The 56,045-nt window shown below is 75.5% G+C and carries 55 protein-coding genes and 2 tRNA genes (1 of these 57 running past the window's edge); 22 read left to right on the top strand and 35 right to left on the bottom strand.

Annotated features, from left to right (window positions below):
- Window positions 1–80 carry the end of a DUF1049 domain-containing protein gene (locus PHK61_RS25960; protein WP_274283921.1) on the top strand. The gene continues 166 nt to the left of window position 1, outside the view, so only the last 80 of its 246 coding nucleotides appear in the window; the start codon falls outside the window, past its left edge; the stop codon is at window positions 78–80.
- A gap of 7 nt (window positions 81–87) precedes the next feature.
- Here the strand turns inward: PHK61_RS25960 and orn are convergent, their stop codons facing one another.
- From orn to PHK61_RS25930, 6 genes are read right to left on the bottom strand one after another with little or no spacing between them, the layout of a single operon-like run.
- Entirely contained in the window at window positions 88–768 is a 681-nt protein-coding gene (gene orn, locus PHK61_RS25955) for an oligoribonuclease (protein WP_274283920.1), read from the bottom strand.
- Between the two features lie 10 nt (window positions 769–778).
- Window positions 779–2,251 carry a PH domain-containing protein gene (locus tag PHK61_RS25950; protein WP_274283919.1) on the bottom strand — a complete coding sequence of 491 codons (1,473 nt, stop codon included), beginning with the start codon at window positions 2,249–2,251 and terminating at the stop codon, window positions 779–781.
- Window positions 2,248–2,754 carry a PH domain-containing protein gene (locus PHK61_RS25945; RefSeq protein WP_274283918.1) on the bottom strand — a complete coding sequence of 169 codons (507 nt, stop codon included), beginning with the start codon at window positions 2,752–2,754 and terminating at the stop codon, window positions 2,248–2,250. Before PHK61_RS25945 ends, PHK61_RS25950 begins: the two co-directional genes overlap by 4 nt.
- A 19-nt stretch (window positions 2,755–2,773) precedes the next feature.
- Complete coding sequence (locus PHK61_RS25940; protein WP_274283917.1) at window positions 2,774–4,399, bottom strand: AMP-binding protein; 1,626 nt, start codon at window positions 4,397–4,399, stop codon at window positions 2,774–2,776.
- Entirely contained in the window at window positions 4,396–6,474 is a 2,079-nt protein-coding gene (locus PHK61_RS25935; RefSeq protein WP_274283916.1) for an SDR family oxidoreductase, read from the bottom strand. Before PHK61_RS25935 ends, PHK61_RS25940 begins: the two co-directional genes overlap by 4 nt.
- A gap of 57 nt (window positions 6,475–6,531) precedes the next feature.
- On the bottom strand, window positions 6,532–6,720 hold the full coding sequence (locus PHK61_RS25930; protein WP_274283915.1) for a hypothetical protein: 189 nt from the start codon (window positions 6,718–6,720) through the stop codon (window positions 6,532–6,534).
- Window positions 6,721–6,751: 31 nt separating this feature from the next.
- Here PHK61_RS25930 and ligD point away from each other — a divergent pair, with 31 nt between their 5' ends.
- A complete protein-coding gene (gene ligD / locus PHK61_RS25925) occupies window positions 6,752–7,744 on the top strand; it encodes a non-homologous end-joining DNA ligase (protein ID WP_274283914.1) in 993 nt (330 codons plus the stop codon).
- Entirely contained in the window at window positions 7,741–8,370 is a 630-nt protein-coding gene (locus tag PHK61_RS25920; RefSeq protein ID WP_274283913.1) for a CDP-alcohol phosphatidyltransferase family protein, read from the top strand. The genes ligD and PHK61_RS25920 overlap by 4 nt, the downstream gene beginning before the upstream one ends.
- A 13-nt stretch (window positions 8,371–8,383) precedes the next feature.
- Here PHK61_RS25920 and PHK61_RS25915 read toward each other — a convergent pair whose 3' ends face one another.
- The 8 genes from PHK61_RS25915 to PHK61_RS25880 form a co-directional block, all read right to left on the bottom strand.
- Window positions 8,384–9,883, bottom strand: a complete 1,500-nt coding sequence (locus PHK61_RS25915; RefSeq protein WP_274283912.1) for a phytoene desaturase family protein — start codon at window positions 9,881–9,883, stop codon at window positions 8,384–8,386.
- Window positions 9,880–10,971: a glycosyltransferase family 2 protein gene (locus PHK61_RS25910; RefSeq protein ID WP_274283911.1), complete on the bottom strand. Its 1,092-nt coding sequence runs from the start codon at window positions 10,969–10,971 to the stop codon at window positions 9,880–9,882. The genes PHK61_RS25915 and PHK61_RS25910 overlap by 4 nt, the downstream gene beginning before the upstream one ends.
- Window positions 10,968–11,807, bottom strand: coding sequence for a carotenoid biosynthesis protein (locus tag PHK61_RS25905; RefSeq protein ID WP_274283910.1), 840 nt, complete (start codon window positions 11,805–11,807; stop codon window positions 10,968–10,970). The genes PHK61_RS25910 and PHK61_RS25905 overlap by 4 nt, the downstream gene beginning before the upstream one ends.
- On the bottom strand, window positions 11,804–12,712 hold the full coding sequence (locus PHK61_RS25900; RefSeq protein WP_274283909.1) for a YhjD/YihY/BrkB family envelope integrity protein: 909 nt from the start codon (window positions 12,710–12,712) through the stop codon (window positions 11,804–11,806). The genes PHK61_RS25905 and PHK61_RS25900 overlap by 4 nt, the downstream gene beginning before the upstream one ends.
- Window positions 12,713–12,909: 197 nt before the next feature.
- Window positions 12,910–13,719 (bottom strand): DUF2127 domain-containing protein, encoded by an 810-nt coding sequence (locus tag PHK61_RS25895; protein WP_274283908.1) that lies wholly within the window; start codon window positions 13,717–13,719, stop codon window positions 12,910–12,912.
- Between the two features lie 11 nt (window positions 13,720–13,730).
- A complete protein-coding gene (locus tag PHK61_RS25890) occupies window positions 13,731–14,684 on the bottom strand; it encodes a glycosyltransferase family 9 protein (protein WP_274283907.1) in 954 nt (317 codons plus the stop codon).
- Between the two features lie 4 nt (window positions 14,685–14,688).
- A complete protein-coding gene (locus tag PHK61_RS25885; protein WP_274283934.1) occupies window positions 14,689–15,426 on the bottom strand; it encodes a SigB/SigF/SigG family RNA polymerase sigma factor in 738 nt (245 codons plus the stop codon).
- Between the two features lie 230 nt (window positions 15,427–15,656).
- Entirely contained in the window at window positions 15,657–16,193 is a 537-nt protein-coding gene (locus PHK61_RS25880) for an ATP-binding protein (RefSeq protein WP_274283906.1), read from the bottom strand.
- Window positions 16,194–16,362: 169 nt separating this feature from the next.
- Between PHK61_RS25880 and PHK61_RS25875 the strand changes: the two genes are divergently transcribed.
- The 7 genes from PHK61_RS25875 (at window position 16,363) to PHK61_RS25845 (ending at window position 23,176) form a co-directional block, all read left to right on the top strand.
- Window positions 16,363–16,896, top strand: a complete 534-nt coding sequence (locus tag PHK61_RS25875; RefSeq protein ID WP_274283905.1) for an HAD-IIIA family hydrolase — start codon at window positions 16,363–16,365, stop codon at window positions 16,894–16,896.
- Window positions 16,893–17,993, top strand: coding sequence for a glycosyltransferase family 9 protein (locus tag PHK61_RS25870; protein WP_274283904.1), 1,101 nt, complete (start codon window positions 16,893–16,895; stop codon window positions 17,991–17,993). The genes PHK61_RS25875 and PHK61_RS25870 overlap by 4 nt, the downstream gene beginning before the upstream one ends.
- A 51-nt stretch (window positions 17,994–18,044) precedes the next feature.
- On the top strand, window positions 18,045–19,082 hold the full coding sequence (locus PHK61_RS25865; protein ID WP_274283903.1) for a glycosyltransferase: 1,038 nt from the start codon (window positions 18,045–18,047) through the stop codon (window positions 19,080–19,082).
- Window positions 19,083–19,216: 134 nt separating this feature from the next.
- A complete protein-coding gene (locus tag PHK61_RS25860) occupies window positions 19,217–20,476 on the top strand; it encodes a glycosyltransferase (RefSeq protein WP_274283902.1) in 1,260 nt (419 codons plus the stop codon).
- Window positions 20,473–21,084, top strand: a complete 612-nt coding sequence (locus tag PHK61_RS25855; protein ID WP_274283901.1) for a D-sedoheptulose-7-phosphate isomerase — start codon at window positions 20,473–20,475, stop codon at window positions 21,082–21,084. The genes PHK61_RS25860 and PHK61_RS25855 overlap by 4 nt, the downstream gene beginning before the upstream one ends.
- Window positions 21,081–22,493: a PfkB family carbohydrate kinase gene (locus PHK61_RS25850; RefSeq protein ID WP_274283900.1), complete on the top strand. Its 1,413-nt coding sequence runs from the start codon at window positions 21,081–21,083 to the stop codon at window positions 22,491–22,493. Before PHK61_RS25855 ends, PHK61_RS25850 begins: the two co-directional genes overlap by 4 nt.
- Window positions 22,490–23,176, top strand: coding sequence for an SDR family oxidoreductase (locus tag PHK61_RS25845; RefSeq protein WP_274283899.1), 687 nt, complete (start codon window positions 22,490–22,492; stop codon window positions 23,174–23,176). Before PHK61_RS25850 ends, PHK61_RS25845 begins: the two co-directional genes overlap by 4 nt.
- Before the next feature lie 20 nt (window positions 23,177–23,196).
- Here PHK61_RS25845 and PHK61_RS25840 read toward each other — a convergent pair whose 3' ends face one another.
- Window positions 23,197–23,565 carry an STAS domain-containing protein gene (locus PHK61_RS25840; protein ID WP_274283898.1) on the bottom strand — a complete coding sequence of 123 codons (369 nt, stop codon included), beginning with the start codon at window positions 23,563–23,565 and terminating at the stop codon, window positions 23,197–23,199.
- 143 nt (window positions 23,566–23,708) lie between these two features.
- On the opposite strand from PHK61_RS25840, the gene rfaE2 reads away from it, so the two are divergent.
- Both rfaE2 and PHK61_RS25830 read left to right on the top strand, forming a co-directional pair.
- Window positions 23,709–25,262, top strand: a complete 1,554-nt coding sequence (rfaE2, locus tag PHK61_RS25835; protein ID WP_274283897.1) for a D-glycero-beta-D-manno-heptose 1-phosphate adenylyltransferase — start codon at window positions 23,709–23,711, stop codon at window positions 25,260–25,262.
- Window positions 25,255–26,085 carry a glycosyltransferase family 2 protein gene (locus PHK61_RS25830; RefSeq protein WP_274283896.1) on the top strand — a complete coding sequence of 277 codons (831 nt, stop codon included), beginning with the start codon at window positions 25,255–25,257 and terminating at the stop codon, window positions 26,083–26,085. The genes rfaE2 and PHK61_RS25830 overlap by 8 nt, the downstream gene beginning before the upstream one ends.
- Before the next feature lie 13 nt (window positions 26,086–26,098).
- On the opposite strand, the gene PHK61_RS25825 is transcribed toward PHK61_RS25830, so the two are convergent.
- The 4 genes from PHK61_RS25825 to PHK61_RS25810 all read right to left on the bottom strand — a co-directional run bounded on the left by PHK61_RS25825 (window position 26,099) and on the right by PHK61_RS25810 (window position 31,226).
- Window positions 26,099–27,013, bottom strand: coding sequence for a hypothetical protein (locus tag PHK61_RS25825; RefSeq protein WP_274283895.1), 915 nt, complete (start codon window positions 27,011–27,013; stop codon window positions 26,099–26,101).
- Between the two features lie 117 nt (window positions 27,014–27,130).
- On the bottom strand, window positions 27,131–29,083 hold the full coding sequence (locus PHK61_RS25820; protein ID WP_274283894.1) for a 4-alpha-glucanotransferase: 1,953 nt from the start codon (window positions 29,081–29,083) through the stop codon (window positions 27,131–27,133).
- Between the two features lie 48 nt (window positions 29,084–29,131).
- Window positions 29,132–29,482 (bottom strand): hypothetical protein, encoded by a 351-nt coding sequence (locus PHK61_RS25815; protein WP_274283893.1) that lies wholly within the window; start codon window positions 29,480–29,482, stop codon window positions 29,132–29,134.
- A 61-nt stretch (window positions 29,483–29,543) separates the two neighbouring features.
- Window positions 29,544–31,226: a RecQ family ATP-dependent DNA helicase gene (locus tag PHK61_RS25810; protein WP_274283892.1), complete on the bottom strand. Its 1,683-nt coding sequence runs from the start codon at window positions 31,224–31,226 to the stop codon at window positions 29,544–29,546.
- Between the two features lie 73 nt (window positions 31,227–31,299).
- Here PHK61_RS25810 and PHK61_RS25805 point away from each other — a divergent pair, with 73 nt between their 5' ends.
- Window positions 31,300–32,385, top strand: a complete 1,086-nt coding sequence (locus PHK61_RS25805; protein WP_274283891.1) for a DNA topoisomerase IB — start codon at window positions 31,300–31,302, stop codon at window positions 32,383–32,385.
- A gap of 22 nt (window positions 32,386–32,407) precedes the next feature.
- Here PHK61_RS25805 and PHK61_RS25800 read toward each other — a convergent pair whose 3' ends face one another.
- Entirely contained in the window at window positions 32,408–33,235 is an 828-nt protein-coding gene (locus PHK61_RS25800) for an ATP-binding protein (RefSeq protein WP_274283890.1), read from the bottom strand.
- A gap of 106 nt (window positions 33,236–33,341) precedes the next feature.
- Between PHK61_RS25800 and PHK61_RS25795 the strand changes: the two genes are divergently transcribed.
- Window positions 33,342–33,818 carry a bacterial proteasome activator family protein gene (locus PHK61_RS25795; RefSeq protein WP_274283889.1) on the top strand — a complete coding sequence of 159 codons (477 nt, stop codon included), beginning with the start codon at window positions 33,342–33,344 and terminating at the stop codon, window positions 33,816–33,818.
- Between the two features lie 19 nt (window positions 33,819–33,837).
- Here the strand turns inward: PHK61_RS25795 and PHK61_RS25790 are convergent, their stop codons facing one another.
- On the bottom strand, window positions 33,838–34,149 hold the full coding sequence (locus tag PHK61_RS25790) for a WhiB family transcriptional regulator (RefSeq protein WP_274283888.1): 312 nt from the start codon (window positions 34,147–34,149) through the stop codon (window positions 33,838–33,840).
- Between the two features lie 298 nt (window positions 34,150–34,447).
- On the opposite strand from PHK61_RS25790, the gene PHK61_RS25785 reads away from it, so the two are divergent.
- The 3 genes from PHK61_RS25785 to PHK61_RS25775 all read left to right on the top strand — a co-directional run bounded on the left by PHK61_RS25785 (window position 34,448) and on the right by PHK61_RS25775 (window position 36,234).
- Window positions 34,448–34,813, top strand: coding sequence for an anti-sigma factor antagonist (locus PHK61_RS25785; RefSeq protein ID WP_274283887.1), 366 nt, complete (start codon window positions 34,448–34,450; stop codon window positions 34,811–34,813).
- Between the two features lie 93 nt (window positions 34,814–34,906).
- The gene (locus PHK61_RS25780; RefSeq protein WP_274283886.1) at window positions 34,907–35,362 is read left to right on the top strand and encodes an ATP-binding protein; all 456 of its coding nucleotides are present in this window, start codon (window positions 34,907–34,909) and stop codon (window positions 35,360–35,362) included.
- Between the two features lie 134 nt (window positions 35,363–35,496).
- The gene (locus PHK61_RS25775) at window positions 35,497–36,234 is read left to right on the top strand and encodes an RNA polymerase sigma factor SigF (protein ID WP_274283933.1); all 738 of its coding nucleotides are present in this window, start codon (window positions 35,497–35,499) and stop codon (window positions 36,232–36,234) included.
- Window positions 36,235–36,388: 154 nt separating this feature from the next.
- On the opposite strand, the gene PHK61_RS25770 is transcribed toward PHK61_RS25775, so the two are convergent.
- From PHK61_RS25770 to PHK61_RS25740, 7 genes are all read right to left on the bottom strand, one after another.
- Window positions 36,389–37,645 carry a cytochrome P450 gene (locus PHK61_RS25770; RefSeq protein ID WP_274283885.1) on the bottom strand — a complete coding sequence of 419 codons (1,257 nt, stop codon included), beginning with the start codon at window positions 37,643–37,645 and terminating at the stop codon, window positions 36,389–36,391.
- A 196-nt stretch (window positions 37,646–37,841) separates the two neighbouring features.
- Entirely contained in the window at window positions 37,842–39,644 is a 1,803-nt protein-coding gene (gene selB, locus PHK61_RS25765) for a selenocysteine-specific translation elongation factor (RefSeq protein ID WP_274283884.1), read from the bottom strand.
- Complete coding sequence (gene selA, locus PHK61_RS25760) at window positions 39,641–40,960, bottom strand: L-seryl-tRNA(Sec) selenium transferase (RefSeq protein WP_274283883.1); 1,320 nt, start codon at window positions 40,958–40,960, stop codon at window positions 39,641–39,643. The genes selB and selA overlap by 4 nt, the downstream gene beginning before the upstream one ends.
- 90 nt (window positions 40,961–41,050) lie before the next feature.
- On the bottom strand, window positions 41,051–42,103 hold the full coding sequence (nrfD, locus tag PHK61_RS25755; protein ID WP_274283882.1) for an NrfD/PsrC family molybdoenzyme membrane anchor subunit: 1,053 nt from the start codon (window positions 42,101–42,103) through the stop codon (window positions 41,051–41,053).
- 33 nt (window positions 42,104–42,136) lie between these two features.
- On the bottom strand, window positions 42,137–43,204 hold the full coding sequence (locus PHK61_RS25750) for a 4Fe-4S dicluster domain-containing protein (RefSeq protein WP_274283881.1): 1,068 nt from the start codon (window positions 43,202–43,204) through the stop codon (window positions 42,137–42,139).
- Between the two features lie 49 nt (window positions 43,205–43,253).
- Window positions 43,254–46,487: a formate dehydrogenase gene (gene fdh, locus PHK61_RS25745; RefSeq protein WP_274283880.1), complete on the bottom strand. Its 3,234-nt coding sequence runs from the start codon at window positions 46,485–46,487 to the stop codon at window positions 43,254–43,256.
- A gap of 50 nt (window positions 46,488–46,537) precedes the next feature.
- Window positions 46,538–46,633, bottom strand: a tRNA-Sec gene (locus PHK61_RS25740).
- Window positions 46,634–46,721: 88 nt separating this feature from the next.
- On the opposite strand from PHK61_RS25740, the gene PHK61_RS25735 reads away from it, so the two are divergent.
- Together PHK61_RS25735 and PHK61_RS25730 are read left to right on the top strand one after the other, a co-directional pair.
- Window positions 46,722–46,892, top strand: a complete 171-nt coding sequence (locus tag PHK61_RS25735; protein ID WP_274283879.1) for a GntT/GntP/DsdX family permease — start codon at window positions 46,722–46,724, stop codon at window positions 46,890–46,892.
- Complete coding sequence (locus tag PHK61_RS25730) at window positions 46,889–48,349, top strand: gluconokinase (RefSeq protein ID WP_274283878.1); 1,461 nt, start codon at window positions 46,889–46,891, stop codon at window positions 48,347–48,349. The genes PHK61_RS25735 and PHK61_RS25730 overlap by 4 nt, the downstream gene beginning before the upstream one ends.
- A gap of 34 nt (window positions 48,350–48,383) precedes the next feature.
- On the opposite strand, the gene PHK61_RS25725 is transcribed toward PHK61_RS25730, so the two are convergent.
- From PHK61_RS25725 to PHK61_RS25710, 4 genes are all read right to left on the bottom strand, one after another.
- On the bottom strand, window positions 48,384–49,814 hold the full coding sequence (locus PHK61_RS25725) for a WS/DGAT/MGAT family O-acyltransferase (protein ID WP_420791439.1): 1,431 nt from the start codon (window positions 49,812–49,814) through the stop codon (window positions 48,384–48,386).
- A 101-nt stretch (window positions 49,815–49,915) separates the two neighbouring features.
- Window positions 49,916–50,251, bottom strand: coding sequence for an ArsR/SmtB family transcription factor (locus PHK61_RS25720; protein ID WP_274283877.1), 336 nt, complete (start codon window positions 50,249–50,251; stop codon window positions 49,916–49,918).
- A gap of 35 nt (window positions 50,252–50,286) precedes the next feature.
- Window positions 50,287–50,427 carry a putative glycolipid-binding domain-containing protein gene (locus PHK61_RS25715; RefSeq protein ID WP_274283876.1) on the bottom strand — a complete coding sequence of 47 codons (141 nt, stop codon included), beginning with the start codon at window positions 50,425–50,427 and terminating at the stop codon, window positions 50,287–50,289.
- Window positions 50,428–50,438: 11 nt separating this feature from the next.
- The gene (locus tag PHK61_RS25710; protein WP_274283875.1) at window positions 50,439–50,999 is read right to left on the bottom strand and encodes a TetR/AcrR family transcriptional regulator; all 561 of its coding nucleotides are present in this window, start codon (window positions 50,997–50,999) and stop codon (window positions 50,439–50,441) included.
- Window positions 51,000–51,023: 24 nt separating this feature from the next.
- Here PHK61_RS25710 and PHK61_RS25705 point away from each other — a divergent pair, with 24 nt between their 5' ends.
- Window positions 51,024–51,857 carry an alpha/beta fold hydrolase gene (locus PHK61_RS25705; RefSeq protein ID WP_274283874.1) on the top strand — a complete coding sequence of 278 codons (834 nt, stop codon included), beginning with the start codon at window positions 51,024–51,026 and terminating at the stop codon, window positions 51,855–51,857.
- Between the two features lie 38 nt (window positions 51,858–51,895).
- Here the strand turns inward: PHK61_RS25705 and PHK61_RS25700 are convergent, their stop codons facing one another.
- Entirely contained in the window at window positions 51,896–52,429 is a 534-nt protein-coding gene (locus tag PHK61_RS25700; RefSeq protein WP_274283873.1) for a cupin domain-containing protein, read from the bottom strand.
- Between the two features lie 14 nt (window positions 52,430–52,443).
- Window positions 52,444–52,833 (bottom strand): tautomerase family protein, encoded by a 390-nt coding sequence (locus tag PHK61_RS25695; protein WP_274283872.1) that lies wholly within the window; start codon window positions 52,831–52,833, stop codon window positions 52,444–52,446.
- 55 nt (window positions 52,834–52,888) lie between these two features.
- Here PHK61_RS25695 and PHK61_RS25690 point away from each other — a divergent pair, with 55 nt between their 5' ends.
- Window positions 52,889–53,335: a winged helix-turn-helix transcriptional regulator gene (locus PHK61_RS25690; protein WP_274283871.1), complete on the top strand. Its 447-nt coding sequence runs from the start codon at window positions 52,889–52,891 to the stop codon at window positions 53,333–53,335.
- Window positions 53,336–53,405: 70 nt separating this feature from the next.
- Here PHK61_RS25690 and PHK61_RS25685 read toward each other — a convergent pair.
- Window positions 53,406–53,478: transfer RNA gene (locus tag PHK61_RS25685), tRNA-Arg, on the bottom strand.
- A gap of 59 nt (window positions 53,479–53,537) precedes the next feature.
- Here PHK61_RS25685 and PHK61_RS25680 point away from each other — a divergent pair.
- The gene (locus tag PHK61_RS25680; protein WP_274283870.1) at window positions 53,538–55,643 is read left to right on the top strand and encodes a bifunctional copper resistance protein CopD/cytochrome c oxidase assembly protein; all 2,106 of its coding nucleotides are present in this window, start codon (window positions 53,538–53,540) and stop codon (window positions 55,641–55,643) included.
- The last annotated feature ends 402 nt before the right edge of the window (window positions 55,644–56,045 follow it).

The raw sequence follows: 56,045 nt of genomic DNA, 5'->3' as shown, positions 1-56,045 counted from the left end.
TGCCGCAGTGGGCGGCGCTGACGATCACGCTGATCATCGGGCTGATCATCGGGTTCCTGCTGCGGCGCCGCCGGCACTGAGGTCAGCTCACGTCTGCGCGCCGGGCGGGGGTGCCTGGCCGCCGGCCGGGCCCCGCTCGGTGGCCTCCTCGGCGTTGACGCCGGCGCGGTCGTCGGCGACGACCGACGACGCCGCGGCCTGGGCCTCCTCGGAGCTCGGCCCCGGCATCGGCACGAACGCCGTGCGCCGGTAGTACTCGAGCTCGCGGATCGACTCGCGGACGTCGGCCAGCGCGCGGTGCGCGAGGCCCTTCTCCGGCTGCGCGTAGTAGATGCGCGGGTACCAGCGCCGGCACAGTTCCTTGATCGAGCTGACGTCGACCATGCGGTAGTGCAGGTAGCCGTCGAGCTCGGGCATGTCGCGGGCGATGAAGCCGCGATCGGTGGCGATCGAGTTGCCGCACAGCGGCGCGGAGCGGCCCTCGGGCACGTGCTCGCGGACGTAGTCGAGGACGAGCTTCTCGGCCTCCTCCATCGTCACCGTCGAGCGGCGCACCTCGTCGGTGAGCCCCGACTTCGCGTGCATCTCGCGCACCACGTCCGGCATCGCGTCGAGCGCGGGGTCGGGTGCGTGAATGACGACGTCGACGCCCTCGCCGAACGGGACGAGGTCCGCGTCGGTCACCAGGGCCGCGATCTCGATCAGCGCGTCGTTCCGCAGGTCGAGCCCGGTCATCTCGCAGTCGATCCACACCAGACGGGCGTTCACGGCCCTGACCCTAACGGCGCACGAGCCGCCCGGCCGGTCCACCGTCGATCACGAAGGGGGCCAGCAGACCGGGCGTGACGTCGTCGACGAGCTCGAGCGCGCGGGCGACGCCGACGTCGAGCACCTCGTAGCGACCCCGGCCGGCGGCGGTGACCGCGTGCAGCGTGACCAGGCCCGCGCGGCGCTGCGTGAGACTCTGCTCGAGCCGCCAGCCGATCACCCCGCCGCGGCGCAGCACGACGGTCCGGCGCACCCAGGCGCCCTGCCGGGCGACGAGGTGGTCGCCGGTGAGCGCGTGGCCCAGCGACCGGATGCGGTCGACGGCGAGCAGTGCGGCCCCGACGAGCAGGACGGGCACGAGGACACCGTCGGCGGGCGCCTGGGGCAGCGCGACCAGCACGACCGCGACGACGAGCGCCGGGACCAGCGCGCGGGTCACGCGGCGCACGATCGCGGCGCGCGGGTGGCGCTGCAGCGGTGTGCGGGTGGCCTCGTCCTCGCCGACGCCCAGCACGCCCGCCGCCAGCCGGTGGGCCTCGCGGCGCGGCATGGCGGGCCCGACCGCGCCGACGTGCTCCCCGGAGCCGTCGGAGTGCAGTCCCGTGGTCAGAGCGAGCGGGCGGGCGCCGCGCCCGAGGCGCAGCAGCAGCGGCTCGTCGACCTCGACGCCCCGGACGCGGCGGCCCTCCAGCGAGAGCGTCCGGCGCGTGAGCAGGCCGCGGCGCACGAGGAGCCCGCCGTCGTCGGCGCGCGTGAGGCGGTAGCCCCACCAGCCCTCGACGAACACGACGGCCGCGCCGAGCACGGCGGTGACGATCAGCGCCGCCGCGCCGAGCCAGATCGGCGCGCGCCCGGCGGTCTCCTCGAGGACCTGCCGGCCGGGGCGGAACGAGACCTCCTCGGCCAGGCGCAGCAGGCCGAACCAGACGGCGCCCACGACGGCGAGCGCCGAGAAGGTCAGCGGGGCGAACCGCACCCACGACCAGCGCAGACGGGCGAGCAGCGGCGAGGCGGGGGCGCCCGGCCGGGCCTCGCCCAGCAGCAGCGCCCGCAGGCGCTCGGCCTCCCCGCGCCCGACGGCGTCGAGGGTCAGCTCGGCGTCGTCACCGCCCTCGCGGCGGCCCGTGCCGACTCGCACCACGGCGAGCCCGAACAGGCGGTGCGCCGGGTTGGCGGTGAGGTCGGCGGTGCGGATGCGGTCGCGGTGCACGGCGTGGTGGTGGCGGCGCAGCAGGCCGGTGCGCAGCTCCACGCGGTCGGCACCGATGCGGTACGTCGTCGTGAACCAGCGCGAGATCCCGAACCCCAGGACCGCCGCGGCGAGGGCGAGCCCGCCCCAGAGCCGCCACCGGTCGTCGGCCGACCCGCCGGTGATCGCGATGACGAGCAGCACCGGCACCAGCTTCGCCAGGTCGACCACGGGGTGGACGACGAGCATGCGGCGGTCGAGGCGCTGCCAGTCGGTGCTGGTGGGCGCGCTCACGTGGCGTCCTCACCGAGGTGCTCGGTCGCGCGCGTGAGGCGGTCGGCCAGGGCGACGGCGTCGTCGGCGCGCAGCCCGTCAATCGTCAGCGCGCCGGACGACGACGCCGTCGTCACCGTCACCGACGACAGGCCCAGCAGACGCTGCAGCGGGCCGCGGTCGGTGTCGACGGTCTGGACGCGCGAGATCGGGGCGATGCGCCACTCGAGGCGCAGCCACCCCGAGAGCGTGTGCACCGCGTCGTCGGTGATCTCCCACCGGTGCAGGGCGTAGCGCCAGCGGGGCACGACGAGCAGGTGCACCACGCCGATCACGACCGTCAGGACGCCGGTGAGCACCATCAGCCGGGCGTAGTCGGGGAGGAACCACGCCACGCCGACCTGGGGGACGAGCGCCACGAGCGTGCCGAGCGCCGAGCGCAGCGCCCACCAGAGCTTCGCGCGCGGGCTCAGACGCTGAGCCGGCGTGCGCAGGCGGGGCTCGCCCGTCTCCGGCGTCGTCACCCGACCAGTCTGCCGAACATCAGGAGGCCGGGGAGCCGAGCTCCTTCTTGAGGATCTTTCCGGTGTTGTTGCGCGGCAGCTCGTCGAGGAACTCGACGTCGCGCGGGGAGGCGAAGCGCGCGAGGTGGTTCTTGACGTGGTCGCGCACCTGGTCGGCGTCGACCGACGCGCCCGGCTCGAGCACGAGGTAGGCCGCGAGGCGCTGGCCGTACTCCTCGTCGTCGACGCCGACGACCGCCACCTCCTTGACGCCGTCCATGTCGGCGAGCAGGCCCTCGACCTCGCCGGCGTGGATGTTCTCGCCGCCGGAGACGATCATGTCGTCGGCGCGGCCGGAGATGAACAGCAGGCCGTGGCGGTCGAAGTGCCCGAGGTCGCCGGTGCCGAGCATGTCGTCGACGACCTCGGTCTCGCCGCGTCCGCCGGTGTAGCCGGTGAAGAGCATGTCGTTGCCGACGAAGATGCGGCCGGTCTCGCCGGCCGGGAGCTCGCGGTCGTCGTCGCCGAGAATCTTCACGGTGGTGCCGACCGGCGGGCGGCCCGCGGTGCCGGGCTCGGCGCGCAGCTCCTCGGGCTTCGCGATCGATGCCCACGAGACCTCGGTGGAGCCGTAGAGCATGTAGAGCTTGTCTCCGAAGGTCTCGAGGAACTCGGTGACCTTCGCCGGGGGCATCGCCGAGCCGGTGGCGGTGACGGTGGCCAGCGCCGAGGTGTCGTAGCGCGCCTTGACCTCGTCGTCGAGCTCGAGGATGCGCTGCAGCATCACCGGCACCGCGAACATCGACGTGCACCGGTGCTGCGCGAGCTGGGCCAGCGCGTCCTCGGGGTCGAAATTGCGGCGCAGCACCAGCGTCGAGCCCATCAGCGAGCCGATCTGGAACGCCGCGAAGCCCCAGGTGTGGAACAGCGGCGCGGAGACCAGGGCGGGCTCGCGCGCGGTCAGCGGGATGCGCGAGAGGATCGCGTTGACCACGCCGATGCCGTGGGGGGAGGGGCGCTCGGCGCCCTTCGGGGTGCCGGTGGTGCCCGAGGTCAGCACGATCGTCTTGCCCACCGGCGGCTTCGTCGGCAGCGCCTGCGACCCGTCGGCACCGATGAGACCCTCGAGCGTGTCGTCGCCCCAGCATCCGACGCCCTCGGTCCAGGCGTACACGCGCTTGACCTCGGCGGGCACCTCGTCGAGCCGGTCGGCGAGGTCGGAGTCGACGACGATCGTCGTGATCTCCTGCTCCTGCGCGACGGCCTTCGTCTGCGCGGGCGAGAGCCCGGTGTTGAGCAGGACGACGTCCGCCCCGACCTTGCTCACCGCGAGGATCGTCTCGATGGGCCCGCGGTGGTTGCGGCACAGCACCGCGACGCGGCTGCCCGGCCCGACGCGGCGGTCGGCGAGCGCGCGGGCGAGCCGGTCGGTGCGCTCGTTGACCTCGCGGAAGGTGACGGTGCCGCGATCGTCGATGATCGCGACGCGGTCGGGGTGGCGCCAGCGCCCGACGAGGAAGGCCGTCGTCGGCGTGAACCCGTAGCGGTAGAGCGCCGTCGGGAACAGCGCGGCCCGGTGCGGCGCCACCGGGGCGATGACGCCCGCTCCGGTCAGCAGCCGCAGCCCGGTCGCGAGCTCGGTCGGGGTGCCGAACGGGGTCTTCACCAGTGCACTCCAGGGAGAAGTCGGGCCATGGCCTGGGCACCACGCGAGAGCGGGCCGGTCTCGAGCGTGCGCGCATCGTCGTGGTTCGGATGGTCACTACCCTCACGCGCCGCCGAGTCCACATGCCGCTCCGCAGCGGCCGACTCCGGGAACACGCGGTAGGCGACGTGCATGACGGCGTCCTTGAGCTGCGGGGTCAGCGCCCCGGCGACCGCGCCGAACGTGCCGAGCAGGGTGCCGACGTGCTTGGGGCGTTCGACCAGCGCGCGCATCACCTTGTCCGCCGCCTCCTCGGGCGAGTCGGTGGGGAAGGCGTCGTAGATGCGCGTCGGAGCGATCATCGGCGTGCGCACCAGCGGCATGTGGACGGTGGTGAACGTGACGCCCTCGCCGAGCACCTCGGTGGCGACGATGCCCGCCCACGCGTCGAGCGCGGCCTTGCTCGCGACGTACGCGGAGAACCGCGGCGGGCCGGTCTGCACGCCGATCGACGAGATGTCGACGACGTGCCCGAAGCGCCGCTCGAGCATGTGCGGCAGCAGCGCGAGCGTCAGGCGCACGGCGCCGAAGTAGTTGATGGCCATGGTGCGCTCGAAGTCGTGGAATCGCTCCAGCTCGAGGCGCACGCCGCGGCGGATCGAGCGGCCGGCGTTGTTGACCAGCATGTCGATGCCGGTGTCCGGCCCCGAGTGGTCGTTGATCATGGCCTTGACCAGCGCCTCGACCGACTCGCCGTCGGTGATGTCGCACGAGTACACCCAGGCCTGTCCCCTATCGGCGTGCTCCCCTGATTCGCGCTCGATCTGGGCCTTGACCTCCTCGAGCTCCTCGGTGCGGCGCGCCACGAGCAGCGGCACCCCGCCGGCCCGGGCGACCTTGTACGCGGTCTCGCGCCCGATCCCCGAGGAGGCGCCGGTGATCACCACGCGCCGGCCCTGCAGCGCGCCGCCCTCGCGGGGACGGCGGTGGCGGTTGGGGTCGAGGTGCTCGCGCCACCACGCCACGAGGGCGGGCGCGTAGTCCCCGACCTCCGGGCTCTGCAGGCCGGAGCCGGCGAGCGCCTGCGCGGTCCGCTCGGCGGTGAACCGCGTCGGGAACGTGAGGTGCGGGAGGACCTCGGGCGGGATGTCGAGCTCGGCCAGCCCGATGTCGCGGGCGGCGGCCAGGGCGGGCACCGTCGAGGCGGCGCCGGCGACGCGCTGCAGCAGCCCGCCGACCGCGTCGGGCATCGTCGCCTGGACCTTCGGGGCGCCCAGGGGCCCGGCCAGCGCGTTGAAGACCTCGGAGAGCGGCTGCGGGCGCGGGTGCACCAGGTGGAACGCGCGGCCGTCGAGGCCCGGGGCGTGGACGAGGTGGACCATCGCGTCGGCGACGAAGTCGACCGGGACGACGTTGGTGGCGCCGAGCTCGGGGATCGCGAAGCGCAGTGCTGACATCGACCCCGCCCACCCGAGCCGTCCGAGAAGCGAGATGGCGGTGAGCAGGTAGTACGGGCCGTCGACCTTGTCGATCTCGCCGGTCCGGGAGTCGCCGACGACCACCGCGGGGCGGTAGACGCGCCACGGGACGGTCGACTCCTCGCGGACGATGCGCTCGGCCTCGTACTTGGTGCGGTGGTACGGGTTGCCGAAGCGCTGGCCGACGTCGAGGTCGTCCTCGGTGAACGTGCCCTCGTGCTCGCCGGCGACCGCGACGCTGGACACGTGGTGCAGGCAGGTCGCGCCGAGGCGCGCGGCGAGCTCGGTGATCCCGCGCGTGCCGTCGACGTTGGCGCCGTGGTTGGTGGCCTCGTCGGCGGTGATGTCGTAGACCGCGCCGAGGTGCAGGACGTGGTCGACCCGCCCGGCGAGCCCGTCGACCTCCGCGTCGTGCAGGCCCAGCCGCGGCCGCGTGAGGTCGCCGACGACCGGCACGACCTTCTCGTGGCCGTCGACGTCGGCGAGGCGGCGCAGCAGCCGGTCGCGCGAGCCCTCGCGCACCAGGGCGTAGACCGCCTCGCAGTCGTCGCGGGCGAGCAGGCGCGTCAGCACCATCCGCCCCAGGAACCCGGTACCGCCGGTCACCAGATACCGCATGGCGCAGGATCGTGGCACAGCCCACCGGGGCCCGCCTACCGGCGGGTCACTTCGTGCTCACCGTTCGGGGTCGGCCATCTCGTCGACCTGGTCCTCGACGTCGTCGCCGGCGGCCTTCACCTGCTCGGTGGTCTTCTCGTCACCGGACTTGGCGGGGTCGAGGCCCTCGACCAGCGCCTCCTCGTCGTTGTACTCGGCGACGTAGCGCTGTTCGATGTTCGCCGCCTCGTGGCGCTGCTCGCTCATGCCGACCGACGGTAGGGGGTAGGAAGGCGGGGTGCCGGACGACGTGTGGGACCTCCCCACCGACCAGCAGCGTGCGCTGCGCAAGGCCGACGGCGTCGGGTTCCGTGCGCCGATGCTCGCGACGCTGTCCAAGGAGCATCCGCCGGGCGCGGGGTGGGTGTTCGAGCGCAAGCTCGACGGGGTCCGCGTCATCGCCACCCGCGCGGCGGGCGGGGCGCCGCGGCTGTGGTCGCGCAACCAGAAGTCGATGGACGCGAGCTACCCGGAGATCGTGGAGGCGCTCGACGCGCACGGCCCGGCGCAGTTCGTGCTCGACGGGGAGATCACCGCCGCCGACGGCACGTTCTCCAGCCTGCAGGCGCGCATGCACCTGCAGGACCCGAACCGGGCGCGCCGCACCGGGGTCGCGGTCGAGGCGCACCTGTTCGACCTGCTCGTCCTCGACGAGATCGACGTGACGCGGCTGCCGCAGTCGACGCGGCACCGGATCCTCGACGCGGTCGTGACGTTCGAGGCGCCGCTGTTCCGCTCGCCCGCGCTGGAGGGGGACCCGTCCGACCTGCTCGCCGAGGCGTGCGGGGACGGCTGGGAGGGGCTGATCGCCAAGCGCGGCGACGCGCCCTACGTCGCCGGCGGGCGCAGCCGCGACTGGCTCAAGCTCAAGTGCGTCCGCGACCAGGAGTTCGTCATCGGCGGCTGGACCGACCCGAGCGGGTCGCGGCGGGGGCTCGGGGCGCTGCTGGTCGGCTACTGGTCGGCGGGGGAGCTCCGCTACGCCGGGAAGGTCGGGACCGGCTACGACGCGGCGGCGCTGACGATGCTGCGGGACCGGCTCGACCCGTTGGCGGTGTCGGAGAGCCCCTTCGCCGACGCCGTGCGCGAGAAGGGGCAGCACTGGGTGCGCCCGGAGCTCGTGTGCGCGGTCGGGTTCGGCGAGTGGACCACCGACGGCCGGCTGCGCCACCCGCGCTACCAGGGGCTGCGGGAGGACAAGGACCCCGCCGACGTCGTGCGGGAGCAGTGACCTCCCTCCCCAGGTTCCTGGCACGCTGGTCGGCGGCCCACGGGGGGATCGAGCCGCGGGGCCTCGTCCTGGCGTGGCTGCGGGTGGTGTTCGTCGCCGTGCGGCCGCTGGCGCGCCGAGGTGTGCCGCCGTGGGTGCTGACGGCGCTGTCGTGTCTGTGCGGGGTGGGGGTGCCGCTCTGGGTGCTCGCCGGGTTCCCGGTCGTCGGGGCGCTCTTCGTGGTCCTGTGCGCCCTGCTGGACGGGCTCGACGGGGCGGTCGCGGTGCTCACCGACACGGCCACCGCGTGGGGCCGGGTGCTCGACCCGCTCGTCGACCGCATCGGCGACGTGGCCTTCCTCGTGGCGCTGGTGCTGGCGGGCGCGCCGGGGTGGCTCGCGGTCGGGGTGGGGACGCTGACCCTGCTCCAGGAGTCGGTGCGCGCCTCGGCGCGGCTGCCCGACGTGGGCGTGGTCAGCGTCTGGGAGCGGCCCTCGCGCGTGATCGTCGCGGCGCTGGGTCTGCTCGGGACCGCGGTGACCCCGTGGCTGCCGGTGGCGACGATCGCGGTGACCATCGCGGCCGTGCTCGCGGTCGTCGGCTTCACCCAGGTGCTCGTGACGGTGCGGCGCCGCCTCCGTACGTGAGCGGAATTCACGGCTATAGCCGTGAATTTCGCTCACGTACGCCGATCAGCCGGGCCGTGATCTCGGCGGACAGGGTGACGAGGGGCAGGCCGCCGCCGGGGTGGGCGGAGCCGCCGACGAGGTAGAGCCCGTCGACCGGCGAGCGATTCGCCGGGCGCAGGAACGCCGCGAGCGCGCCGTCCGACGACGTCCCGTAGATGCTGCCGCCGGGCGAGCGGGTCTCGCGCTCGAGGTCGGCGGGTGTGCGGACGACGCGGTGGCGGACGCGGTCGCGCACGTCGACGCCGCGCTGCGCCATGAGCGCGAGGACGCGGTCGGCGTAGCGCGCCGCCCGCCCGGGCGCGTCCCAGTCCACACCGCCCCCGGGGTCGTGACGCGGCGCCGTGACGAGCACGAACCACGTCTCGGCGTCCTCGCCGGGTCGCAGCGCCGGGTCGTCGGGCGCGTGCACGTACACCGCGGGCGACGCGGCCGGTGCCCCGCGCCGGTAGGCGTCGAACTCGGCGTCGTAGGCCGCGCGCGTCCGCGGGAAGAGCACGCGGTGGTGCGGGGTCGCGGGGTCGCGCCCGGCCAGCCCGAGCAGCAGCACGAACCCCGACGACGAGGGCGTCGCCCGGTGCAGCCGGCGAGACTGCGCGCGGTGCGGGAGCAGCCCGCCGGGCCCGTAGACCGTCGCGGCGTCGGCGTTGGCCACCACGACGTCGGCGCGCAGGCGCTCCCCGGCGGCCAGCCGCACCCCGCCCGCGCGCCCGCCGTGCACCTCGATCGCCTCGACGCGGGCGCCGGTCCGCACCGTGACGCCCAGCGTGCGGCACCGCTGCGCCACCGCCTCCGCGAGCCGCCGCAACCCGCCGCGCACGTACCAGGACCCGAACTCCTGCTCCACGTACGGCACGACCGCCAGCGCGGCGGGCGCGCGGCGCGGGTCGGAGCCCGAGTAGGTCGCGTACCGGTCGAGCAGCATGCCGAGGCGCTCGTCGCGCAGGTACCGCGCGCCGACCCCGCGCAGGCTGCGCCAGGGCGCCACGGCGAGCAGGTCGCGCCCGCGCAGCGAGAGCCGCGCGAGCCCGGCGGGGGAGACCGGCGACTCCAGGAAGTGCTCGTGCGTCGCGTGCCAGACGCGCTCGGCGTGGTCCAGGAAGCCCGCCCACTGGTCACCGGCCCCGCCGCCGAGGGCCGCGTCGAGGGCGTCGGGGACCGCGGCGCGCCGTCCGGGCAGGTCGAGCACGGTGCCGTCCCCGAAGCGGTAGCGGGCGGCGACGTCGAGCGGCTCCAGGTCGAGCACGTCGCGCAGCGGTGCGCCGGTGTCGGCGAACAGCCGCTCGAGCACCGGCGGCATCGTCACCAGCGAGGGCCCGGTGTCGAAGCGGTACCCGCCGACCTCGACCGTCCCGAGCTTGCCGCCGACCCGCTCGGCCTGCTCCAGCACCGTCACCGCGTGGCCCTCGGCCGCGAGCCGGGCCGCGACCGCCAGCCCGCCGAGCCCCGCGCCGACGACGACGGCGGTGCTCATGCCGCCGCGGGGGTCACGGGGCGCCCGCGCCAGCGCAGGGTCCCCGCGCGGCGCGCCCGCCACGAGTCCGCGGTGAGCGCCGCGAGCACGAGCACCGAGACCGGGTGCGCCACCGCGTCGGCGACCCGCGCGCCGGTGCGCCGCGCCGCCAGCGCGCGGCTCGCCACGCCCGCGAGGTAGCCCGCGAGCCCGACCCGCGACCCGCCCAGGGCCGCGACCGCCGGGACGACGTGCACGAGCCCGAGCAGCGCGATCACCGCGCCGGCCCGCGGCCGGGTGCCGAACGCCGCCCACAGCGACTTCGTGTAGCCCGCGCGCAGCTCCTGCCCGTCCCGGTACATGCGGCAGCTCGCGACGCCGGTGCCGTCGGCGACGACACCCCGGAACCCGTGGCGCTTCAGCGTGCGCAGCAGGGCGATGTCGTCGAGGACCGCGGCGCGCGGGTGCCCGCCGGCGGCGCGGTAGGCGCGGGCGTCGACGGCGAGCAGCTGCCCGTTCGCCGCGGTGAGCATGGGCCGGGGCGAGCGCTCGGCGATCCCCAGCGGCAGCGTCGCGAGCCAGGACCACGCGAGCAGCGGCTGCACGAGGCGCTCCGCGGGGGTGACGGCGAGCTGGTGCGGGTGCGGGCAGACCAGGTCGAGGCCGCTGCGGCGCAGCAGGTCGACCGTGGCGGCGAGGCCGTGCCGGGCGACGCGGACGTCGGCGTCGACGAAGACGAGCACGTCGGCGCGGGTGGCGTCGGCCAGCCGGCGGCAGGCCCAGGGCTTGGCGAGCCACCCCGGCGGGGGCGGGGCGCCGTCGAGCACCCGCGCCCCGGCCTCGCGGGCGTGCGCGGCCGTCGCGTCGGTGGAGCCGTCGTCGAGCACCAGGATCTCGGCGGGGACGGGCCAGCGCTCCACCGCGGCGCGCAGCGCGCGCACGCAGCCGCCGATCTGCTCCTGCTCGTCGCGCGCCGGGACGAGCACGGCGACGCGCTCACGGGGCGGCGCGGCGGCCGGGTCGGGGACGCGCACGCGGCGCAGGTTGTCGACGGTGAGGGCCAGCGAGGCCCCGGCGAGGATCGAGCCGACGGTGACCGCGGCCCTCACGCCGCGATCCGTTGCCGGGTCGGCGCGGGCGCGGCAGCGCTGCCGTGGAGGCGCAGGACGACGATGAGCGGGACGCCGACGAGACCCATGAGCAGGCCGCCGACCAGCGCCACGGTCGGGCGCCCGAAGAAGACCGCGGCGGCCATCGTCGAGGACAGGAACGTCCACAGCCACAGCGCCAGGGGCAGGCGGTCGTCGGTGGCCGGGCCCGCCGGCATGACGCGGTCGAGCGCGGCGATCATGACCAGCGAGACGAGCAGCCACCCGGCGAAGTTCGAGACCGGGATGCCGGGCACGCCGGGCAGCGCGGGCGTGGGATCGAGCCAGTACCAGTTGCCGGCGTCGACCATCTGCGGGTCGAGGAACACGTCCCAGCTCGCGAGCGCCCAGGCGCCGAGGACGGTCGTGGCGCCCCGGCCCCGGCCGAGCGCGGTCGCGAGGCGTCGGCCGACCACCAGCGCGGGGTAGGACATCATCGTCCAGGCCGCCGGCACCACGAGCGGGACGCCGAGCAGGGACGGGCCGAGCGCGTCGGTGTAGCGGTACTCGCCGAACGGCAGGCCGGTGGCGAGCCCGACGGCCTCGATCACGAGCCCGCCGCCGGCGGCGACGACGACCAGCCCGACCGCCGCGCCGGGCCCCCGCGCGAGCAGGGCGTGGCTCACCGAGGCCAGCGCGAAGAGCGCGACCGAGACGACGGTCAGCGTCGGGGTCCCGCCGCCGGTCAGCGGGAACGCGATCTGCACGGCCACCGCGCCCGCGCCGAGCAGCCAGGGCACGAGGTGGCGGCGGGGGAGGTGGGCGAAGTAGGTGCGGACGGGGGCGAGGACGTTCACCGGCCGGCTCCCGCGAGGGCCGGCGCGGGCATCCCCGTCCCGGCCTCCGTCCCGTTCTCCGTCCCCGCGTCCGCGGGCGGCCCGGGAGTGCGCCACCGCCGGTCGAGCGCGTCGGTCGCCGTCCACCCGACCAGCAGCAGGACGTGCAGCACGAACAGCCACAGGGCGACCGCCACCGTGGCCCCGATGACGTCGAGCCCGCCGAACGGGATGCCGAGGTCGATCGGCAGCGCGAGGAACAGCAGGAAGCCCTGCAGGAAGCCCCCGACCACCGCGGCCGTGCCGAACGCCCCGATCAGCGAGGCCGGCCACCCGAGGCGGCCGGGCGCGACGACGCGGAAGCCCCAGGCGATGACGACGCCGAGCGCGACGAACGAGACGTGGAAGGCGACGACGACCCACCCCAGCGTGCCGGCGACCCCTCCGGTGCGGGCGAGGTCACCGAGCAGCGGCGCGCTCGCGAACACCCCGAGCGCGAGCACGGGGACGGCGAGCACGAGCGGCAGCAGCGCGAGCCGGGCGCGCCAGCCGGTGAAGCGGTCGTGGCGCGGCGCGAGGCGCAGGCAGGCGCGGCGCAGGCCCTCGCCGTAGAACGTCGCGGGGAAGATCGTGATCAGCGCGCCCCAGGGGCCGAGGTCGAGCCCGGCGCGCACGAGGGCGTCCCACACCGGGCGCGCGCCCATCTCCGGCGGCACGAGCAGGCGCAGGTCGGCGAGATAGGCGGCGACCGTCGCCGGCGAGCTGATCAGCGCCGCGCCCCACACGGCCAGCAGCAGCCAGGGGACGACCCCGAGCGCGGCGAAGTAGGTCAGGCCGGCCGCGACGGCGGCGAGGTCGCGCCCGCGCAAGGTCTCCACGACGCTCGAGACCACGCCCCGGACGGCGGCCGGGACGCGGGTGGACAAGAGAAGGCGCACCCGGCGGACGTACCCCGCCCCGCTCGCCCACAACCGAATCCGGCCGGTCTCTCGTGGCGAGGATCCTCCGACAGGGCCGACGGGTCCTGTCGTGCTACCGAATGGCTCGGGAGGTTCCCCCCTGCGGTGCTCACGGTCCCGGGACGCGCCCTGATCGCCGGTCGCCACGGGCACGGGACGGGTCGTCAGCCCGCGGTCAGCCGATCGGCGCCCGGCCCGGTGCGCTCGACCGCCGCCCACCCGGTGTCGTGCGCCCGCTCGGCCTCCTCCGCGCGCCCGCCGCCGCGCAGCCCGAACAGGCGCTTGGCGACGAGCAGGTAGGCGACGACGGCGAGGTTGACGACCAGCGCGACGATCTTCGTCGGGGTCGGCCCGTGGCTGAGCTCCCAGACCTCGGGCACGAGCAGCACCATGGTGGCGACGAAGGTCAGGTACTCCGCCCAGCGGCGGGCGTACCAGAGGCCGACGGCCTCGACGGTCTCGAGCACCGCGTAGGCGAGCAGGGCGGCCGCGAGCCAGTGCAGCGTGCGGTCGGGGACGGCGAAGGCGCGCTCGACCTCGACGAGCAGCGTCGGCCCGCCGTGCCCGACCGGTCCGCCGAGGGCGCCCTGGAGCACCCCGACGATCCGCCCGGCCGTCGGGCCCCACGCCTCGCGGTAGGCGGCGAAGAGCAGCACGGCGGTGGCGAGCAGCGTGAGGCCCACGACGTGCAGGGCGCGGTCGAGGGCGATGAGGCGCAGGACGAAGCGGTCGCGCAGCGGGCGCCCGCGCAGGGGCACCTCGATCCCGTCGGGGCCCGGGACGGTGTCGCGGGCGGGCGCGGCGGGCGGCGCGCCGGGCTCCCAGGCGTCGCAGCGCAGGCACCGGTACCAGCGCAGTCCGTCGGCGTCCTGGCGCACCAGCAGCGCGTCCTGCGCCCGCACCGTGGCCGCGTCGGTGCCCACGAGCGCGTGCCCGTGCAGCGCGCAGCCCAGGAGCTCGTAGCGCAGCCTCACGGGCGCCGATGCTAGGCCGGGACGCCGCCGGGCAGGGACGGGAGCGCGGCCAGCACGTCCTCGGGGCCCACGGCCAGCAGCGCGGGGTCCGGGACGTCGGCGAAGCGGTCGCCGCGGCGGGCGCGGTCGTCGCCCAGGACGACGTGCGCGGCGCCGGGCGGCGGCCCCCACCGGGTCGGCGGGACGGGCCCGAACAGCGTCACCGAGGGGGTCCCGAACGCCGTGGCGACGTGGCTGATCCCCGTGTCGCCGGCGATCACGAGCGACGCGGCGGCGACGAGGTCGAGCAGGCCGGCGAGGTCGGTGCGCCCGCCGAGGTCGGCGTCGGGCCGCAGGCCCGCGCGGGCGACGACCTCGGCGGTCAGGCGCCGCTCGTCGTCGCCGCCGGTGACGACCACGGGGTGGCCCCGGGCCTGCAGCGCGGCCGCGCACACCGCGAACCGGGCCGCGGGCCAGCGCTTCGACCCGTACGCGGCGCCGGGGTGCACGACGACGGACCCGCCGGGGACGGCGCGCCGGCCGGGGAGGTGCAGGTCGTCGGCGGCGCCGGCGGCCGTCTCGGGGCTGACGAGTCCGGCGTCGGCGAGCAGGTCGCACCAGCGGCGGCGCTCGGGGCGGGCGGGGTCGTCGGACCACGCCGGCCCGTCCCACCCGGGCGCGGCGTGCCCGATCTGTCGCCGGGCGCCCAGCGCCGCCAACCGCGCGTGGCTCTGCGGCCCCGCGCCGTGGAGGTTGACGGCGAGGTCCGGGGTACGTGAGCGAACTTCGGGGCTATAGCCCCGAAGTTCGCTCACATGGGTGTCCACCGCCTCGACCAGGGAGACCACCGGGGCGAGGGCCTGCGGGGCGACGAGGACGATCTCGTGGTCCGGGAGCGCGCGGCGCAGCAGGCGCAGCGCGGGCACCGCGACGAGCAGGTCGCCGAGGCCGAGGTCGCGCAGGACCACGGCCGTCGGCGAGCTCACGGCCTCACCGGGCGTCGCCGAGCCCCTCGCGGAGCTGGACGAGGGTCTTCGCGAGCAGGCGCGAGACGTGCATCTGCGAGATGCCGACCTGCTCGGCGATCTGCGACTGGGTCATGTTCCCGAAGAAGCGCAGCTTGATGATCGTGCGCTCGCGCTGCGGGAGCTTCTCGAGCAGCGGGGCCAGCGACTGCTGGTACTCGACCTGCTCGAGCGCCGCGTCGGCCTCGCCGAGCAGGTCGGACACGGTGCCCGAGTCCGGGTCGTCGACGAGCATCTCGTCGAGCGAGCCGCTGCGGTAGGCGTTCGACGCCTCGAGGGCCTCGAGCACCTCCTCCTTGCCGATGTCGAGGTGCTCGGCCAGCTCGGCGGCGTTCGGCGCGCGGCCCAGCGTCTGCGACATCTGCGACATCGCCGCCGACAGCGTGACGTTGAGGTCCTTGAGCCGGCGCGGCACGCGCATCGACCAGGCCTGGTCGCGGAAGTGCCGGCGCACCTCGCCGGTGATCGTCGGCACCGCGTAGGACAGGAAGTCGGTGCCGCGGTCCGGGTCGTAGCGGTCGACGGCGTTGATCAGCCCGAGCGTCGCGACCTGCTCGAGGTCCTCCTCGGGCTCCCCGCGCCGCGAGAACCGCCGTGCGATGTGCTGGGCGACCGGCAGGTGCCCGCGCACGAGCTCGTCGCGCAGCCGCAGCCGCTCGGGCGAGCCCTTCTCGAGCGCGGCGTGCTCGGCGAGCTTGGGCATGAGGTGGTCGTACTCGCCACGCGAGCCCGAGCGGTTGCCGTTGCGGCGGCCGCGCTCCTGCTGGTCGGTCTGCTCGCCGTCGATCCGCGCCGTGACGTCACCCTGCGCGGCCTGGTCACCGGTCGCGCCGGCGGTGTCGGTCATGGCGTGGATCGAGCTCACATCCGTGGAGTCGGGGGAGGAGGACGAGAAGACGCGGGTGCCGGCCTGCGTGCCGGTCGCGGGCGGCGTCACGGCCCCGCGGACCGCGGCCTGCGGTCGGACAGCAGGGCCACCGCCGCCGTCTCGCCGGCGGGCTCGGCGGCGCCCGTGTCGGGCAGCACGTCCTCGAGAGGGACGTCGGTGGCGCGCTCGACGATCACCCGCAGCGCCAGGCGGTGCGCCTCGCCGCGGCTCGACGGCGCCGCGGCGAGCACGCGGACGTCGTCGGCGAGCACGGAGAGCACGCGCCACGCGAAGGTGTCGGTCGGCAGCGTCGTCGGCCCGGTCGTGAGCACCGACGCGGTCATGGTGATCCGCTCGTCGTCGACGGCGAAGGTGACGGTCAGTCGGGTCCCGGGACGGGCGAGCGCGGCGAGGCACGTGCACGCTTCGTCCACCGCGAGTCGGAGGTCGTCGACCGAGTCCAGGGGGAACTCGGCGCGTGCCGCGAGGTCGCCGGCGACGGTGCGCACGGTGACGAGCGCCTCCGGCACCGGCAGGACACGCACTTCGACGTCACGCGGCGCACCCGGGGCCCGGTCCTCGGGCGGCTGGGGGCGGATCAACGGGGTTCCTCCTGGTCGGTCTCGCCCACGGGGGCGTCGGACGGACCGGCGAGGTTCCGGTCTCCCGGCGTGTACCCGGGGCCCCTGACCACAAACCGACGCCCAGGTCGGGCGGGTGCCCCGTGTCGCGGGTCGCGGGCGGCCCGTCGGCGTGGTGTGCTGGCCGGCCGTGAGCGCCCGGCCCCGCGCGGTGCTGTTCGACCGCGACGGCACCCTCGTCGTCGACGTCCCCTACAACGGCGACCCCGACGCCGTCCGCCCGATGCCCGCCGCGGCCGCGGCCCTCGCATGCGTGCGCGCGGCGGGCGTGCCCGTCGGCGTGGTCTCCAACCAGTCCGGGATCGCCCGCGGACTGCTCGACGCCGGTCAGGTGAGCGCGGTCAACACCCGGGTCGAGGAGCTGCTCGGCCCGTTCGCGGTGTGGCGGTGGTGCCCGCACGGTGCCGGGGACGGCTGCGCGTGCCGCAAGCCCGCGCCCGGCATGGTGCTGGACGCGGCCGCCGCGCTCGGCGTCCCGCCGGGCGAGGTCGCGCTGATCGGTGACATCGCCGCCGACGTCGGGGCCGCCGACGCGGCGGGGGCGCGCGCGGTGCTCGTCCCGACCGCGGCGACCCGCCGCGAGGAGGTCGAGGACGCCCGGACCCGCGGGCGCCTCGCCGACGACCTGCTCGGCGCGGTCGAACTGCTCGGGTTCAGCGCATGATCACGGGTCGAGCTCCGCAGGCTCCGTCTCCCGGCCGCCGGGTCCTCGTGGTCCGCCTCGACAGCGACGGCGACGTCCTGCTCGCCGGGCCCGCGGTGCGCGCGGTCGCCGCCGGCGCGGACGAGGTGATCGCGGTCGTCGGGCCCCGCGGGCGCCAGGCGGCCGGGCTGCTGCCGGGCGTCGGCGCCGTGTCGGTGTGGCGTTGCCCGTGGGTGGACGCCGAGCCGCCGCCGGTGACGCGGGAGGACACCGCGGCGACGGTCGGGATGCTGGCGGCCCACGGCGCCGACGAGGCCGTGGTCCTGACGTCGTTCCACCAGTCCCCGCTGCCGACCGCCCTCGTGCTGCGCCTCGCCGGCGTGCGGCGGATCACCGCGGCGTCGGTCGACTACCCCGGCAGCCTGCTCGACGTCCGGCTGCGCCCCGGCGACCCCGCCCTCGACGGCACCGTCGACCTGCCCGACGACCTCCCCGAGCCCGAGCGCGCGCTGGCGATCGCGCAGCGCGCCGGCTACGCGCTGCCGCCCGGGGACGACGGGCGCCTCGCCGTCACCGTCGACGCCGCCGCGCGCGGCGAGGCGGCGGAGGCCCTCGCCGCGCACGACGTCACCGGCGACTACGTCGTGCTGCACCCCGGCGCGTCGGTGCCGGCGCGGGCGTGGTCGCCGCACCGGGCCGCGGAGGGCGTCGCGGCGCTCGCGGCCGCCGGGCACCGGGTGGTCGTGACCGGCGCCCCGGGGGAGGCGGAGCTCACCGCCGCGGTCGCCGGACACGACGGGGTGGATCTCGGCGGGCGCACCGGGTTCGGCGCGCTGGCCGCCGTGCTCGCCGGTGCGCGGGCGGTCGTGGTGGGCAACACGGGTCCGGCCCACCTGGCCGCCGCGGTGGGTGTGCCGGTGGTCTCCCTGTTCGCCCCCGTCGTTCCCCCACACCGGTGGGCTCCTTACGGAGTGCGACGAATTCTGCTCGGTGACCAGGGCGCTCTCTGCCGGGGAACACGCGCCCGGAACTGCCCCGTGCCTGGTCATCCGTGCCTCGACGACATCCGGGGTGCCGACGTCGTCGCCGCGGTCTCCAGCCTGATCGACGGAGAGTAGTAGTTCGGTCGGCGGCGTTTACCGGTTCGACGCGGTACCAATACCTCGCCGGTGACCTTCCCGTCCCCGTCCGCCCCGGCGCGGACCGTGCTGCACTGGCACGTGCACGGCTCCTGGACCACCGCGTTCGTCCAGGGTCGGCACACGTGCCTGCTGCCGGTCCTGCCCGAGGGCGGACCGTGGGGCGGCGGTCGGCCGGCGGCGTGGGACTGGCCCGCCCGCGCCGAGGAGGCCACCCCGGACCAGCTGCGCGAGCGCACCGACGAGATCGACGCGGTCGTGCTCCAGCGTCCGGAGGAGATCGAGCTGACCGAGCGCTGGACCGGACGGCGCCCGGGGGTCGACCTGCCCGCCGTGTTCGTGGAGCACAACACGCCCCAGGGCGACGTGCCGCGGTCCCGGCACCCGCTGGCCGACCGCGACGACATCCCCGTCGTGCACGTCACGCACTTCAACGCGCTGATGTGGGACACCGGCCGCGCGCCGGTCCACGTCATCGAGCACGGCGTGATCGACCCCGGTGACCGCTACACCGGGGAGCTCGCCCGCGCGGCGGTCGTCGTCAACGAGCCGGTGCGCCGCGGCCGCGTCACCGGCACCGACCTGCTGCCCGGCTTCGCCGACACCGTCGGTCTCGACGTCTACGGGATCGGCAGCGAGCGCCTCGGCGAGGCCGTCACCCACCCCGGCGTCGCCATCGGCGGCGACCTGCCCCAGGACCGCCTGCACACCGAGATGGCGCGCCACCGCGTCTACCTGCACCCGGTGCGCTGGACGTCGCTGGGCCTGTCGCTGATCGAGGCGATGATGCTCGGGATGCCGGTGGTGGCGCTGGCGACCACCGAGGCCGCGGTCGACGTCCCGGCCGCGGCCGGTGTCGTCGCCACCGATCTGCGGGTCCTCCACGAGGGCCTGCGCACCTACTGCGACGACCCCGGGCTCGCCCGCGAGGCGGGCGCCGCTGCCCGGGCCGCGGCGCTGGCCCGGCACGGCGTGGACCGCTTCACCGACGACTGGGCGCGGTTGCTCGGCGACCTGATCGACGGCACCGCCGCCCGAGATCCCCAGGGGTTGGCACCCGCGGTCTGACCCCGCGGGCTGAAACGGGACCGGTCCAGACCAGGGGCCGGACCCGGACCCCGCACGTCCCTGTGGCGGCCCCACGGCCCGCCCCCTCGATCGATGGACCCGGCGCGCTCACCCGCGCCGAGGGAGGAGTGCGCATGCGGATCGCGATGGTGTCCGAGCACGCGAGCCCGCTCGCCGCGTCGAGCGGGCTGGGCGGCGCCGACGCCGGCGGTCAGAACGTCGCCGTGCGCGCGCTGGCCCTGGCGCTGGCCGACGCCGGCCACGAGATCGTCGTCCACACCCGGCGCGCCGACCCGGCCGTGCCCCGCCGGGTCGCCATGGCCCCCGGGGTGACCGTCGACCACGTCGACGCCGGCCCGGCGCGCGAGCTGCCCAAGGACGACCTCGTCGACCACATGGACGCGTTCTCGGCCGACCTCGCCGCCTGCTGGCGCGACGAGACGCCCGACGTCGTGCACGCGCACTTCTGGATGTCCGGCCTCGCCGCCCTGCCCGCGGCCCGCGCACTCGGCGTGCCGATCGTGCAGACCTTCCACGCGCTCGGGTCGGTCAAGCGCCGCCACCAGGGCGCCGACGACACGAGCCCGGCCCGCCGCGTCGCGGTGGAGAGCGACCTCGGCGCGTCGGTCGACCGGGTGCTCGCGACCTGCCACGACGAGGTCGACGAGCTCGTCGCCCTCGGTGTCCCGGCCGAGCGCACCACCGTCGTGCCGTGCGGCGTGGACGTCGCGCACTTCACGCCGGGAGACGCCGCGTTCGCGGCGACCGGTCGCCGGAAGGCCGACGGCGTCTTCCGCATCGCCTCGGTGAGCCGGCTCGTGCCGCGCAAGGGCGTCGACACCGTCATCTCCGCGCTGGCGCGTCTGCCCGGTGACGCGGAGCTCGTCGTCGCGGGCGGTCCGCGGCCCGAGGGGCTCGACGACGACCCGGAGGTGGCGCGGCTGCGGGCCCTGGCCCGCGCGGTCGGGGTCGCCGACCGCGTGCACTTCCTCGGCGCCGTCGGCCACGACGCCCTGCCCGCGCTCTACCGCTCCGCCGACGCCGTGGCCTGCGTGCCCACCTACGAGCCGTTCGGTCTTGTGCCGCTCGAGGCGATGGCCTGCGGACGCCCCGTCGTGGCGGCCGCGGTCGGCGGGCTCGCCGACACCGTCGTCGACGGCGTCACCGGCCACCACGTGCCCGCGGGCGACCCGGGCGCGGTGGCCGCCGCCCTCGAGCGACTGCGCGCCGACCCGCGCCGCGCGCGGCGCTTCGGCCGTGCCGGGCGGCGCCGCGCCGAGACCGAGTACGGCTGGGACCGCGTGGCGGCCGCGCACGAGCGCGTCTACGGCGAGGTCGCCTCCGCCGCCGTCCCGGCCCTGTCCACCGCCCTGACGACGGGGAGCCCCGCATGAGCCACGAGATCGTCCACCGCCACCTCGGCGGGCTGCGGGGCACGCTCGAGGGCCTCGCCGGCGAGTCCGAGCGCATCGAGCGCTGGGGCGTCGAGCTCGCCACCCGGCTGCGCCACGGCTCGCGGCTGCTCGCCGCGGGCAACGGGGGTAGCGCCGCGGAGGCGCAGCACCTCACCGCCGAGCTCGTCGGGCGCTACCGCGGCGAGCGCGAGCCGCTGTCGGCGATCGCGCTGCACGCCGACACGTCGGCGATCACCGCGCTGGGCAACGACTACGGCTACGACGAGGTGTTCGCCCGCCAGGTGCGCGCCCACGGGCGCCCCGGCGACGTCCTCGTGCTGCTCTCGACCAGCGGGCGCAGCCCGAACCTCGTCGCCGCGGCCGAGGCCGGGCGCGCGCTCGGGCTCACGGTCTGGGCACTGACCGGGCCGGGCCCCAACCCGCTCGCCACCGCGGCGAGCGAGGCGCTGTGCCTGCGCGGCGAGACGCCGTCGGTGCAGGAGGCGCACCTGGTGACCGTGCACCTGCTGTGCGAGGTCGTCGACCGGGTCCTGGCGCCGGCGCCGCGCGGTGTCGCCGGGGACGTCGCCGAGGAGCTCGTGCCGTGAGCCCCCGCACGCGCGCCTCGATCGTGGTGGTCGGTGACTGCCTGCGCGACGTCGACGTGGTCGGCGCCGTGGAGCGGCTGTGCCCGGACGCGCCCGCGCCGGTGCTCGCGGCTGCCGGGCGTCGCGAGCGCCCCGGCGGCGCGGGCCTGACCGCCCTGCTCGCCGCGCGGAGCACGCGCCGCCCGGTGCGGCTGGTGACCGCGCTCGGGGCGGACGCCGACGAGATGCGCGCCCTGCTGGCCGGCGTGGACGTCGTGGCGGTCGACGCCGAGGGCAGCACCCCGACCAAGACCCGGATGCTCGCCGACGACCGCGTGCTGCTGCGGGTGGACGACGGCGGGCTGGCTCCGTTCGCGGCCGGCGCGCAGATCGCCGACGCGATCGCCGGCGCCGGCGTGGTGCTCGTGTCGGACTACGGGCGCGGGATGACCGCCGACCCCGTGGTGCGCGCGGCCCTGACGTCGGCGGCGACCCGGGTCCCCGTCGTCTGGGACCCGCACCCGCACGGCGCCGCGCCCGTCCCCGGCGCCACCCTCGTCACCCCGAACATGGCCGAGGCGCGTGGCTATGTGAGCGAAATTCCCGGCCATAGCCGGGAATTTCGCTCACATGGGTTCCCGGCCGAACCCGCCGCGCTCGGCGACGCGCTGCGCGAGCACTGGGGCGTCGACGCCGTCGCCGTGACCGCCGGCCGCGACGGCGCGGTCCTGCGCAGCGCCACCGGCACCTCGGTGACGCCCGCCGCGCCCGCGACCGGCGGCGACCCCTGCGGCGCCGGCGACCGGTTCGCCGCGAGCGTCGCGGTCGCCCTCGCCGAGGGTTCGGCCGTCGACGACGCCGTGCGCCGGGCCGTCGCCGACGCCGCCGCGTTCGTCGCCGCCGGCGGGGCCGCCGGGCTGGACGACGAGCCCGACGCCCCGGAACCGGGGACCGACGTCGTCGCGGCCGCCCGCGCCCGCGGCGCCACCGTCGTCGCCACCGGCGGCTGTTTCGACCTCCTGCACGCCGGGCACGCCCGGACCCTGGCCGCCGCCCGACAGCTCGCTGGCGACGACGGCGTGCTGGTCGTCTGCCTGAACTCCGATGCCTCGGTCCGCCGGCTCAAGGGCCCCGACCGGCCCGTGGTCGCCGAGGCCGACCGTGCCGAGATGCTCGCCGCGCTCGCGTCGGTCGACGCCGTCGAGGTGTTCGACGAGGACGACCCGCGCGCCGTGCTCGACCGCCTGCGCCCCGACGTGTGGGTCAAGGGCGGCGACTACGCCACCGACGAACTGCTCGAGACCCCCCTGGTGCGCAGCTGGGGCGGCGAGGTCGTCGCGGTCCCGTACCACGCGGGCCGCTCGTCGACCCGCCTGCTGGCCCGTCTCGACCCGACCACCGACCCCGTTCTCGAGGGAGATCCGTCATGACCGACCCCGGTACCGTCCTCGTCACCGGCGGCTCGTCCGGCCTGGGCGCCGCCGTGGCCGACGCCGTCGTCGCCGCGGGCGGCACCCCCGTGGTGCTCGACCTCAAGGCGCCCGACGCCGGGCACGCCTTCGTCGAGGTCGACCTCGCCGACCCCCGCGCCGCCGAGTCGGCCGTGGCCCGCGCGAGCGAGCAGGTCGGCGGGCTCGACGCCGTCGTCACCGCCGCCGGCATCGACCGCTGCGGCACGCTCGTCGACGTCGACCCCGGCGAGTGGGACCGCGTGATCGCGGTGAACCTGCTCGGCACCGCCGCGGTGGTCCGCGCGGCCCTGCCCGAGCTCGATGCGCGCCGCGGCAAGGTCGTCACCGTGTCCTCGACGCTCGGGGTCAAGGCGGTGTCCGACGCGACCGCCTACTGCGCGTCGAAGTTCGGCGTCGTCGGCTTCACCCGCGCGCTGGCCGCCGAGACCGCCGGGCGGGTCGGGGTGACGTTGCTGATCCCCGGCGGCATGTGGACGCACTTCTTCGACGACCGCCCCGACCAGTACAAGCCCGGCGCCGACGCCAAGCTCAACGACCCGGCGCAGACCGCCGACGCGGTGCTCTACGCGCTCACCCGGCCCGCGGGCAGCGAGATCCGCGAGCTGGTGGCCACCTCGTCGGAGGAGGGCTCGTACCCGTGAGCTGCTCCTCTACACAGGGGTCAGCGCAGGTCGGCGGCCGCCGCGTCGGCGTCGGGGTAGGTGTCGAACAGCTCGGTGAGACCGGTGAGGCTCAGCGCCCGTCCCGCGGTGCGCGGCACCCCGGCCAGACGCAGCTCGCCCTCCCGGCTGATCGCGGCCTCGCGCTCGGCGATGAGCAGCGCCAGCCCCGCCGAGCCCATGAACTCGACGCCGGAGAGGTCCAGCACCACGTGCCGGGCGCCGGCCTGCACCTGCTCGTGGATCGCGGAGCGCAGCGGCGACGCGGTGGCCGTGTCGACGTCGCCGACCGGGCGCACGACCGCCACCTCCGGGCTCACGAGACTGGCGGAGACGCCGCGGGTGTCGGGCGTGGGCTGGTCGTCGGCCATCGGCGCTCCCGGGACGGGCGGGTCACCCCGTCGGTGACAGAACGAAGGGCGACAGTACCGAGGCCGCCCTCCGAGCGCCGAGCGGCGGGAACGCGTTCCGCCGACAGCACCCGTGCGGGTTCCCCCGGAAGGACGGATCGTTGATGGCTGCGCCCGAGATCGCGCGCTGCGGGACCGCGACACCCCCGTCGACGACACTCGCGTCGGCGACGCCCCCGCTCACCGCCGCCCCGCTCGCCGCCGACCTGCCCGCGCGCCTCGCGGCGACCGCCCCGCGCGTGGTCGTGCTCGGCGACGCCGTGCTCGACCAGTGGCTGACCGGCCCGTCGCGACGGCTCTCGCGCGAGGCCCCGGTGCCGGTCGTCGAGGTCGACCACACGCGCGGCTCGCCCGGCGCCGCGGCCAACACCGCGGCCAACCTCGCCGCCCTCGGCGCGCGCACCGAGCTGGTCTCGGTGCTCGGCGACGACGCCGACGCGGCGACCGTGCGCGAGCTGCTCACGTCCCACGGCGTCGGCATCGACGGCGTGGTCACCGACCCGACGCGCCCGACCGCGGCCAAGCGCCGCGTGCTCGCCGACGACGCGCTGGTCGCCCGCTTCGACACCTCGTCGCGCGCCCCGCTGGACGCGGCGGCGCGCGAGGCCCTGCACGCCGCGCTGCGCCGCGTGGTCGTCGGCGCGGACGCGGTCGTCGTGTGCGACTACGACGGCGGCGCGCTCGACGGTGCCGCCGACCTGCTCGGCGAGCTGCTCGGCGCGCCGGGCCAGCGGGCCTGCCGGCTCGTCGTCGACGCCCACGACCCGGCGCGCTGGGCACCGGCGCGCCCCGACGTCGTCACCCCGAACGCGGGCGAGGTCGCGCGGCTGCTGGGCCGCGAGCTCGGCGGGCCCGACCGGGTCGCCGCCGCCGAGGCCGCCGGCCCCGAGCTGCGCGAACGCTCCGCGGCGGGCGCGGTCGTCGTCACCCTCGACCGGGACGGCGCGCTGCTGCTGCCCGCCGACCGCGACGCGCCCGCGCACCGGACGTTCGCCCGCCCGGCGCCGGAGGCCAACACCTGCGGTGCGGGCGACACGTTCACCGCCGCGCTGGTGCTCGCGCTGGCCGCGGGCACCCCGGCCGCGACCGCGGTCGAGCTGGCCCAGGCGGCCGCCGACGTGGTGGTGGGACGGCCCGGGACCTCGGTGTGCGGCACCGGCGAGCTCGCCGAGCGCGTCGCCGCCGCGGAGGGCCCGCTGCTCGACGCCACGTCGCTCGCCGCGATCGTCGACGAGCAGCGTGTCGCGGGCCGGCGGGTGGTGTTCACCAACGGCTGCTTCGACGTCGTGCACCGCGGGCACGTCGCGTCGCTCAACCAGGCCAAGCGCCTCGGCGACGTCCTGATCGTGGCGCTGAACTCCGACGACTCGGTGGCCCGGCTCAAGGGCCCGTCGCGCCCGGTCAACTCCCTCGCCGACCGGGCGGCGGTGATCGGGGCACTGAGCTGCGTCGACCACGTCACCGTGTTCGACGACGACACCCCCGCCGAGCTGCTCGAGCTGCTGCGGCCCGACGTGTACGCCAAGGGCGGGGACTACACGCCCGAGATGCTGCGCGAGTCCGCGACCGTCGGCGCGTACGGCGGGCGCGTCGTCATCCTGGACTACCTGCCCGACCGCTCGACGAGCGCGATCGTGGAGCGGATCCGGGGTGGCTGACGTCGATGTGCTCGTCCCGACCCGGGGGCGCCCCGTGGAGCTGGCGACCACGCTGGCCGGGCTCGCCGCGCAGAGCGGGGTGGACTTCTCGCTGACGATCTCCGACCAGTCCGACGGCGACCCCTCGTGGGCGACGCCCTCGGCGCGGACGGTGATCCGGTGGCTGCAGCGGCGCGGCGTCGAGGTCGCGCTGCACCGCCACCTGCCGCCGCGCGGGATGGCCGAGCAGCGCGCGTTCCTGCTGTCGTGCGCGTCGGCGCCCGCGGTGCTCTACCTCGACGACGACGTGTGGCTCGAGCCCGGCGCGCTCGCGCGGCTGCACCGGGCGCTGGGGGAGCTGCGCTGCGGGATGGTCGGCGCGGCGATGCAGGCGCTCGGGCACGCCGAGGACCGGCGCCCGCACGAGGTGACGTCGTTCGAGCGGTGGTCCGGGCACGTGCAGCCGGAGACGCTGGTCAAGGACGGCCCGGGCTGGGAGCGCTGGCGCCTGCACAACGCGGCGAACGGGCTGCACCTGGCGGAGTCGTTGGATCTCGACGGGCCGGGGCGTGCCCTCCCCCCGGCGGAGCGCTACGTGGCGTACAAGGTGGCCTGGGTGGCGGGGTGCGTGCTGTTCGACCGCGCCGCGCTGGTCGAGGCCGGCGGGTTCGAGTTCTGGCGCGACCTGCCCCCCGACGCGCACGGCGAGGACGTGTACTCGCAGCAGCAGGTGATGGCGCGGTCCGGCGCGGCGGGCATCCTGCCCGGCGGCGCATATCACCAGGAATCCCCGACCGCCCTCCCCGACCGCGGCGTCTCCGCCGTGGACGCCCTCCCCATGTGAGCGGAATTCCCGGCTATAGCCGGGAATTCCGCTCACATAGACCACATGGACCCACCGCTCCGTCCCATCCGGCAGTTCGGAGGAGAGCCGCCACCTCTCGGGCCGTCCGGCACGGAAAGGCGGTGACCTCCTCCCATCCGAAGGGCACCGACGGCTCGCCTGCCACGGCAGCCGTGACGCTGCGCCGGCGGTCGACGAGGGCCGTGCGTGCATCACGGTGGGTGCCGAAGCCGTCGAGGCGCACGATCACCCGCCCGTCGGGCATGTCGTAGAGGATGTCCTCGTATCGACGGACGCCGTCGACGAGCACGGGAGCCTGGCGGTGCCCGACAGGGAGACCGTGGCCCTGTTCGACGTCGACCAGGTACCGGTACTCCAGCTCGGACAGCACGCCGTCGCGCAGGAGTGCCACGGCGGCCGCGATGGCGCGACGGTGTCGCGCCGGGCGGCGCAGCTCCACGGCACTCTCCAGCGCGAGCGGGTGGACTCCGGCCTCCAGGGCGTGGTGGTGGGCCCTGTGCAGCGCCTCCTGCGCGTCGGGTGCGGCAACGGCGAGGTCCAGGACCGTGTGCGCACGACTCGTCCGTGGCGGGTCGCTCCCGACCACGCCGATGTGCGCGAACGCTCGGGAACGGTGGACCTTGACACCGTCGAGCCGCACCGCCGAGCAGCCGTACCGCACCGTCACGTGGACGGGTCGCCGCGGATTCGGTTCGACGAAGCCGTGCAGCTCAGCGGCCGTCTCGTGGCTCAGCATGCCGCCGCTGGGGCACGCGAGCAGGGCTCCGCTCCGCAGCGCGTCCGGGGTCGGCGGACCGGAGTAGGTCAGGTAGACGCCGTCGTGCAGCCGCTGCCAGCGGCCGGCGTCGATCTGGGCCTGGATCCCGTGGTCGGTATATCCACGAGCTCGCAGCTGCGCCCGCGTCACCACCCCGTGCTGGTCACGGAGGAGGCGTTGCCATTCGTCGAGGTCGTCCACACGGCGTTCGACGCACCCGCCCCGTCCCCGGCTCCATCGGCCGGGGTATGTGAGCGAAATTCCCGGCTATAGCCGGGAATCTCGCTCACGTAGGGATCGGGCCACCGCGAGGGTGCGGGGGTCGGTCAGGAGGGCGTCGAGGGAGTGGGAGAGCGGGATGCGCCAGTTCGGGTAGGCGTCGACCGTCCCGGGAAGGTTGGGCTGCCGCACGTCGCCCAGGACGTCGGTGAACGCCGCCAGCACGATGCGCGAGCGGGCCGTCGCGAGCAGCCGGTGCATCGCCAGGACCACCGCGTCCGGATCGTCACCGTCCACCGCGAACCCCTCGGACGCCAGCAGCTCGAGCAGCTCCGAGCGGTCCCGCGCCGCCGCCGCGCGCGCCTCGGCGACGTCGTCGAGCACGCCCGCCTCGGCCCGCGCCCGCACGTGCTCGTCGGCCAGGAACCCCGCCGCCGTCGGCAGGTCGTGGGTCGAGACGCTCGCCAGCGTGTCGGGGTGCCACCGCCGCGGCGGGAGCAGCGCGCCGTCGTCGGAGCGCTGGAACCACAGCACCGCGCACCCCAGCATCCCGTGCTCGGCGAGTCCCTCGGTCACCTCCGGCTCGACGGTGCCCAGGTCCTCGCCCACCACGACCGCGCCGGCCCGCGAGGCCTCGATCGCCACCACCGCGAGCATCGCCCGCGCGTCGTAGTGCACGTACGCGCCCTCGCGCGCGCCCCGGCCCGGCGGGATCCACCACAGCCGCCAGAGACCCGCGACGTGGTCGACGCGCAGCCCGTCGGCGTGGCGCAGCACCCCGCGGATCATCGAGCGCAGCGGCGCGTACCCCGACCGGGCGAGCGCGTCCGGGCGCCACGGCGGCAGCGCCCAGTCCTGGCCCTGCTGGTTGAAGTCGTCGGGCGGCGCGCCGACCGACACCCCCGGCGCCAGCGCGTCCGCCAGCGTCCACGCGTCCGCCCCGCCCGCCGAGCACCCGACGGCGAGGTCGGCGATCAGCCCGACCGCCATGCCCTCGGTCGCCGCGTGCGCCGCCGCCAGCTGCGCGTCGGCCAGCTGCAGGCACCACGCGTGGAACAGCACCCGGTCCGCCAGCTCGTGACGCGCCGCCGCCACGCCGTCGTCCCCCACGTGCCGCAACCCGGCCGGCCACGTGTGCAGGTCGCTGCCGTGGCGTTCCGCCAGCGCGTACCAGGTCGCGACGTCGCGCAGCTCGGGATCGAGCGCCTCGACGTCGGTCGGCGCGGCGTCGTCGTGGGGCCGCAGCAGCTCCAGCGCCGCCCGCTTCGCCGCCCACACCGCTTCGTGGTCGACGAGGTCCCCCGACGGCGGGCGCAGCGCGTCCACGGACGCGCGCACTGACGACGGGGCCGAGTCGTAGGCGTGCGTGTCCGCCACCCGCACGTACAGGGGGTGCAGGAACCGTCGGCTCGACGGCGAGTAGGGCGACGGCTCGACCTGCGGCGCCAGCGCGAGCGCGTGCAGCGGGTTGACCAGCAGCGCGCCCGCACCCTGGTCCGACGCGGTGCGCGACAGCAGCGACGCCAGGTCGCCGTAGTCACCGCAGCCCCACGAGTGCTCCGAGCGCACCGCGTAGAGCTGCACCATCCATCCCCACGTCGGCGGCGGCGGCGTCAGCCGCGCCGGCGCGACGATCAGCGCGACGTCCTGCTCGCCGCACGCCAGCCGGTGGTAGCCGACGGGCAGGTCGTCCGGCACCGACGACACCGACCGCGCGGTGCCGTCCTCCAGGGTGATCGTCCCGGGGCCGGGCAGCGGCCGCGACGACCCCTCGTCCACCACCAGCGTCGCCGGCAGCGCGTCGGGGTCCGCGGACCGCACGGCGTCCAGCGCGGACGCCAGGGCCTCGGGCGTGGTCGCGTCGACGTCGAGCGCGGTCAGCACGTCCAGCACGACGCCGCGGTCGAGCTCGACCTCGCGCTCGGCGGCGTCGCGGTAGCGCACCGCCACGCCGTGGGCGGTGGCGAGCTCGGCGAGCTCGGGCTCGACGCGCTCGGGCACCGGCGTCTCCCAACGGTTCGGACGGGCGGGTACGGGACGCGCAGGATGTCAGGCCGAGGCGGGGCGGCGCGGGGCGGGCGGCAGCTCCTCGGTCCCCGCCGAGCGGCGACGGGCCCGCGCGGCGAGGTCGTCGGCGACGGCGCCCGCCGCGGTCCCCGGACGGCGCACCCTCGCCAGGGCGGCGACCGCGCTCTCCGCGAGGCCGGCGAGCGCCGCGACCGGGCGCGTGCTCCACCCGCGCGCGAGCAGGGCCGCGGCGAGCTCCCGGGCGGCGCCGGGGTCGCGGTGGGCGCGGCGCGCGAGCCCGCGGAGATCGGAGGGCGGGCCGAAGGACGCGGGGAGTGTGTCGGGCGCGCCGGCCGGCGGGGCCAGGGGAGAGGAGCTGGGTTCGCGGAGCACGGTCACCTTCCGTAGGGGTCGCCGACGGGATCGGCCCGGCGGGGCGGCGCGAAACGTGACCTCACGCCGGGGCGAGCAGGTGCTTCTCGCGCACCACCGGCAGCGACAACGTGCGGTAGCCGCCCTCGTCGAACAGGACCACGACCGACTCGTCGGCGACCGTCGTCACCGTCCCCGGGCCCCACTCGTCGTGCCGGACGGCCTCGCCGGGCACCGGGTCGCCGTCCTGCGCGCCCGTCCGCTTCCCGGGGTCGCCCGGGTGCCCGGCGTCGCACTGGTCGCAGAGGCCGCACGGCTCGTCGCGCGACTCCCCGAGCGCCTCGAGCAGGGTCCGGCGCCGGCAGCCGGGGGCCTCGGCGTAGCGGCGCACCAGCTCGACCTTGCTCTGCTCGCGCTCTCGGCGGCGGGCGATGAGCGCGGCCGCCTGGTCGGCGAGGCCGGAGAAGTCGTCGCACGCGATGACGTCCCCGGGGGCCACGCGTCGTCCCGGCAGCCTGGTGACCGCCCCCAGCGCGACCAGCGCCGGCATCGCGCGGGCGAGCCCGGCCTTCGACACCCCGGCGGGCCCGGCGAGCTCGTCCTGCCCGACACCGTCGGGGTGGCGGCACACCGCGGCGAGCACCGTCGTCAGCGCCTCCCGGCGCGGGTCGCGCCCGGAGGCGAACAGCTTGGGTCGGGCGAGGTCCTGCGGCCGGTGGAACAGCACCGCCCGCGCCGGGCCCCCGTCCCGTCCGGCCCGGCCGATCTCCTGGTGGTAGGCGTCGATGGAGGTCGGTGTGTCGCCGTGCAGTACCCAGCGAACGTCGGGCTTGTCGATCCCCATCCCGAACGCGCTGGTCGCGACGACGACCGGCACCTCGCCGCCCATGAACGCGTCCTGCACGCGGGCGCGCTCCCGCGCCCTCATGCCGCCGTCGTAGGCCTCGGCGGTCACGCCGGCCTCGCGCAACCGGTCGCGCACGAGAGTCGTGTGCCCGCGGGTGCCCACATAGACGATGCCGGCGCCCTCGAGCCCGACGACTTCGTCGACCACCCGCTCCCACTTGGCCTCCTCCTCGTGCACGAGGTGCGCGGAGAGGTGGATGTGCGGGCGGTCCGGGTCACGCACCACCACGCACGCGTCGGGCACGCCGAGCAGCTCCAGGATCTCCCCGCGGGCCGGGATCGATGCGGTGGCGGTGAGCGCCAGCACGCGCGGGCGGCCCAGGCGCCGGCGGGCGAGGGCGAGGCCCAGGTAGTCGGGGCGGAAGTCCGGGCCCCAGTCGCAGACGCAGTGCGCCTCGTCCACCGCGAGCAGGGTCGGGGACCCGGCCGCGAGGGCGTCGAGCACGTCCTCGCGGGCCAGCTGCTCGGGCGAGGTCACCAGCACCTCGATCTCGCCGGCCGCGAACCGCTCGAGGACGGCCCCGCGCGCGGACACCGTCGAGTTCAGCACCTCGGCGCGGACGCCGGCGTCGACGAGGTGGGCGACCTGGTCGCGGTGCAGCGACAGCGTCGGCGACACCACCACGGTCGGGCCGCCCAGCACGAGGCCGGTGACGGCGTAGACCGCGGTCTTGCCGGCGGCCGGCGGGAGGACGGCGAAGCAGTCGTCGACGAGCGCGCCGAGCACCGCCTCGCGCTGCCCGCCGCCCAGCTCGGCGCCCTCGCCGAGGACGCGGGCGACGGCCGCGTCGACGGCGTCGAGGGTGGGTCGGTCGACCGGGCCGCAGGGGCCGAGGAGATCCGCAGAGGTGTCGGGCACCGGCCGGTGGTAGCCAGAACTCCTCCACCAGAAACGGCGTTCGCAGGGACGGACAGGGGGGTAAGCCCGGCCGGTGGAACTGGTGCACGTGGAGCCCTACGGACCCGGGATCGGCCGACGCCGTCGCGGCAAGGGGTGGAGCTACTTCGACCGCGAGACCGGTGTGACGATCGACGACCCGGCGCACATCGACCGCATCCGCAAGATCGTCGTCCCGCCCGCGTGGCAGGACGTGTGGATCTGCGCGGATCCGGCCGGGCACATCCAGGCGGTCGGCACCGACGCCGCCGGACGCCGCCAGTACCGCTACCACGAGGCGTGGACCCGCCGGCGCGACCAGGAGAAGTTCGTCCGGGTCACGCGGCTCGGGCACGTCATCGGCGACGCCCGCACCGAGATCGCGGACCGGCTCGGGCGCGGCCGGGGGCTGGGACGCGACCGGGTGCTCGCCGGCGCGGTCTGGATGCTCGACCTCGGGGTGTTCCGCGTCGGCGGCGAGGAGTACGCCAGCGACGACTCGCCCGGCGACGCGTCCTTCGGCCTGGCCACGCTGCGCCGCGAGCACGCCATCGCCCGCCGCGACGGGGGCGTCGAGTTCCGCTACACCGCGAAGTCCGGCGTCCCGCGCCGCGTCACGCTCCACGACGAGCACGTCCACGGCCTGGTGAGCTCGCTCAAGCGCCGCCGCGGCGGGGGCGAGGACCTGCTGGCGTTCCGCCGCGGCGGGCGCGGCGGCGACCGCGGGCCGTGGCACGACGTCACCGCGCAGGACGTCAACGACGCCGTGCGCGAGCTGATCGGCGACGAGTTCACCGCGAAGGACCTGCGGACGTGGAACGCCGGCGTGCAGGCGGCGGTGGCGCTGGCCGGCGAGTGCGACGACACCGGGCTGCCGCCGCGCGCGCAGCGCAAGCAGCGCGGCGCCATCACCCGCACGATGAAGGCCGTGTCCGAGCAGCTCGGCAACACCCCGGCGGTGTGCAAGCGGTCCTACGTCGACCCGGTGCTCATCACGCACTTCGAGAGCGGGCGCACCATCGCCGACGCCGTGCGCGAGGGTGCCGGGATCGAGGACCACGCGATGCGCCGCCACATCGAGAACGCCGTCCTGGCGCTGCTCGACCAGCGCGAGCCCGTGGTCCTGCCCGACGCCGCGTAGGCGCCGATCCCCGGAACCTGCGTCAGACCGTCGCCATCTCCACCCAGACGGTCTTGCCGTCGCGGTGGGCCTCGACGCCCCAGGTGGTCGCCACGGCCGCCACCATCGCCAGGCCCCGCCCGCGCGGCGACGTCGGCTCGGGCAGGCGCGCCTCGGGCAGCGGTGCGAGGTCGAAGTCGCGCACGGTCAGGCGCAGCGAGTGCGCGGTGCGCTCGACCTCCACCACCGAGGCGCTCACCGCGTGCTCGACGGCGTTCGTGACGAGCTCGGTGACGACGATCTCGGCGGCCTCGCGGGCCTCGTCGTCGACCGACCAGCTGCCGCAGACCCGCCGGACGTGCTGACGGGCGTCACCGGGGGCGCGCGGGTCGATGCCGAAGCGCCACCACCCGCGGACCAGCTCCGGCCGCTCGTCGAGGTGGGCCAGCGCGGTGGCCACGTCGGGATGCACCGGGACGCGCTCGGCGACCCGCGAGCTCACGAGCAGGGCGGCACACGTCAGGTCGGGGGCGGCGACGGCGAGGCGGACGTCGGGCCACTCACCGGCGCGCGCCGCGGCCTCGGTGAACGCGTGCACCGCGCCGGAGTGCCGCAGCTCGATCGCCGAGACGTCGGCCACCACCGCGCCGTGCCGGCGCAGGAGTGCGCAGAGGCGGTCGACGAGGGGATGCGCCGTCGTCTCGGACAGCGGGCCGGAGAGCCGGACCACCATCGGGGCGCCGGCGGAGTGCTCGAGGGCCTGCGGGGAGGCGTGTCGAGCGGCCTGCGGGAGGGCCTCCCGGTCCTGCGGCCACGCGCCGGTCCCGCCGTCCCCCGTGGTCTCGAGGGGCAGCTCGATCCTTGTGTCCACGACTCACCTCGGGCCCCTGGTACCCCCGCCCCCGGGCACCCATGCGCACATCCGGGGTCGCGTCGCCGGGCGCGCCGAGCGGTCGCCGGGGCGCCATGATGGGCCCATGAGCGATCAGGACGAACGGCCCTCGTCCGCACTGGCCGCGGCGGCGGCGTCGGGTGCCGGGGAGGGTGCGGGCACCGGTGACCTGGTGGCCTCGCCGGGTGCGGTGATGCGGGTGGCCGGCATGGTCGGCAAGCTCGTCGAGGAGGTCCGGGCGGCGCCGCTGGACGAGGCCGGACGCTCACGCCTCGCGGACATCCACGAGCGCTCGATCACCGAGCTGGAGCAGGGACTCGCGCCGGAGCTGCGCGAGGAGCTGCGCCGCATCACGCTGCCGTTCTCGTCGGACGCGACGCCGTCGCAGGCCGAGCTGCGGATCGCCCAGGCCCAGCTGCTGGGGTGGCTCGAGGGGCTCTTCCACGGCATCCAGAGCGCCGTGCTCGCGCAGCAGATGGCGGCGCGGGGTCAGCTCGAGCAGATGCGTCAGGGCCGGGGCCGTCCCGCGCCGAGCGGGGACGGCAGCGGCCAGTACCTCTAGGTCGTGGTTACCGCGGTCCTCAGCGGGCCTCGTAGACGACGGTGCCGGTCTCGCGGCCGGTGGTGCGCAGCGCGAGGCGCCGCTCGTCCTCGGTCAGACCGCCCCAGACGCCGTAGGGCTCGCGGGTGGCCAGGGCGTGGCGGCGGCACGGCTCGATGACCGGGCAGGCGGCGCACACCTTCTTGGCCTCGGCCGCGCGGTGCTCCCGTCGCGGGCCGCGCTCGCCATCCGGGTGGAAGAAGAAGCTCGAGTCCATCCCGCGGCACGATCCGTGGAGCTGCCAGTCCCACTCGTCGATGATGGGGCCGGGCAGGAGTCGGATGTCAGCCATGGCGGTCCTCCCAGTCGGTGCATCCGGCCGGGGGGATTGCTTTCCCCGGAATCGGAGTGGCGACGGCGGTATCCCCGGCCGCCCGAGACCCCAAACACCCCTGAACAGCGCAGTCGCGCGCTCGATCGTGGGTGTCCGGCTCCGGCGTGCACTGTGATGCGTCGCCCTCGTCGTGAACGGGTGCCCACGGGGGGTGACGAGTAGGCTCACCGGCACGGCAAGTACGTTGCCGGGGGATCGACGAGGAGGGCTCGGACACCCGGGCTCGCCCGACATGACCGGAGGGGGACCAGACGCCGTGGCCACCGATGACGACCTCACCGCGGAGGACCCGCTCGGCGTCGATGTGCAGCGGTCGAACGGCGCGTCGGTGATCCGGCTGGCCGGCGAGATCGACATGCTGACGACGCCGGCGCTGCGCGCGAAGGTGAACGAAGAGCTCCAGGGCAAGCCCACGGTGCTCGTGCTCGACATGCTCTCGGTCGAGTTCCTGGGATCGAGCGGCCTCGCGCTGCTCGTCGAGGCGCTCGACGAGTCCCGCAACCGTGACGTGGCGCTGCGCCTCGTCGCCAACTCGCGGCCGGTGAGCCGGCCGTTGCAGGCGACGGGTCTGACCGACCTGTTCTCGCTCTACCCGTCGGTCGAGGCCGCACTGGCCGGATGACCGGCGCGGGGCCCTGCCGTCCGCGTCGCCTGCGCCGATACGGTGGCACCGCCACCGTCCTTCTCACCTGCCGCGAAACGGAGATCAGCAGCCGTGCAGACGCCGGAACCGCAGCAGCGTGATCGTTCGTCCACCGCCACCGATCCGGGTGACGGCTCGGGCGGCCTCGCCGAGACCCCGACCCCTGTCGAGGTCCGGGTGCACGCCGATCCCGCGCTGATCCCGTCGGTGCGGGCGGTGGCCGCCGATCTCGCCGCGCGTGCCGACTTCGACCTCGACGCCGTGTCCGACCTGCGGATGGCGGTCGACGAGGCCTGCTCGGCCCTGGTGCCGCTCGCCCGCGAGGGCGGCCAGCTGCGCTGCGGGTTCGCCATGGCGGACGGCCGGATCGACGTCATCTGCCGGGTGCCGGTGGCGGGCGAGGCCGCGCTGCGGCAGGACACCTTCGGGTGGCGGGTGCTGACCACGCTCACCGACGACGCGCAGGTGCTCGACGCCGACCCGGACTGGCTCGGGATCCACCTGCGCAAGCAACGGCTCAACCCGTGACGGAGCCGGCGCGCGCGCTGCCGGACGCCGCCGAGGAGTCGCCGAACACGCCACGGGATGACAGGTCGGAGGGGACGTCGCGCGGGTCGTCGAAGGGGTCCCGCAACGAGGACTCGTACGACCACCTCGTCCCGATGCTCACCGAGCACGCTGGGCTCGCCGCCGACGACCCGCGCCGCGAGGTCCTGCGTGACCGCCTCGTCGAGGGCTACCTGCCCCTGGCCCGGCACATCGCCCGCCGCTTCTCGCAGCGGGGCGAGCCGCAGGAGGACCTCGAGCAGGTCGCGACCGTCGGCCTGATCCACGCGGTCGACCGGTTCTCGCCGGAGCGCGGCTCGGACTTCCTCTCCTACGCGGTGCCGACGATCACCGGCGAGGTCCGGCGCTACTTCCGCGACAAGGCGTGGTCGACGCGCGTGCCCCGCCGGCTCAAGGACCTGCGCCTGGCCATCGGGTCGGCGATGCCCCAGCTCTCGCAGGAGCTGAACCGCGCGCCCACCGCGGGCGAGCTCGCCGAGCACCTCCAGCGCAGCCGCGAGGAGGTGCTCGAGGCCCTCGAGGCCGCCAACGCGTACCGCTCGAGCTCGCTGGACGACATGCTCGTCGACGACCCGTCGAGCGGGCGCCTCGCCGACGTCCTGGGGTCCGCGGACGCCGAGCTCGAACAGGTCGAGCACCGCGAGACCGTGCAGCCCGCCCTGCGCAAGCTCCCCGAGCGCGAGCGCACGATCGTCATGCTCCGCTTCTTCGGCGGCATGACACAGACCCAGATCGCCGAGCGTGTGGGCGTGTCGCAGATGCACGTCTCGCGCCTGCTCACCCGCACCCTCGCGACCCTGCGCGCCGACCTCTCCGACCCGCCGACGCCGTAACGCCCCCGGTACGAGCGATGCGGCATCGCTGGCGTGTGACGCCAGGATCGCCACATCCTCGCGGCGCGACACGCCGACGCGCAGGGGTGGGTCAGCGTGGTGGCCACGCCCGCGGATCCGATGCCGGGTCGCGACGGCCCCACGATCCCGCGGCTCACACGGCGACGGGCAGGCGCTGGTAGCTCCGCAGCAGCAGCGAGCGCCTCCTCACCGCCCCCGCTTCCCGGTGCAGCGTCGGCATCCGTTCGGCCAGCACCGCCAGTGCGACGCGCGCCTCGAGCCGGGCCAGCGGCGCGCCGAGGCAGAAGTGGATGCCGCCCGAGAACGCGAGGTGCTCGGCGCGCGTCGGGCGATCGAGGTCGAAGACGTCCGGGTCGGTGTGCACCGCCGGGTCCCGGCCGGCGGCCCCGAGCATCGCCATGACGACGGTGTCGGGCGCGACGTCACGCTCGCCGAGGTGCACGGTCTCGTGGGGCGTGCGCGCCGTGAACTGGATCGGTGCGTCGAACCGCAGGCTCTCCTCGACGGCGTCGGCGCTGCGTCCGGGGTCGGCGGCGAGCTGGGTCCAGGGGCCGCGCGCGTCGGTCATCGCGGCGACGGCGTTCGACAGCAGCGTGCTCGTTGTCTCGAACCCGGCGAGCAGCAGCAGCGCCGCCAGGCTGATCGTCTCCTCGACGTCGGCGTCCTCGGCGGCGAGGTGGCTGATGAGGTCGTCGGCGGGATCGTGGCGCCGCTTCTCGAGCAGGTCGCCCAGCAGCCTGTGCAGTTCGACGATCGCGCCCTCGAGCCGGTGCAGCGCGCGCAGCGACCGCACCCCGCCGAGCCCCGCCCCGACCGCCCGGCCCCACCGCGCGAACGATCCCGCGTCCTCGTCCGGGACGCCCAGCAGCTCGGCGATCACCGCGACCGGCAGCGGGGTGGCGACGTCGGCGACCAGGTCGAAGCGCTCCCGCCGGGCCGCGTCGTCGACCAGCCGCTCGGCGAGCCCCGCGACCAGCGGCTCGTAGGCGTTGACCCGCGCCGGGGTGAACCACCTGCCGACCAGGCGCCGCAGCCGCGTGTGCTCGGGCGGGTCCATCCCGAGGAACGACAGGTCGACGGGCTCGAGCAGCGGGTCGCGCTCACCGTCGACGGCGCCGCCGAGCGAGCCGCCGCTGCGCGTCCGGACCATGAAGCGGCGGTCGCGGACGAGGTCGCGGCAGAGCGCATGGGTGGCGACGACGAGCACGCCGGCGCGGCTGGCGTACGGCTGCGCGGCCTCGCGTAGCTGGCGCTGGACGCCGGTCGGGTCGTCGATCCAGGGTCGGTAGAGCAGGCGCAGCACCGGGTCGCCGGCGAGGGCCATCGCGAGCCCGCCGGCCCGCACGGCGGCCAGGCGCGTGCCGAGCGCGATGTCGCGGCGGAGGTCCATCGCTCGATCCTGGCGCGCGCCGGGTCGGCGAGGAAGCCGGTGATGCCGGGGAGTCGCTGACCCCCTCGGCGTGCTGTATCGGATCTGTCAGCGTGGCCGGCACACCCCGCTGCCCGAGCGCCCCGGCGTGTCACGCGAGCGAGGATGTGGCGATCCTGGCGTCACACGCCAGCGACGCCGCATCGCTCGCACCGGCTCAGCGCAGCGCGTGCCGGCCCTCGTCGTCACGGCGCGTGCGGCCTTGGCGCGCGAGGTATTCGAGCAGCGGGACCGCGACGCGGCGGGTGGTGCCCAGCGCCTGGCGCGCTTCGGACAGCGTGAACGGTGAGGGCAGGTCCGCGAGCCGGGCGACGGCGACGTCGGCGGCGTCGGGCGCGAGGTAGATCCCGTCGCCGACCTTGAGCAGCGCCCCCGCCTTCACCGCCGCGCCGAGCTCGCGGGTGCGCAGGCCCAGCTCGGCGAGCCGATGCGCCTCGGGTGCCGCGAAGGGCGCCTCCTCGAGGTCCGCGCGCACCGCCGCCACGGCCGCCCGCACGGCGTCGGGCAGGCCCCCCGCGTCGCGGGCCCGCACCCGGCCCCCGGCCGCCACGATCGACGACGCCCCGGGCTCGGCGAGCACGAGGTCGAGGAGCCGGGGCTCGGGCAGGTCCAGGGCCTGCGCCGCGGCCTTCGCCGGCAGGCCGGCGTCCAGCGGCTGTGCCTGCGCGTGCGCCGCCACCGCGTCCACCAGCCGCGACGCCAGCGACGCCAGGTGTGCGGGGTCCACCAGCCACCCCGCCGCCGACGGTACGCCGTCCGGTACCGACGCCCCGAGCGCCACCAGGTCGTCGCGGCGGATCAGCCGCCGTCGCGCGAGCTCGCCGAGGGCGTCGGGCACCCCCTCGGTCGCGGCCAGCTCCCCGGCGCGGGCCCGGGCCGCGCCCCGCCGGCGCAGCGCCGGCGGCCGCACGTCGAGCACCGTCACCCCGCCCAGCACCCGGTGCGCACCCGGGTCGCGCAGCAGCGCGTGGTCGCCGGGGCGCAGCGGCAGCGGTTCGTGCAGCGTCAGCCGCACCGTCCGCGTGACCTCGGAGTCCGGCGCGTCCGACCGCGACAACGGACGCACGCGCGCCGCGACCGCCGCCGACCCCACGTGCAGCATCACCTGCTGCGGGAGGTCCACGGCGACCGTGTGCCCCCGCGGCGGCCCCACCCGCACGTCGACCACGTCGCCGCGCAGCCACTTCCCGGGCGTCGTCAGCGCGTCACCGCGCCCGATCTCGTCGAGCCCGACCCCCCGCAGGTTTAGCGCCACCCGCGCCACCGCGCGCACCGGGTCGACGCTCTCGCCGAGCGCCTGCAGCCCGCGCACGGTGACGGAGCGCGAGCCCAGCGCCAGCTCGTCGCCCACCCGGATCGTGCCCGCGCCGAGGGTCCCCGTGACCACCGTGCCCGCGCCCCGCACCGTGAACGCGCGGTCGACCCACAGCCGCACGTCGGCGTCGAGGTCCGGTGCGGGCAACCCGCCCACCAGGTCGACCAGGGCGGCACGGAGGTCCGACAGCCCCGCCCCCGTCGCCCCCGACACGCACACCGCCGGCAGGCGCCCCAGCGACGACTCGCCCAGGTGCTCCAGGGCCTCGTCCCGCGCGAGCTCCGGGTCGGCGAGGTCGCTGCGGGTCACGACGAGCAGCCCGTCGCGCACGCCGAGCGCGTCGAGGGCGTCGAGGTGCTCGGTGGACTGCGGCATCCAGCCCGAGTCGGCGGCGACCACGAACATCGTCGCCGGCACCGGGCCCACGCCGGCGAGCATCTGCGTGACGAACCGCTCGTGGCCCGGCACGTCGACGAACGCGACCGGCTCGTCGGTGCCGGGCAGCGTCGTCCACGCGAAGCCGAGATCGATCGTCATGCCCCGCCGGCGCTCCTCGGCCCAGCGGTCGGGCTCCATCCCCGTCAGCGCGCGGACCAGCGTCGACTTCCCGTGGTCGACGTGCCCGGCGGTCGCGACCACCCTCACGCCAGCACCGACCGCACCGCCGACACCACCCGCGAGTCCGCCTCCGGCGGCACCGAGCGCAGGTCGAGCACGCAGCGGCCCTGCTCGACGCGCGCCACGACGGGATCGCGGCCCGTGCGCAGCCGATCGGCCAGCGCGGAGGGCAGCGCCACGCCCGCGCTCGGCAGCGCCACCCCGGGCGCGCCGCCCCCGCCGACCTCCGCGACACAGTCGATCGCCTCCGCCGGCGCCCCGATCCGCGCGGCCACCGAGGCCGCCCGCGACCGCAACGACGCCACGGAGGCCTCGAGGAGGGACCGCACCGGCGGCGCCGGCCCCCGCAGGGTCGCCTCCAGCGCGGCCAGGGTCAGCTTGTCCACGCGCAGCGCCCGCGCGAGGGGATGGCGGCGCAGCCGGTGCACGAGGTCGGCGTCGCCGAGCAGCAGCCCCGCCTGCGGTCCGCCGAGCAGCTTGTCGCCCGACGCCGTGACCAGCGACGCGCCCGCGCGCAGCTCGGTCGTCGCGTCGGGCTCGTCGGGCAGCAGCGGGTGCGGCGCGAGCAGCCCGGACCCGATGTCGGACACGACCGGCACGCCCAGCCCGAGCAGGCCCGACACCGGCACCGACGACGTGAACCCCGTGACCACGAAGTTCGAGGGGTGGACCTTGAGGATCATCCCCGTGTCGGGGCCGACGGCGTCGGCGTAGTCGGCGGGGTGCACCCGGTTGGTCGTGCCGACCTCGCGCAGGCGCGCGCCGGTCGACTCGAGCAGATCGGGCAGCCGGAACCCGTCGCCGATCTCCACCATCTCGCCGCGTGCGATGACGATCTCGCGCCCGCCTCGGCCGGTCGAGCTCCGCGTCGCGTCGCCTCCCGCGAGCGCCGTCGCCGCGAGGATCAGCGCGGCCGCCCCGTTGTTGGTGACGTGCACGCCGCCCGCGTCCGGCACCGCGGCCGCGAGCGCAGCCAGGGCACCCGCGCCGCGGCGGCCCCGCCCGCCGGTGGCCAGGTCCAGCTCGACGTCCGTCGTCCCCGCCGCCGCGTCCAGCGCGTCGCGCGCGGCCGCCGACAGCGGCGCCCGCCCCAGGTTCGTGTGCAGCAGGACCCCGGTCGCGTTGACGACCGGACGCATGCTGGCCGCCGTGGGGGGCAGGGACGCGACGGCCTCGTCGGCCACCGCCTCGGGCGCGATCTCCCCGGCCCGCGCCCGGTCCTGCGCGGCCACGACGACCTCCTTGACGCGCGCCCGCCCCAGCGTCGCCAGCGCCGGTTCCAGGCGCGCGTCGGCGAGCACCGTGTCCGTGCGCGGCACCCGCCGGCGGTGATCGTCGCTCACCCCGACATTGTGCGCTCCGAGCCCGACGGCGAGCGCCCCCACCGGCGCCGGCGACGCCGACGACCGACCCCCGGTCGGGGCCGCGGGGCGTCAGGCGAAGGCGCGGTCCGAGGGGGTCGTCCGGTCGCTGGGCGTGTTCGTCGTCTCCTGGCGCTGCCGGAGGCGCTCGCGCTGCGGGACGACGATGTGCGCGGGGTCGTTGGCCGACGCGATCCCCGCGTCAAACACCCCGAAGCGGGTCAGCGCCGACCCGGCCATCAGCGCCAGCCCCGACAGGGCCGCCGACCAGCGGCGGCGCCGCCCGACCAGCGCCCCCAGCGCGCCCGCGACGAGGCAGGTCTTCGACGCCCGCATGAGCGTCCTCGCCCGACCCTTGTCGTAGACGTCCGAGAGCATCCCCAGGTCGTGCTGCATCTTCTCGTCGATCGCGAGCTCGACGGCCGCGCCCGCGATCGCGAGACGGGCGGCCGGCTCGTTGTCGCGCACCGACGCGAACACCAGCCCGGCACCGCCCCCGGCGGCCGCGGCGCTGGCGCCGAACAGGATCGGCATGTGGCGGTGCGCCTCGTGCCATACCGGCACCGCGGTGTTGGAGAACAGCACCGCCGTGTACGTCGCGAGCGCCGGCCCGATCGCGGCCGCGGCGACCCCCGTGACGTCACCGGTGCGCCGGAACCAGCCGGTCAGCTCGGTCGCGGCGGTGGCCGCGGCGAACGTCGCGAACGGCGAGAGGATCCACGTGCCGACCGAGAGCGGCGAGGTCGGCTTCAGCACCCGCAGCATGTGCAGGAACCGCGCCGGCCGGTGCAGGTCGTGGACGAGGAACACCGTCCCGCCGACGGCGCCGCCGGCCGCGGCGAGACGCCCGGCCCGCCGCAGCGTCGGCCGGTCCGTCGCACGCGCCATCGCCGCGAGCACCGACGACGAGCCGGCCAGCCCGCCGAGGAACAGGTACAGCGGCACGTCCGGGTTCTTCCACACCGGCGCCTTGATGATCGGGCGCCCGTAGTAGGAACGGAACTCGGCCTCGGGGACCTGGAGCTCCTCGCCGCGGCCGCGCCGCCTGCTGTCGCGCCGCGGCTTGACCTGGTCGTGGTCGATCCGCGCCCGCTCGGGCATCTCGGCCGGGTTCGCGTCACTCATGGGTCGAGCTCCCGCTCCGCTTCGTCTCCCGCGTCACTTGCGCCCCCTCCAGAACGCCGCGACGACCGCCGCGCCGAGGCCCACCGCGGTCAGCGCCGCGTTGCGCCACATCTCGGGCAGGTCGCGGGTGGTGACGATCGGGTCCGGCGGCAGGCCGTAGACCTCCGGCTCGTCGAGCAGCAGGAAGAACGCCCCGTCGCCGCCCACACCGTCGTCGGGGTCGCGCCCGTAGAGCCGCGCCTCCTCCACGCCGCGCCCGTGCAGCTCGGCGAGACGCGCGTCGGCCGCGGCCTGCAGCTCGTCGAGATCGCCGAACTGGATCGAGTTGGTCGGGCACGCCTTGGCGCAGGCCGGTTCGAGGCCCTCGCCGAGGCGGTCGTAGCACAGCGTGCACTTGTGGGCGCCGCCGTCGGACTCGCGCACGTCGATGACGCCGTACGGGCAGGACGGCACGCAGTACCCGCACCCGTTGCAGATGTCGTCCTGCACGACGACCGTGCCGAACTCCGTGCGGAACAGCGCGCCCGTCGGGCAGTTGTCCAGGCAGCCCGCGTGCGTGCAGTGCTTGCAGACGTCCGAGGCCATCAGCCAGCGGACGTCCCGCTCGTCGTCGGGGGTCTGCTGGCCGTGCGCGCCGACGATTCCTCCCCCCGTCGCTCCGCTCGCCCCGTCGGGCAGCAGCGCCAGCAGGTCGACGGTGCCGCCGCCCGGGGGAGGGGTCGCCGCGTCGCGCGTGGGCGCCCCGCCGGTGATCGCCGGCAGCCCCGAGGGCATGTGCCCGGTGGTCGCCGTCCCGTGCGGCCGGACGTCCTCGATGAACGCGACGTGGCGCCACGTCGAGGCGCCGAGGTCACCGGTGTTGTCGTACGACATCCCGGTCAGGCGGTAGAGGTCGGAGGCGTCGGTGCCGTCGTCGGGCACCAGGTTCCACTCCTTGCACGCCACCTCGCAGGCCTTGCAGCCGATGCAGACCGAGGTGTCGGTGAAGAAGCCGACCCGCTTCGGGTGGTCGCCCGACCACCCGGCGTCCGTCGTGGGATCGGGCAGCAGCCCGGAGAGCGACGGCGTCTCTCCCGAGAACGCCTCGAACACGTTCGTCATGGTCGAGCTCCCCTCTCGGCGTGCTCCCCTGACGGCTTCGTCTCCGTCGTCACGTGATGCCTCCCGGCTCCACCCCGGCCTTGCGGCGGTACGACTCGACGAACTCCAGCAGCGCCGGGCCACGGGGACGCCGGCCGGGCTGGATGTCGCAGGTCGCGACCTTCGACTCCTGGATGTGGACGTTCGGGTCCATCACGACGCCCAGCAGGTCGTTCGCCGGGTCGCCGCGGGACAGGCCGTTGGACCCCCAGTGGTAGGGCAGCCCGATCTGGTGCACGACGTTGTCCCCGATCCGCAGGGGCTTCATGCGCTCGGTCACCACCACCCGCGCCTCGATGGCCGTGCGCGCCGAGATCAGCGTCGCCCAGCCGAGGTGCTCGAGGTTCCGCTCCTGCGCCAGCGCGGGCGAGACCTCGCAGAAGAACTCCGGCTGGAGCTCCGCGAGGTAGGGCAGGAACCGGCTCATGCCCCCGGCGGTGTGGTGCTCGGTGAGCCGGTAGGTCAGGAACACGTAGGGATAGGTGTCCGACATCGACGGGTTGAGCCGGTTCCAGGCGCGGACGATGTCCTCGCGCGCCGGGTTGTCCTGCTCGGCGTGCAGCATGTTCGCCACCGGCGACTCGACCGGCTCGTAGTGCGTCGGCATCGGCCCGTCGGCCAGGCCGGTCGGCGCGTACAGCCACGCCTTCCCGTCGGCCTGCATGATGAACGCGTCGGTGCCCGACAGCGCGTCCTCGTGCGTCGCGCCCTCCGGCGGCCGGTACGACGGCGGCTTGCCGGCCTCGAAGTCGGGGATGTCGTGGCCGGTCCAGCGGCCAGCCTCCTCGTCCCACCACACGTAGGCCTTGCGCTCGCTCCACGGCCTGCCGTCGGCGTCGGCCGACGCGCGGTTGTAGAGCGTGCGACGGTTCGCCGGCCACGCCCAGCCCCACTCGGAGGCGACCCAGTCCTGCTCGGATCCGGGCTTGCGGCGGTCGGCCTGGTTGACGCCGTCCCTGTAGACCCCTGTGTAGATCCAGCACCCGCCGCTGGTCGACCCGTCGGCCTTCATCTGCGTGTAGCTCGACAGGTGGTTGCCGTCGGCGTCGAAGCCGTTGATCTCGGCCAGCACCGACTCCGGGTCCGGCTCGGAGTGCACGCCGAAGGTCGGGTAGTCCCACGTCAGGTCGAGCAGCGGGCGGTCGCGCTCGTCGGTGGAGCCCGCGAGCTTCTCCCGGATCTTCCTGCCCAGGTGGTAGTAGAAGTGCAGCTCCGAGCGCGCGTCACCCGGCGGGTGCACCGCCTCGCGGCGCCACTGCAGCAGCCGCTGGGTGTTGGTGAACGTCCCGGACTTCTCGGTGTGGTTCGCGCACGGCAGGTAGAAGACCTCGGTGCCGATGTCCTCGGTGCGCAACTCCCCGGTCTCGATCTCGGGACCGTCCCGCCAGAACGTCGCCGTCTCGATCATCTGCATGTCGCGGACGACGAGCCACTCGAGGTTCGCGAGCCCGAGGCGCTGCATCTTGCCGTTCGCGTGCCCGATGGCCGGGTTCTCGCCGACGACGAAGTAGCCGAACGTCTTGCGGTCGATCTGGTCGCGGACGATGCCGTACGTGCCGTGGTTGCCGGTCAGCCGCGGCAGGTAGTCGAACGCGAAGTCGTTGTCCGCGGTCGCCGCGTCGCCCCACCACGCCTTGAGCAGGCTGATCAGGTAGGCGTCCATGTGGCCCCAGAACCCCGTCTTCGCCGCGTCGGCGTCGAGGAAGCTCTGCAGGTCGGAGTGCAGGTGCGCGTTGGGCATGGGGATGTAGCCCGGCAGCAGGTCGTAGAGGGTCGGCACGTCGGTCGAGCCCTGGATGCTGGCGTGCCCGCGCAGCGCGAGGATGCCGCCGCCGGGACGGCCCATGTTGCCCAGCAGCGTCTGCAGGATCGCCGCGGCGCGGATGTACTGCACGCCGACGCTGTGGTGGGTCCAGCCGACCGAGTAGACCCAGGCCGTCGTGCGCTCGCGGCCCGAGTTCTTCGTGATCGCGTCGGCCACCGTCAGGAACTGCTCGACGCTCATCCCGCAGACCTGCGACACCGCCTCGGGCGTGTAGCGCGCGTAGTGCCGCTTGAGCACCTGGTACACGCAGCGGGGGTGCTGGAGCGTGTCGTCGCGCTCGGGGTCGGCGGGCGCGTAGGCCTGGTCGCCCGCGCCGCCGGCGGTGTCCGACGTGAACCTCGCGCGCTCCTCGCGGAGCTCGGACTCCCAGTGGTCGCGCTGCCCCGCCGCCGGCGCGGCGTAGGCGCCGTCCATCTGCCACGAGATCGGGTCGTAGCGCCCGGTCTCGTGGTTGTAGCCGGAGAACACGCCGGCGAGGTCCTCGGTGTCGAGGAAGTCCTCACCGACCAGTGACGCGGCGTTGGTGAACGTCGTGACGTACTCGCGGAAGTCGAGCTCGTTCTCCAGCACGTGGTGGATGAGCCCGCCCAGGAAGGCGATGTCCGCGCCCGCCCGGAACGGCACGTGCAGGTCCGCGACCGCGCTCGTGCGCGTGAAGCGGGGGTCGACGTGGATGACCGTGGCGCCGCGGGCCTTCGCCTCCATCACCCACTGGAAGCCCACCGGGTGGGCCTCCGCCATGTTGGAGCCCTCGATGACGATGCAGTCGGAGTGCTGCAGGTCCTGCTGGAAGTTCGAGGCGCCGCCACGACCGAAGCTGGTCCCCAGACCGGGGACGGTGGCGCTGTGTCAAATGCGCGCCTGGTTCTCCACCTGGATCGCGCCGAGCGCCATGAACAGCTTCTTGATGAGGTAGTTCTCCTCGTTGTCCAGCGTCGCGCCGCCGAGGCTGGAGAACCCGAGCGTGCGGCGCAGGACCCGGCCCTCGTCGTCGGTGTCCTGCCAGCCGCGCCGGCGGGCGTCGATGACCCGGTCGGCGATCATGTCGACCGCCGTGTCGAGGTCCAGGTCCTCCCACTCGGTGCCGTACGGGCGCCGGTAGCGCACGGTCGTCACGCGCGTCGGGGAGGTCACCAGCGACGTCGACGCCGAGCCCTTGGGGCACAGCCGCCCGCGAGAGACGGGCGAGTCGGGGTCGCCCTCGACCTGGGTGATGCGCCCGTCGCGCACGTAGATGTTCTGCCCGCAGCCCACGGCGCAGTACGGGCACACGGACTTGACGACCTCGTCGGCGTCCCGGGTGCGCGCCTCGAGCGCCTTGGTGCGCGGGGACTGGACGGCGGCACCGCGTCCGAGCGGATCGGGACCGGTCGCCTGCCGGAACATCGGCCACTCGCCGAGCCAGGTGCGGGCACCCACGTGACGCTTCCCCCTGGGGTCGAGGAGATCTGGTGGTGTTGCGGTGGTGTTGGCGGAGGCGGACGGGAATCGAACCCGCCTGGCCGAGATGCTCGACCACTACGGTGTTGAAGACCGCGGGGGCCACCAGGCACCCTGACGCCTCCGCCGCCGAGCCTAGGTCCGGCCCGGAGGGTGCGCAGAACGGGGCGCGCGAGGTTCGAGGAGTGCCCCGACCGGGGAACCACGGCGGTCGTGTGGACCGCTACCGACACGCGCCTCGTGGTGACGGCCGCCGCCGTTCTCCTCGTGATCGAGTACGTCGGGATGTCGGTGCGCGACACGTTCCGCACCTGGTCGGTGACGGCGACCGTCGTCTCGGTGGTCGGGCTGGTCATGGTGCTGCTCGCGAGCCTGGTCCAGTGACGCCCGACCTCGTCCTCGGCGTCGACATCGGCACCACGGCCACGAAGGCCGTCGCCTTCACCGTGGACGGTGACGATCAGGGCCACGGCTCCGCCCCCCACCACCTCGACGAGCCCGAGCCCGGCGCCGCCGTCCAGGACCCCGAGGCCCTGTACGAGGCGGTCGGCGACGCCGTGCGCGACGCCGTCGCCGACCTCGACCCGCGCCGGGTCGCGGCGCTGTCGTTCAGCTCCGCCATGCACGGGCTGCTCGCCCTGGACGCGGCCGGCGACCCGATCGGCCCGCTCGTGACCTGGGCCGACCCCCGCGCGAGCGACACCGCCCGCGACCTGCACACCCGCGTCGACGCCCTCGCCCTGCACCGGCGCACCGGCACCCCCGTGCACCCCATGAGCCCGCTGCTCAAGCTCGCCTGGCTGCGCCGCGCCCGTCCGAGCCTGCACGCCGCCGCGCACACCTGGGGTGGCATCAAGGAGTTCGTGCTCGCCCGCGCCACCGGCGCCCGCGTCGCCGACACCTCGTGCGCCTCGGGCAGCGGGCTGCTCGACCTCGCCACCGGCACCTGGGACCCCGAGGCGCTGGAGATCGCCGGCATCACCGCCGACGCCCTCGGCGAGCCCGTCGCCCCGACCGCGGTCGTGGGCCGGCTGCGCGAGATCGGCTGGGGCCTGCCCGCCGGCGTCCCCGTCGTCGCGGGCGGGGGCGACGGGCCGCTCGCCAGCCTCGGCGTCGGCGCCGTGCGCCCCGGGGTCGCCGCGTGCTCGATCGGGACCAGCGGGGCGCTCCGGGTCACCGTCGAGCGGCCCGCCGTCGACCCCCGCGGCCGCGTGTTCTGCTACGGCCTCGCCGACGAGCGCTGGGTCGTCGGCGGGGCGATCACCAACGGCGGCCTCGTCCTCGACTGGGCGCACGAGACGCTCGGGCGCGACGTCGACGAACTCCTCGCCGCCGCGCAGGCCGTGCCGGCGGGTGCCGACGGGCTCCTCGCCGTGCCGCACCTGCTGCCCGAGCGCGCCCCGCACTGGGACCTCGGCGGCGCCGGCGCGCTCCTCGGTCTGCACCGGCGGCACACCGCCGGGCACGTCACGCGCGCCCTGCTCGAGGGCGTCTGCCTCCAGCTGCGCCTCGTGCTCGACGCCCTGCGCGAGGCCGGCCTGGCGGTGCACGAGGTGCGCGCCACCGGCGGCTTCGCGCGCAGCACGCTGTGGCGCCAGATGCTGACCGACGCCCTCGACCTGCCGGTCGGCTTCCCGACCGTCGACCAGGGCTCGGCGTTCGGGGCCGCGCTGCTCGGGATGCAGGGCGTCGGTCTGCTGCCGCCGGGTCCCGACGCGCTGGTCGCCGCTGCCGAGCGGATCCCCCTCGGCGAGACCCGGCACCCGGGGCCCGACGCGCCCGCCTACGCCGCGCGCCTGCCGCTGTTCGAGCAGGCCCACGACCTCACCCGGGCGCTGTAGCGGTCGGCGCGCCGACGAGGCGCCGCGGGGCCCTCTAGTCGTCCGCCGCGTCCGCCGCGTCCGCTACGGCCTCGAGCTCGACCAGCGCGTCCTCGAGGTAGCCGAGCAGGTGCTGCAGGTGCGGCACCGCGCGGCGGTCGCCGGTCACGCCGATCTCCATGCTGTCCGCGTAGGACATGACGGTGATGTTGAGGGCCTGCCCGTCGAGCGGCACCGAGATCGGGTAGATGCCGTCGAGCTTCGCGCCCTCCCAGTACAGCGGGTCCTTCGGGCCGGGCACGTTCGAGATGATCAGGTTGAAGCCCTGGTTGATCGCCGACGTGCCGGGGACCAGGCCCATCCCGATCGGGGCGGCGACGACGGCGGAGAGCGCGGCGATCGTCATCGGGTCACGACCCTGCAGGTTTTCCTTGGCCGCGAGGCCCGACTGGCGGATCCTGCGCAGCCGCTCGGCGGGGTCGGGCTCGTTCGTCGCCAGGTTGACGAGGATCGCCCCGAGCGCGTTGCCGGAGCCGGAGTCCTCGAGCGCGACGGGCAGGGCTGCCACGAGCGGCTTCTCGGGCAGCCCGCCGTGGGCCTCGAGGTAGTGCCGCAGGGCGCCCGCGCTCATCGCCAGCATCACGTCGTTGAGGGTGGTGCCGGTGCGCTCGCGGACCCGCTGGATGCGCTTGAGCGGCCACGACTGCGCCGCGAAGCGCCGCGCCCCGGTGATCGGGACGTTGAGCATCGTCGGCGGCGCCTCGAACGGCAGGGCCAGGTCGTGCTCGACCAGCCCGCGGTAGGCCGACGACAGCAGCGCCGGCCCGACGTTGAGCGACTGCCCGACGCCCTCGGCGAACGTGCCCGCGGTGCGCAGCGCGCCGCCGACGTACTCGCGCGCGGTCCCGAGCACCCCCGTCGGCGCCGGCGCCTTCTCGCCCACCGGGCGGCTGGTGCGCCCGGGGCGTGGGTCGACGGCCCAGAACGGGGGCATGTCGCGACGCTCGGGGTCGGTGCTGAGCGCCTTCTCGAGGTGCCGCATCGCGCGCACCCCGTCCATCATCGCGTGGTGGATCTTGCTGTAGACGGCGAACCGGTCGCCCTCCACGCCCTCGATGAGGTGGAACTCCCACAGCGGGCGGTGCCGGTCGAGCAGGCTGCCGTGCAGCCGGGACACGAGCTCGAGCAGCTCGCGGATACGCCCCGGCCGGGGCAGCGCGGACAGGCGCACGTGGTACTCGATGTCGACGTCGTCATCGGTCGTCCAGGCCCACTGGCCGAGGGTGGAGACCCCGCGCGTCGCGCGCCGGCGGAAGAGCGGCGCGATGTCGACATCACCGGACACGAGCCGTCGGTGCAGGTCGGCGAGGTAGTCGGGGCCTGCGTCCTCGGGCCGGTCGAAGAGCATGAGCGAGCCGACGTGGGTCGGTCGCTCGCGCGACTCCGCCAGCAGGAACATCGCGTCCCGGAACGACATCGTCGCCACTTCCGCACCCTCCCGACACCTGGCACGCCCTGCCGGGCGTGTCCGCGGCCAGTGTGACCTACTCGTGAGTCAGTGTCGCGCGAGCCGTCTGCGGGCCGCGCTCACGGCTCCTCCCGGCGGGCACGCCTGCCCCGCGCGATCTCGGTGCCGAGGGCGTCGAGCCGCTGCTCCCAGAAGTGCCGGAACGGCGCCAGCCACCCGTCCACCTCGCGCAGCCCGCCCGCGTCGACGGAGTACAGCCGCCGCGTGCCCTCGGCGCGCACCGACGCCAGCCCGCTCTCGCGCAGGACGCGCAGGTGCTGCGACACCCCGGGCTGCGAGATGCCGAACTCCTCGCGGATGTGCTCGACGACGGCGCCCGAGGCCAGCTCACCGTCGGCCAGGAGCTCGAGGATCCGCCGGCGCACCGGGTCGCCGAGCACGTCCATCGCGTGCACGAGCCGACGATATCAGCGAAAGCTGATAGAGAGTCCTACGCGAAGCGCCGCGCGATCCCCGGGTAGTCGACCACCAGGCCGGCGTCGTCGTAGACGAGGACGGCGGCGAAGTCGCCCTCCGAGGTGTAGTCGAAGCGGTGCTCGTCGAGCCGGCGGTAGGTCTGGTCGAGCCGCACCACCGCCAGTGTCAGCCCTCCCCGACGAGCCCCGCGGCGATCGCGCGGGCACGGCGCACGCGGTCGAGGTCGCCCTCGAGACCCCCGCGGACCATCGCCCCCTCGAGCAGCAGGGCCAGGTGCTCGGCAAGCGCCCCGGCGTCCTCGCGCGGCGCCAGGGCCTCGTGCAGCAGCCGCTCGACCTCGGCCTTGTGTCCCGCCACCTGCGTGCGCCCCGGGTCGCCCGCGGGCAGCTCGCCCGCGGCGTTGAGCAGCCCGCACCCGCGGAAGTCGGCCTCCTCGGCGTGCTCGACGTACGCGTCGAAGACGGTGAGCGCGCGCGCTCCGGGTCCCGCGTCCCCGGGCAGCGCCGCGACCAGCCGGCGGTGCACGTCGAGGAACCCCTGCTGGCGCCCGTCGAGGTAGGCCGCCACGAGCTCGGCCTTCGAACCGAAGTTGTTGTACAGGCTCATCTTGGCGACGCCGGCGTCGGCAGTGATCACGTCGATGCCCGTCGCGGCCACCCCCTGCGCGTAGAAGCGTGCCGACGCCGCCGCCACCAGCTTCGTTCGTGCCGTCCCGCGTGCGCTCATGATAGGTAGACTAGTCTACCCAGCATGAGTCTCCTCGACCGGAACGCCCTCGTCGACGGCGTCCGCCTCGCCTACCGCGACCGCGGGGAGGGCGAGCCCGTCGTGTTCGTGCACGGCACCCCCTCGTACTCCCACGAGTGGCGCCACGTCGTCCCCGCGGTCGAGGCCGCCGGCCACCGCGTCATCACCTACGACCTGCTCGGCTACGGCGACTCGGAACGCCCCCTCGCCCGCGACACGTCGGTCGGCGCCCAGACCGACCTGCTGCTCGCGCTGCTCGACGAGCTCGGTGTCGAGCACCCGACCCTGATCACCCACGACATCGGCGGGGCGATCGGGCAGCGGGTCGCCGTCCTGCACCCCGGCACGGCCCGGCGCCTCATGCTCATCGACACCGTCAGCTACGACTCGTGGCCGTCACAGACCTGGCAGGAGATCATCCGCACCCGTCTCGACAGCTACGCGAGCATGTCGGCGGACGAGTTCGAGGCGATGATGACCCGCCAGCTGACGATGACCGTGGCCGACGAGTCCGTGATGACCGGTGACGAGCTGCGCGCGTTCCTCGCCCCGCACCGCACGGCGCTCGGCCGGACCTCCTTCTTCGAGCACCAGGTCCGCCACTACGACTCGCGCTGGACCGAGGAGCTCACCGACCGGCTCGGCGAGGTCGCGATCCCGGTGCGGATCGTCTGGGGTCGCGCCGACCGGTGGCAGCCGGTGGCCTACGCGGAGCGGCTCGCCGAGGACATCCCCGGCGCGTCCCTCGTCGTCGTCGACGGTGCCGGCCATTTCCTCATGGAGGACGACCCCGCCCGCCTGACGCGCGAGGTGCTCGACTTCCTCGCCGGCCCGTGAGCGGGGAACGCCCCTGCTCGTGCCGCGGCCGGACCTGATCACTCCCAGGTGCGCGGGTCGACGCCGGCGTCGCGGGCGAGGCGCCGGTGGCGGCCGGTCCGCCGGGCGACCCGCGCGAGCCCGCCGAACACGGCGCGCTGCAGCCGGGGCGGGACGCCGGCGAGGTACCCGTCCTGGAAGTCCCACAGCAGCCCCAGCGCCAGCGGGTCGAGGGGAACGCCGCCCGAGCCGAGCAGCCCGCGCCGGTCGAGGGCGAACATCACCTCGAACATCTGGCGGTGCCGCCCCGGCGGCGTGACCTCGTGGTCCATCACGAGGTCCGCCTCCTCGACGCGTGACTCGTGCACCGCGCCCGCCGGGATCGTCACCGAGTCCCCCGGGCCGAGCGAGTGCCACGTCCCGTCGACGGCGATCGCCACGCGGCCGGTGCGCACGGTGAAGGTCTCGGCCAGCTCCGGGTGCCAGTGCGGGCCCGCGAGCCGGGTCCGGCGCGTGGTGCGGTGCTCCATGTGCAGGACCTCGGGGGTCTGCGAGATCACCCGTGCGCTGCTCGACCCGTCGCGGGACTCCATGGCACCACTGTCCCTCAGGTGATCGCGCCCGGATCCTCGCTCGCCTCGGGCAGCACGACGCCGTCCTCGAGCACGTTCGCGCCCGGCACCTCCTGCAGGAAGATCGCGAGGTCCGCCTTCGCGTGCCCCGTGATCTCGCACCAGGCGTCGGCGAGCTCGTGCAGGAGCCGTGCGCGGACCTCGGCCGACCGTCCCGCGCGGATGATCCCCACCATGCGCGGCCCGTCGACGGGCTCGCCGGCCACGAAGATGCTGCCGGGCGGCACCTCGACGAAGGAGCAGTGCACGTAGGCGCTCGGGGCGCCGGTGACCTCCGCGTGCACCTTCGTCATCGCCGCCGCGATCTCGTGCTGGTGCTCCAGCGTCGCGTCTCCGCCGGGGACCGTGAACTGGTAGAAGGGCATGCCCGAGGACGGTAGCTGAGCTGCTCGCACTCGAAAAGAGTCCTAGACTCGCCGCGTGCGGCACGACGACCTCGGCGACGTCTGGTGCTCCGTCGCGCGGACCTGGTCGGTGATCGGCGAGCGCTGGACGATGATGATCCTGCGCGAGTGCTTCCGCGGGGAGCGGCGCTACGAACACTTCCGGTCGAAGCTCGGGCTGGGCGCCAACGTCCTCAACGACCGGCTGCGCGTCCTCACCGCGGAGGGCGTGCTCGACCGCGTGCGCTACCAGGACGCCCCGGCGCGGCACGAGTACCGGCTCACGGCGAAGGGCGCCGACCTCTACCCGGTGCTGGTCGCGCTGATGCGGTGGGGGGACGCGTACGAGACCGACGTCCCGCCCGTCCGGCTCGTGCACCGCACCTGTGGGCACGAGGCCGCGCCCCGGCTGACCTGTGCGCACTGCGCGGAGCCCGTGAGCTGGCGGGAGATGACCGCGGAGTTCGAGCCGGAGGCCTGGTAGCCGGTCAGGTCCGGGGCCGCGGCGCCCGCGCGGCGACGAGCCCGCCGACGACCCGGTCACCGGCACGGCGCGCCCCCGGCAGGACTCGAACCTGCAACCGTCGGATTAGAAGGCCGATGCGCTATCCGTTGCGCCACGGGGGCCCGGCGGCAGCGTAGCCCGACCGGACGCCCCGCTCCCGACCGCGACCTACCCTGGAGCCGTGGCCACCACGACCCCGCCGCCCGCCGAGGCACCGGAGCCCGCCTCGACCGTGCGGCCCAGCACCCCCGGAGGCCTGTTCGTTGCCCAGGTCGGTCCGCTGCTCGCCGTCGCCGCGGTGGTGGCGCTGGCCCTGAGCACCCTGTCCGGCGCGGCGACCTTCGCGCGTCTCGGCCTGCCCGACCCCGGGCCCGTCACCGTCTACGCGCTGCCCGTGGTGCGCGCGCTGAGCCAGGCGGCCGCGGCCGCGACGATCGGCTTCCTGCTGCTGGCGGCGTTCTTCACCCCGCCCGCGTCGTCGGGGTGGTTGTCGGCGGACGGCTACCGGGCGGTCCGCGTCGCGTCGTGGGCCGCCGGGACGTGGTCGGTCGCGGCCCTGCTGATGATCCCGCTGAGCGCGGCCGACGCCTACGGCCGCCCGGTCTCGCAGATGCTCGACATGCGGGTGCTGTCGGTCGCGGTCCCCGGCATCGAGACCACTACCTCGTGGGCCCTGACCGCCCTGATCGCCCTGGTGACGCTCGGCGTGACCCGCGTCGTGCTCGGCTGGGGCGCCGCCGTGGTCGGGGCGGGCGTGGCCCTCGCAGGTCTGCTCCCGCTCGCGCTCACCGGGCACTCGGCCGCGGGCGGTGACCACGACGTCGCCACCAACAGCCTGCTGCTGCACGTGCTCGCGGCGGCGGTCTGGGTCGGCGGCCTCGTCGCGCTGGTCACCCACCTCGTCGCCGGCGGCCGGCACCCGGCGCTCGCCGCGCGGCGCTTCTCGGCGGTCGCGCTCGTCTGCTGGGTGGTGCTGGCGCTGTCCGGGGTGATCAACGCCCTGGTGCGGATCACACCGACCGATCTCCTGACGAGCACCTACGGCGTCCTGGTCGTCGTCAAGGCGCTCGCGCTGGTGGCCCTCGGCGCCTTCGGCTGGTGGCACCGTCAGCGCACGCTGCCCGCGCTGGCCCGCGGGGACTCCGGCGCGATCGTGCGCTTCGCCGGCCTCGAGGTGCTCCTCATGGCCGCGACGATGGGCGTCGCCGTGGCGCTCGGCCGCACGCCGCCCCCGGTGGTGCCGGAGGCACAGCCGAGCCGTCTGGAGGCGCTCGTCGGCTACGCGGTCGACGAGCCGTTCACCGCCGCCGGCGTGATCACCCAGCCGCGGTTCGACCTGATCTTCGGCACTCTCGCGCTGGTCCTCGCCGGGCTCTACCTCGCGGGGGTCCGGCGCCTGCGCCGTCGGGGCGACACCTGGCCCGTCGGGCGCACCCTGTCCTTCGTGGCGGGCTGCCTCGTGCTCCTCGTCGCGACCTCGTCGGGCATCGGCCGCTACGCCCCGGTGATGTTCAGCGTGCACATGGGCCAGCACATGATGCTCAACATGCTGGTGCCGATCCTGCTGGTCCTGGGCGGCCCGGTGACGCTCCTGCTGCGGGCGCTGCCCCCGGCCGGCGCCGACGCACCGCCCGGCCCCCGCGAGTGGGTGCTGGCGGCGGTGCACTCCCCGGTCGCGCGGGTGCTGACCCACCCGCTCGTCGCCCTCGCGCTGTTCGTCGGCAGCTTCTACGTCCTGTACTTCTCGGGTCTCTTCGACGTCGCGCTCGAGTCGCACTGGGCGCACCTCGCGATGAACGTCCACTTCCTGCTCGTGGGCCTGCTCTTCTTCTGGCCGATCGTCGGCATCGACCCGAGCCCGCGCCAGCTGCCGCCCATCGGGCGCCTCGGCCTGCTCTTCGTCGCCATCCCGTTGCACGCGTTCTTCGGGATCGCGGTGATGACCTCCGCGACCGTGATCGGCTCGGGCTTCTACCAGCAGCTCGAGATGCCCTGGATCGACCGCCTCGCCGACCAGACCGCCGGCGGCGGGCTGGCCTGGGCGACGGGCGAGGTCCCGATGCTCATCGTGCTGATCGCGCTGCTCGTGCAGTGGTCCCGTGCCGACGAGCGGACCGCGCGACGGGAGGACCGCCGCGCCGACCGTGACGGCGACCGCGACCTCGAGGCCTACAACGCCATGCTCCGGTCACTCGCGACGACGGGCCGCCCGACGCCGCCCGAGAGCCGGTCCACCGAGGAGGCCCCGGCGGACACCGGGGCCGAGCTGGGAGAACGCCGGAGCTGACCCCGGGGGTCGGGGCCGCGACGCGGCGTCGCGTACAGTGGAGACGCACCCGGGGAACGGACGCCGATCGGCGGCCGGCCGGGAGCCGACCGAGGCCTCGGGGCCTCGGGTACAGTCGAAGACGGCGATCGGGCCGGGTCCTGCGGGACCGAGCAGATCGCCTCCGCCCGACATCGGGACGGACCGCCGGGGACCCCCTGGAACGGACCGCGAAACGAGTCGGGTACAGTGGGAGTCACCGCGAGGAACTCGGACGAATCGGTCGCGGCGATACGCGTGTAGTTGTCCTTTGAGAACTCAACAGTGTGCTGAATGTTTGGTGTGTTTGTCCTCGTCGGCATGGCGCCTTTGTGGGTGTGGTGTCGTTGGGGTTTCTTTGGGTGGCCTGGTCCTTGTTTGCCA

This window comes from Actinomycetospora lutea (assembly GCF_028737205.1).
Taxonomy (GTDB): domain Bacteria; phylum Actinomycetota; class Actinomycetes; order Mycobacteriales; family Pseudonocardiaceae; genus Actinomycetospora; species Actinomycetospora lutea.
Note: the sequence above shows the minus strand (reverse complement) of the source record. Positions and strands in the feature narration are given on the sequence as shown.

What these genes read in the sequence shown, in the direction of transcription:
- PHK61_RS25885 (WP_274283934.1), bottom strand. Translation starts at nt 15,426, where the DNA reads ATGCCCAAGCTCGCCGAGCACGCCGCGCTCGAGAAGGGCTCGCCCGAG.
- rfaE2 (WP_274283897.1), top strand. Translation starts at nt 23,709, where the DNA reads ATGGCTGCGCCCGAGATCGCGCGCTGCGGGACCGCGACACCCCCGTCG.
- PHK61_RS25775 (WP_274283933.1), top strand. Translation starts at nt 35,497, where the DNA reads ATGCTCACCGAGCACGCTGGGCTCGCCGCCGACGACCCGCGCCGCGAG.
- PHK61_RS25860 (WP_274283902.1), top strand. Translation starts at nt 19,217, where the DNA reads ATGCGGATCGCGATGGTGTCCGAGCACGCGAGCCCGCTCGCCGCGTCG.
- PHK61_RS25870 (WP_274283904.1), top strand. Translation starts at nt 16,893, where the DNA reads ATGATCACGGGTCGAGCTCCGCAGGCTCCGTCTCCCGGCCGCCGGGTC.
- PHK61_RS25915 (WP_274283912.1), bottom strand. Translation starts at nt 9,883, where the DNA reads ATGAGCACCGCCGTCGTCGTCGGCGCGGGGCTCGGCGGGCTGGCGGTC.
- PHK61_RS25705 (WP_274283874.1), top strand. Translation starts at nt 51,024, where the DNA reads ATGAGTCTCCTCGACCGGAACGCCCTCGTCGACGGCGTCCGCCTCGCC.
- PHK61_RS25855 (WP_274283901.1), top strand. Translation starts at nt 20,473, where the DNA reads ATGAGCCACGAGATCGTCCACCGCCACCTCGGCGGGCTGCGGGGCACG.
- PHK61_RS25710 (WP_274283875.1), bottom strand. Translation starts at nt 50,999, where the DNA reads ATGAGCGCACGCGGGACGGCACGAACGAAGCTGGTGGCGGCGGCGTCG.
- PHK61_RS25790 (WP_274283888.1), bottom strand. Translation starts at nt 34,149, where the DNA reads ATGGCTGACATCCGACTCCTGCCCGGCCCCATCATCGACGAGTGGGAC.
- PHK61_RS25845 (WP_274283899.1), top strand. Translation starts at nt 22,490, where the DNA reads ATGACCGACCCCGGTACCGTCCTCGTCACCGGCGGCTCGTCCGGCCTG.
- PHK61_RS25935 (WP_274283916.1), bottom strand. Translation starts at nt 6,474, where the DNA reads ATGCGGTATCTGGTGACCGGCGGTACCGGGTTCCTGGGGCGGATGGTG.
- PHK61_RS25795 (WP_274283889.1), top strand. Translation starts at nt 33,342, where the DNA reads ATGAGCGATCAGGACGAACGGCCCTCGTCCGCACTGGCCGCGGCGGCG.
- PHK61_RS25750 (WP_274283881.1), bottom strand. Translation starts at nt 43,204, where the DNA reads ATGACGAACGTGTTCGAGGCGTTCTCGGGAGAGACGCCGTCGCTCTCC.
- PHK61_RS25770 (WP_274283885.1), bottom strand. Translation starts at nt 37,645, where the DNA reads ATGGACCTCCGCCGCGACATCGCGCTCGGCACGCGCCTGGCCGCCGTG.
- PHK61_RS25840 (WP_274283898.1), bottom strand. Translation starts at nt 23,565, where the DNA reads ATGGCCGACGACCAGCCCACGCCCGACACCCGCGGCGTCTCCGCCAGT.
- PHK61_RS25695 (WP_274283872.1), bottom strand. Translation starts at nt 52,833, where the DNA reads ATGCCCTTCTACCAGTTCACGGTCCCCGGCGGAGACGCGACGCTGGAG.
- nrfD (WP_274283882.1), bottom strand. Translation starts at nt 42,103, where the DNA reads ATGAGTGACGCGAACCCGGCCGAGATGCCCGAGCGGGCGCGGATCGAC.
- PHK61_RS25700 (WP_274283873.1), bottom strand. Translation starts at nt 52,429, where the DNA reads ATGGAGTCCCGCGACGGGTCGAGCAGCGCACGGGTGATCTCGCAGACC.
- PHK61_RS25930 (WP_274283915.1), bottom strand. Translation starts at nt 6,720, where the DNA reads ATGAGCGAGCAGCGCCACGAGGCGGCGAACATCGAACAGCGCTACGTC.